The organism is Candidatus Accumulibacter sp. ACC012 (genome assembly GCF_907163155.1).
GTDB lineage: Bacteria > Pseudomonadota > Gammaproteobacteria > Burkholderiales > Rhodocyclaceae > Accumulibacter > Accumulibacter delftensis.
This window is the reverse complement of sequence record NZ_CAJQUC010000026.1, coordinates 1-54409: the sequence shown is the minus strand read 5'-3', so window position 1 is coordinate 54409 and position 54409 is coordinate 1. Positions and strand designations below refer to the sequence as shown.

The following is a 54409-nucleotide window of genomic DNA, read 5'->3' as shown; positions in this document are numbered from 1 at the left end:
GCTCATCTTGTACTGCGCAATCACCGTCGCGATGAACGACTTGCCGACGCCGCCCTTGCCTTGCAAGACCATGTGAATTTTGGCCATTAGAGTAGATCCTCCTTCTTCGGTGTTCTGTTGAATGTGAAGCCGCTTGTCGTCGGCCCCTCCGGGTTTTTCTCGGTCGCCTGGCTGTTGCCGGGTCGCGCTGTTTGCCGATCCGTGAGTCGACGGCCATCGGCGTCGACACTGTTGCCCTGCTCGCTGACGAGGACAGGAGCAGGCGGTTCGTGTAGCCGCGAAATGCCTGGTAGCTGAAGGAAACCTTGCCTTCCTCGTGCAGCGTTTCCCAGATGGTCTTGACTGGCCAGCCGTCATCGAGGGCCTGTTTGACATCCCCCCGTATGGCCAGAAAGGTCGCCCGGTTCTGTCCGTTACGGGACGGCTTCTTCTGGGCTGCGCGTTCTGCGATGCGCACCGACAAGTTCTTCGTCATGACCGTTTCGTAAGCATTGTTCCGTCCTTCTTCTGCCTGACGCACCGATTTGAAACCGCGCTTTAGCCGCTGCGTGTCGGGTTTTGTCTTCAACAATGATACGATATATCGAAATGCAAGGCAGAGCAACGCTGCAGCAACGCCCCGGCAACGCGCTGTGTCTTGTCACTTCTGGCGTAACAACGCTGTTGGGCCGGGCAGGATATGTGAAGTAGGCCCACCCGCAGGCGGGTCGTCCTTCTTCACGAAGCCCTTATTCGCACTTCGTGCTCAACGGACATCCTGCTCTGCGAGGCAGCCGGCTGTCGCCGCCACAACTGGGGAACGATGGAGAAGGAAAACAAGGCAACGCGCAAAGGCAGTCCGCCGATCAAGGTGTATTGCCTGCCCGAAGAGCGGCACCAGATTCAGGCGAATGCGGCCGCGACTGGCCTGAGCTTGTCGACCTTCTTGTTGAACGTCGGCATTGGCTATCAGGTGCGCGGCATCGTGGACAACAAGCAGGTGGAAGAGCTGGCGAGGATCAATGGGGACCTGGGCCGACTCGGTGGCCTGCTGAAGCTCTGGCTGACCGACGACGCTCGTCTGGCTTCGGTCGGTGAGGCCACCATCCGGGCGGTGCTGTCCCGGATCGAGTCCACGCAGGACCAGATGATTCACGTCATGGGGACGGTGGTCAGGCCCAGGGCTGACTGAAAAAATTTTAGCGGCTAAAACGCCGGGGGGCAGGCATGATCGTCAAGCAAGTGCCCATGAAGTCGGTCAAGAAGAGCGACTTCGCCGAATTGGTGAAGTACATCACCAACGCGCAGCAGAAAGCCGAGCGCGTTGGTGGCGTGACTGTCACGAATTGCCAGTCAGGCCGGCCGGACGCGGCGATTTTCGAGGTCATCAACACCCAGGTCCAGAACACCCGCGCCGAGTCCGACAAGACCTATCACCTGATTGTCAGCTTCCGCGGCGACGAGCCCGACCGAAACCACCTTGAATGCTATCGAGGCGCGCATTTGCGAGGGGCTCGGCTACGGCGATCACCAGCGTGTCAGTGCCGTTCACCACGACACCGACAACCTGCACATCCATATTGCGATCAACAAGATTCACCCCACCCGCTATTCGATCCACACGCCCTACAACGACCACAAGATCCTGGGCGAGCTTTGCGAGCGGCTGGAACTCGACTACGGCCTGGAGCGTGACAACCACCAGGCGCAGAAGCGCGGCGCGGAGAATCGCGCGGCCGATATGGAACGTCATGCAGGCGTCGAAAGCCTGCTTGGCTGGATCCAGCGCGAATGCCTGAAGGAGATCCAGGCCGCGCAGTCCTGGGCGGACCTGCATGCAGTGATGCGCGACAACGGCCTGGAAACTGCGGGCCCGCGGCAACGGTTTGATCATTGCCGACCAGTCGGGGACGATGGTCAAGGCGAGTTCCGTTGCCCGCGAGTTGTCGAAGTGCAAGCTCGAAGCTCGGCTTGGTCCTTTCGAAGCTTCAGCGGAGTGGACGGCCAACCAGGCGGCGAAGCCGGCACGGCAGTACGAGCCGCGCCCCATTCGTACACGGGTCGATACGGTTGAGTTGTACGCCAGGTACAAAGCCGAGCAGCAGGACATCGGCGCCTCGCGTTCGCTTGCCTGGACGCAGGCGCGTGACCGGAAGAATCGCTTGATTGAAGCCGCCAAGCGGAGCGGTCGCCTGAAGCGCGCCGCGATCAAGCTACTGGGTGACCCGGGTGTTGGCCGCAAGGCACTCTATGCGCTCGCAAGCAAGACGCTCCGGGACGAAATCGAGAAGATCAACAAGCAGTACCTGAAGGATCGACAAGCCATTCACGAGAAGTGCCAGCGTCAGAGCTGGGCCGACTGGTTGCGCCGCAAGGCCACCGAAGGAGATCGCGAGGCACTGGCCGCCCTGCGCGCACGCGATGCTGCGCAGGGTCTCAAGGGAAACACGCTGGCAGCTACAGGCGGGCAGCAGGCAAACCAAGTAGCCGAGGCGCGCCCGGACAGCATCACCAAGACGGGGACCATCATCTACCGGTTTGGCTCGTCGGCGGTCAGGGACGACGGCGAGAAGCTGAAAGTCTCTCGGGGAGTCACGCAGGACGGCTTGCAGGCAGCCTTGCGCATGGCGATGGAGCGGTACGGGAACCGCATCACGGTCAACGGCACCGCCGAATTCCGGGAGCAGGTCGCCGGCGCAGCTGCGCTCGGGAATCTTCCGCTCACCTTTGAAGACGCCGTCCTGGAGCGGCGTCGACAAGTGCTCTTGAGCGAAGCAGGCATGGCGGGCCGTGCTCGCCCGGAGCAACAGGAAGAACGGTCGGATCACGGGCTGCGGCCGGATTTTTCCCGGACAGGAGTGGTGTCGCCAGCCATGGCGTTGACTGGGGAACACATCAAAAAGCGTGCCCAGGGGCCTTCTCCGCATTTCGATATAAAGAACAATATACGATATACTGATCATAAAAGCGGGGCGGATACTTCCGCCGGCACCCACCAGGGCGAGGGTCAATCGCCGGCCTTGCTGAAACACGGCGAGGAAATGCAGGGGGTGCCGACTGCCGAAGTGTCCGCACAACGCCAGAAGCGCGTTGTCGTCGGTGATGCCGTCACCGTCACTCAGCCGGGTTCAACCAAGACAAAAGGGCGAAGCAGGTGAAAGACAAATTCAACAACGCCGTCGGTCCGCAGGTACGCGCACCGAAAGCCAAGGCCGACAAGATCATCCCAGCCTTGGGTGTTGCGTCGCTGGTTGCGGGCCTGCAGTCCGCCACCCAGTTCTTTGCGCACGATTTCCAGTACCAGGCGGTCCTTGGTCCTCACCTCAACCACGTGTATGCGCCGTGGTCGATCCTGGGTTGGGTCAGTACGTGGTACGGCCAGTACCCGGACGCCGTCATGCGTGCCGGCGGTATCGGCATGACCGTTAGCGCAGCGGGTTTGCTCGGCCTGGCCGTCACCAAGATGGTTCTCGCGAACTCGGCCAAGCTCAACCCCTACCTGCATGGTTCAGCTCGCTGGGCGAACGTGAAGGATATCGAGGCTTCCGGGCTGTTGCCCCGGCCACGTAGCTTCTGGCAGCTCCTCTCCGGGAAGGCGCTGCCCACAAGCGCTGGCGTCTATGTCGGTGCTTGGCTGGACAAGCAGGGCAAGCAGCGTTACCTGCGCCACAACGGCCCGGAGCATGTCTTGTGCTACGCGCCGACGCGCTCCGGCAAGGGCGTTGGCCTGGTCATGCCGACTCTCCTTTCCTGGGGCGAGAGCGCCGTCATCACCGACCTCAAAGGCGAGCTCTGGTCATTGACTGCCGGATGGCGCAAGAAGCACGCGCACAACAAGGTGCTGCGCTTCGAGCCGGCCTCCGCCAACGGCAGCGTTTGCTGGAACCCGCTGGACGAAATCCGCACCGGTACCGAAAACGAGGTCGGCGACGTGCAGAACCTGGCGACCCTGATCGTCGATCCGGACGGCAAGGGGCTTGAATCGCACTGGCAGAAAACCGGCCAGGCGTTGCTCGTCGGCGTGATCCTGCATGCGCTCTACAAGGCCAGGAACGAGGGAACGGCGGCGACCCTGCCGGCCGTCGATGCCCTGCTGGCCGATCCCGATCGGGACATCGCCGAGCTGTGGATGGAAATGCGCACCTACGGCCACATTGGCGGCGAGAACCATCCGGCCGTCGGATCGGCCGCTCGCGACATGATGGATCGCCCCGACGAAGAAGCCGGCTCGGTACTGTCCACCGCCAAGTCCTACCTGGCCCTGTACCGGGATCCCATCGTCGCCCGCAACATCAGCCGATCGGAATTCAATATCCGCGACTTGATGCACCACGAGCAGCCGGTCAGCCTGTACATCGTCACCCAGCCCAACGACAAGGCTCGCTTGAGGTCCCTGGTGCGCATCATGGTGAACATGATCGTGCGCCTGCTGGCCGACAAGATGGACTTCAAGGACGGCCGCCAGGTCGCGCACTACAAGCACCGCTTGCTGCTGATGCTGGACGAGTTCCCCAGCCTTGGCAAACTCGAAATCCTGCAGGAGTCGCTGGCCTTCGTGGCCGGCTACGGGATCAAGTGCTACCTGATCTGCCAGGACATCAACCAGCTCAAGAGCCGTGAAACCGGCTACGGGCACGACGAAAGCATCACCTCCAATTGTCACGTTCAAACCGCCTACCCGCCGAACCGGGTAGAGACGGCCGAGCACCTTTCGAAGCTGACCGGGCAAACCACCGTCGCCAAGGAGCAAGTCACTACCAGTGGCCGTCGCACGAGCGCCTTGCTTGGCCAGGTTTCGCGCACCATCCAGGAAGTGCAGCGGCCCTTGCTCACTCCCGACGAGTGCCTGCGCATGCCCGGCGCAATCAAGAACGCCAACGGCGATATCGACGAGGCCGGCGACATGGTGGTGTACGTGGCCGGCTATCCGGCCATCTACGGCAAGCAACCGCTCTACTTCAAGGATCCACTGTTCCAGGCCCGCGCCGCCATCCCTGCGCCGGAGAACAGCGACAAGCTGCTTCACGTGCACACGGTGCCAGCAGCAGAGGCCATCACGATATGAGCCGCCTCCTCAAGCGCGTCAGCGTGGCGACTGCCGTTGCCGGCGGTGCCGTGCTGCTGTTGGGCGCAATGGCCTACGCAAGCGGTGCGCGCGTGAACAGCACGCGGAGCATTCCAGTCGGCGTGTACTGGCTGAGCGGCGACCCTGTCGTCAAAGGCGCTTACGTCATCTTCTGCCCGCCGCAAGCCGGCGTCTTCGATGAGGCCAAGGCAAGGGGCTACATCGGGGCCGGCTTCTGCCCCGGTGAGTACGGCTACATGATGAAGCGCGTTTTAGCCGCTAAAAACGACGCCGTCAGCATCACCGCCGAAGGCGTGCGCGTGAATGGCGAACTGCTGCCATTGAGCGCCCCGATCGAGGCCGATTTGGCTGGCCGGCCCCTGCCGCGTTTTCAGGCCGAGCGCTTCACGCTGAGCGGTTCCGAACTGCTGTTGATGTCGGACGTCAGCGGTATCTCCTTCGATGGCCGCTACTTCGGTCCGATCGATCGTTCGCAAATCAAGGGCGTCATCCGCCCCGTTTTTACGTGGTGAGGAGGAATTCATGAGCTTGTTCATCGCAGGAAAGCCCGGCCTGGCCAAGGCCAGGTCCGCCTACAGCCAATTCAAGGAGTAGAGACCATGACTACCCGGAACACCGTTCTGCCCACCGCGGAGGCTGCCAATGACAGTGCTGCCACCGATACGGCCAACGCCGCCGCCGTGCTGTACGAGAAGCTCGCCGACGCGATGACTCCTGGCTATCAAGCCGAGTTCGATCCCGAAGAGGCCGAACAGGCCGGCGCTTTCGTCGAGGATGCCCTGAGCGAACAGGACGCCGTCGAGAGCGACATTGACCTGGTCGATGCCACGGCGCCGGCTGCCACCACCGAGGCGAAGGGGTAAGGACGATGGCCGAGACCAAGAAAGCATTTCACGAACAGGTTGCCGAGCAACTGATCGAGCAATTGAAACAGGGCACCGCGCCTTGGCAAAGACCATGGCATCCAGGCGAGCCGGGATCCTTCATCCCGCTCAACCCGACGACCGGCAAGCGCTATCGCGGCATCAACGCCATCCAGTTGCTGGGCCAGGGGCGTACCGATCAGCGCTGGATGACCTACAAGCAGGCGGCGGCAGCCGGCGCGCAGGTGCGCAAGGGCGAGAAAGGGACGCCGATCCAGTATTGGAAATTCAGCGAAGAACAGACCAAGACCGACGAGGCCGGCAAGCCGGTCCTCGATGCCCAGGGCCAGCCGGTGAAAGACGATGTTCGTCTGGAACGGCCCAGGGTGTTTTTTGCCACCGTGTTCAATGCTGAGCAGATCGACGGCCTGCCGCCGGTACAGCCGCGCAAGGAGCAGGAATGGAATGCCCTCGAACGAGTTGAACACATCTTGCAGGCCTCTGGTGCGCTGATCCAGCACGGCCCGCAAAACCGGGCTTTCTACCGGCCGGGATCCGACAGCATCCACCTTCCCGAAAAAGGTCAGTTCCCCAGCGCCGACACTTACTATGCGACAGCGCTGCACGAACTGGGCCACTGGACAGGTCACCCGTCACGCCTTGCTCGTGACCTGGAGCATCCTTTCGGCAGTGAGGCCTACGCCAAGGAAGAACTGCGGGCGGAAATCGCCAGCATGATCATGGGCGATGAGCTCGGAATCGGTCACGATCCCGGCCAGCACGCGGCCTATGTCGGCACGTGGATCAAGGTCCTGAAAGACGATCCACTCGAAGTTTTTCGCGCGGCAGCGGACGCCGAGAAGATCCACTCCTATGTGCTGGCTCTGGAGCAAAAGCAGGTTCAGGAACAGAGCACCGAGCAAAGCCAGGACCCGATCGCGCCGGTGATCTCCGACAGCGAAAATCAGGAGGCAGGCATGCAGACCTTGACGCAGAGCGAAGCCAACGCGCACGAGCAGGCGGCCGAACTGGCGCGCCTCGAGGAAGCACGGGTTCGCCAGGATCCCGACAGCACCGACGAGCAGATTGCCGTTGCGAGAGAGGCGCGCAAGTCGGCCGACTTGGCCGTCGTGCTCAACGACGCCGATATCCAGCGGCGCGTCGCACAGATCGAGAGCGAGAAGCCGCCGGCGCCGGCGGTGAACGACGCCGAGCCGGCGAAGAAAACCTATCTCGATGTGCCGTACCACCAGAAAGACGAAGCGAAGGCGCTGGGTGCGCGCTGGGATCGTCAGGAACAGTCTTGGTTTCTTCCGGGAGGTATCAAGGACACTGCTCCCTTCGCCCAATGGGCACGGCAACCCGATGCCGCGGCCCCGGAACGTCCGACCCAGCCCGAGAAGCAGCGCACTCAGGAGCGCCAGTATCTCGCCGTTCCCTATGGCGAACGCGCCGCAGCCAAGGCCGCCGGCGCTTTGTGGGACAAGGCCGCGAAATCCTGGTTTGCCGGCGCGAAGGCCGACAAGAGCCGGCTGCAACGTTGGTTGCCGGAAAACGTCCCTGGCCAGCAAGGGCCGGCCATGTCGCCGCGAGACGAGTTCGCCGAGGCCTTGCGCTCGATCGGCTGTGTGGTGAGCGGCGAGCACCCGATGATGGACGGCAAGAAACACCGCATCAGCGTCGAAGGCGAGAAACTCAGCGAGAAAGCCGGCTCGGGCTTCTACGTGGGCCACCTAGACGGCCACCCGGCCGGCTACGTGAAGAACAACAAGACCGGCGTCGACATGAAGTGGAAGTCGAAAGGCTACGCGCTCGACCCCGAGCAGAAAGCCCGGCTACAGGCCGAAGCGGCCGACAAGTTGCAAGCGCGCACTGCCGAGCAGGAGCGCCTGCAAGAGCAGACGGCGCAGCGGGTAGCCAAGCAGATGGCGCACCTGCTGCCGGTTATCGCACCGACCACCTACATGCAAACCAAGGGAATCGAACCGCAGGCGGGCGTTTTCACGGACAAGGAAGGCCGGGGAACCTACATCCCGGCCACCGACACCGATGGCAAGCAATGGACGATGCAATACATCCAGGAAGACGGCACCAAGCGCTTCGCCAAGGACAGCCGCAAGGAAGGCTGCTTCCATGCAATCGGCGGCCTGGACGCCCTGGCCAAGGCCCCTGCCCTGGTCATTGGCGAAGGCTACGCGACGGCCAGCAGCTTGCAGCAGACGCTGGGTTTTGCGACCGTCGCCGCCTTCGACTCGGGCAACCTGCTACCCGTCGCCAAGGCCTTGCACGCGAAATTCCCGGACAAGCCCATCCTGATCGCCGGCGACGACGATCGACACCTCGAAGCCACGCAGGGAATAAATCCCGGCCGTAGCAAGGCCGAGGAAGCGGCAAAGGCGGTTGGCGGAAAAGCCCTGCTACCGATTTTCGCGCCTGGCGAGCAAACGGCGAATCCGAAGGGTTTCACCGACTTCAATGATCTGGCCACCAAGAGCGTGTTGGGACGGGAAGGTATCGAGCGGCAGGTTCGTTCGGTGGTCGATGAGGTGATCGAGCGTTACCAGGCGCAGAGTGTCGAGCCGCAGCAGCAGCTGGAGAAACGGGAGCAGCGGCTACGTAGGGCGGTGAAGGTGGGGTAATAGATATGGCGTCATCGTAGGTTGCGCTGCGATGACGCGTTCTTGGCTTGCTCGTGCTCGGTGTGTGAGGGGGTTCAGAAGGCATCAAGGTGTTCAGCGGCAGCTCGCTCTTGGGGGACTGCCTACGGCAGACCCCCGCCGCTAGGCTCCCCCCAAGACGGCGAGATCGCTTGCGCGAACTCGCTGGCTGACAATGACCACTCAGCAATGGTTTTGCTCACGCAATGACCATTAGGCTTGAATCTGACAGGTTCGGCGTTCGCACGAAGATCGATGTGCATGACCGTCTGCTGTCAATAACACTGCATTTCCGGTATCGACCCATAACCGACCACCGGCGCGAAGGAAAGCAGACGTTCAACGTCTGGTTCAGCGGCGCCAAAAGATGGAGTGGCATTCTGCGACGTACTGCCGAAGGCATTCGCAGAATGCCGCGGAGTGTTCGAAGTCTGCTGGAACAACTTATTGGGCAATATATTATCGCAATTGCGATTCTTTTTAACTAGGCAAATTCGCATATTAATGGACGCCTAATTTTCCTTCTGTTTTTGTGTGCTGTTCTTTTTCACACATGGCTATTTCAAAACCTGGCGGAAGCGATGTGCGTTCGTTTCCACATGCCCCAGACAGTTGTTCAATTGTCAATTGATGACTTCCGTCTAACTTGGCGTCAGTTAAGTTGGCTCCAGAAAACGTTGCGTGACCCAGTAAAGAGCCCTCGAAATTCACACCAAGCAATGTGGCACCATCAAAGTTTGCATAACGAATGGTGGAGTAACTTAGATCTGAACCTTGCAGTCCGGCATTTTTAAAACTTACCATGGCTAAGTTTGCATAGGACAAATCCGACACGAAAAGCTCAGTACCTTCGAAATCCGCCCGAGTTAAATTGGCTCCTTTCAATTTTGCGCCGCCTAACCACAGTGGATGATCGAGATCTCTAGAAGATAAATTGACACCCAGAAGGGATGTGATTTCTTTTATTTTGTAAAGGCACCAAGATTTCGTACCTTGATATAGCGATGACTCTAGCGTGCCGCCAAAGATTTTAGAACAGAATAGGCCATCCGGGCTATTGAGATATTCCAGGGCGCTAGCTTTCCCAGAGTTTCCTGGTACCCGAGCTTGTATCAATTGCCAAGCGCGAAATTTTCTATCCTCTACCGCCTCAACTAGATTCAACCATGATATAGCGACAGCTAGAAGTAAAGATGCTGCCGCGACGATGACCCCCCAAGGTTCGACCTCTTGCACGAAGCGGCGCATCCGGTGAGAGATTGTTTTCTGATTTGTCATGGGTTAGCTGTATCAATACTAGGTGTGACTATGCCTAACTTGTAAGTTGACGTCCTGACACTAAACTTGATTCGCAGTTAGTTTTAAGTCAGGAATAATATCAGTACAAAGGCGATTATATTCTTGGTCCATCGTAGCTAGACCAATTAAACTTTTCGATAGCATGTTCGCTATAGGAATAACATCCTCTCCGTCCGTTCCTGGCCGACTGCAGGCTGTCACCGCCGAACCGAGCCCAGTGGCGGCTCTCCTCTCAAGATAAGACCCAAGCCGTCACAAACTTTGCAGACGGCCTGCTCGTACGGGTCGCGCCCGGTCCCCTTGCAATATCGGCACTGTTTGCGATCCACGTTGCTCACCGTCAATACTCCGTTGCCCTTGCAGATGCTGCAAGGTGTGGTTGCAAACGGATCGCTCCCGGTGCCGACGCAGAATGCACAGGCTAGCTCTTTACCTCCATCGCCATTTGAATCAGGACAGAAGCTTTCCAGTCCGCCCTGACTCTCGCCTTGAATCGCTGCCAGTGCAGCGGTCTCCGCTCGATGCTTCCACTGTTTCAGAATGTCGACCGTGTATCGTCCGGTGTCGTTGTCGATCAGCTTTGCACAGTTCTGACATAGCCAGATCGCGTTCTCTATCGACTGTCTTTGTGTAGAGGAGAGGCGCCCGTCGAAACGTGGCCCTCCGGGCGCTGCTGCGGTGATATGCGCTCCGACTCCGATGTTTACTGCCTCTGAGGCAGAGGTTCTCGGTCCTGCAGTTTGCTTGCGACACGCGGGGTTTGAGCACCGGACGCCCACTCGTTTCGCGAGGGTTTCAACAGTCAAGCGGGCGAAGTCGTCACGGGACACGTGGATCTCACGGAATTCTTGGCGCTACGAATAGCGTTTATCTGCTGCCCCGAAAGCGCCCAGCTCAACCGCTGCTGAGACCTCCGAAGCTAGGTTAATAGCATACGCCAAGATTGGGGTTTGTGTCGTTTCGTGTGGAACGGAGCCGATGCCTGTGCCGAGCCCTGCGGGCGCCCCCACCCCTAGCCCCGCCCCCAAGGGCGGTGAAGTCCTCGCCGCCGGACGGGCTCGGGGGCCGGCCGCGAAAAGCCGCAACCAGCCCCAAGCCCTTGAGCGTACTGGCGTTTCTGACGCCGTCAAGGGTGCGCTCCGCCGGGCTTCGCCCGCCCTTGACCGCGCCCTCAACGCCGCTGTTCGGGATGGCCATGCCTGCGCAGCCCCACAGGTCGGTCGTCGTCCGTTCCACACGAAACGACATAGACCCCAAGATTGCTTAGCGTGCCGCTTCGTGATGACTTTTGCATCATGCATCGAGAGGCTCTTCACGACCCGATGCGGACAATCGAGGTCTTGGAAAGCGGACGCCCAACGTTTGAAATCACCGGCGCTGTGCGGCTTTATCGCGCAGCTTCCCTTGGAGCGCAGTGTTAGATTTTTCACTCCTACAGCTTGTCAAAGACGGCTGACTGCAATTTTTCGATTTCCTCCGTCAAGAGGCCGAGGGCCGGGAATGTCTTTCCTTTCCTCGTTCGGTATTCCAAAGCCTTTTCTTTATAGGCAGCCGAAAGTCGAAGGGTTTGCTCAAGCTTCACTGTTTCGGGCAAACCTGCACCTATTGCAAGAGATGCTAATGTTTCCAAGTCGTGGCTGATCGTTTTCAGGTCTTTAATTGTTCGCTTGTGCTTGTACAGAAACGCCTTGAGCAAGAGCTCTGCCGAGTGACCGAGCAGGTAGTAAATTGCCGACGAGTAACCTATGCGACCGCGGGGTCGTGCCTGTAACACCCGAGCGGCCTCTAAGAACTCCCCCGATAGAGAAAAAAAGGTGCCGTCGTCTTGGCTTTTATCGCCATCGACGTGGAAGCCAAATATCTCTCGGCAGCACATTTGATAATAGTCCACATTGAAACTCCGTGACGTTTGAGGGGGTTGTGTCGTTCCGTGTAGAAAGCGGCACGTCGCAATGTAGGCAACAGCGTACACCCAGATCGCTTCAACGACTGCTTCGGGTCAACTTGGTCACCGTCTCTTCCTGGCCGACAGGCGCTACTCCGTGTAGTGAAAATAGCCGCGCTGTCGCGTCCGGCGCTACGCTGAGATACCTCAGCGTGAAAAAGCCGGAACTAGGCCGGTTCGGTGTTGGGTCGCTGCTCGGGTCAGTCGCCGAAGTGGTCATGACTCGGCATCGAAATGGGCGCACTCTTGCGCACCGTGAAGGCGGCAACTCGGCAAGTTGGCCGTCGTTGCTATTGGTCATTTCTCGCGAAAGAGCAGAAAGGCGAGGCCTCCAACAATTAAGACGCCCACCCATTGAGTTAGAAGCATTCCGACATGCACTTGAGCTACGAAGGACCCTAAGGTAGGCGGAAAAAATACGAATCCATAGCCAGCATTAAGAATTACTCCGTTTTCTCCGATAAATCTGAATGGCGGAAAAAGAGCCATCAGCATGACCACGGCAATCATGCCGATAAGTAGTTTTTGCTGCTTCGAATTCATAGTCATCCTCTACACAACGCCCGACCTTGTTATCGGGAGAAGTTTTGCTACATAACTCCGACGCCGAGTCTCTAACTTGGCGCCGCTCGGAGCTTTGAAAGCCTCACCGAAGCAGGCTCTGCGCCCTATATTAGTTGCTTCTATACAGCATTAGAAAATCGTGAAAATCGGCACTCCGCAGGCTAGGCTCATATCCTACACCTAGGCCGGCTCAGTGACTGCTTTCGGCATACTTCTCGACCGTCTCTTCCTGGCCGGCAACCGCCGACCACGGTCTGGCTCGAAAGCAGTCGGTTAGCGCGCTGCTTTGTCGTTGCTAAGATCCTTTCTTAATCGCGCACAGGCGGCCACAGGCGGGCCGTATGAACCAGTGTCAGTATCCACACTGTTTCGCCGTCGATCTGATACACCAAGCGATAGCTTTCGTGCGGGATCAGCTCGCGGGTGCCGGGAATCCTCCCCGGCTTGCCACGATGGGGATGCTGAGCCAGCAGGGCGGCTGCGTCGCTGAACAGCTCATCCATTCGCGAAGCCGCACGTGGGTTGTCGGCAGCGATGTAGTCCCATACGTCGGTGCGGTCCTGCTGCGCTTCTGGTGTCCAGACGACCCTCACGGGCGATTCGTCACATTGGCACGCCGTGCGGAAAACTCGGCTTCAATCTCATCGTTCGATCGCCCCTGGCCGGCACGCATCGAGGCCCGGCCGGCCTCGACCTTGTGGCGCAGGAACTCATCGTAGTCCCGTGCCTCGCGCTGGCGGTGAACAAACTCGCGCATGAGCTCGCGCAGCACCTGCGACGCCGGGCGGTGGGCGGCTTCGGCTTCCGCCATGAACTCGGCGCGCAGCTCGGGTTCCAGCTTCATTGTGAAAACGGCTTCTTTCGACATGATCAGGCCTCCTGTCAAAGGGTACTAACCAAGTATATACATGATCATTACATCGCGCGCCGCACAAAGTGCAACAAGGCGAGTGGTGCTGTATCAGCTGTGCCGGCACACATCTGCTTGGCAACGGGCTCGACAAGGCTTCAGCACTATTGATAACCTATTTTATCAATAGCAAAATGCCTGCAAGCTGTTGCGCACGCCAGACCGCCGCTGTATTAGTATCTAATACACAAGACCAGCCCAGAAAGGAGCCGTCATGCCGAGAAACACCAGCGTCACCCTGGGTGAACACTTCGAAGGCTTCATCGCCCAGCAGATCGATGCCGGCCGCTTCGAGTCCAAGAGCGAAGTGGTGCGCGCCGCGATGCGGCTGCTCGAAGAGCACGAACAAAAAGTGAGCGCCTTACGTCAGGCCCTGGTCGAGGGCGAGACGAGCGGCGAACCGGTGCCGTTCGCAATGGCGTCGATCATCGAGGAGGCACGCCAGGAGGCCAAGAGCGGTTCCGTGGATGCTTGAACTGCTTGTTCGCCCGCGCGCCCGCCGCGACCTCAAGGACATCTGGCGCTACACCGTTCAGCAATGGGGCGCCGCGCAGGCGGATCAATATCTGTACGACCTCGATCGCGAGATCCAGGGGCTTTTGAAGTTTCCCGAGCTGGGGACGCCGTACGATCCTGTCCGAGCGGGCTACCGGCGGCTGCATGTGAAACGTCACCTGGTGTTCTATCGCCGCGCCGGTCAGCGTCTTGAGATTGTTCGTGTGCTTCACGACGCCATGGATGTCAAAAGCCATCTATGACCCGGCGTGATCTTGTCGAAGGATTGGATGACCACCCCGTGAGCGACACAAGCCCCCTCCCCGCCATCCCGGCCGTTGCTTCCCGGCTCCTGACCGCCGAACAGTTCCAGCGCCTGGCTGACGTGCCGCCCGAGATCGAATGGTTCGCCAATCTCGGCAACAAGGCCACCCGCCGCGCCTACGAAAACGCCATCGGGGATTTCATGAAGTTCACCGGCATCGTGAAGCCCGAGGAATTTCGCACCGTCACCCGCGCCCATGTCATCGCCTGGCGCGACGACCTGGTGCAGCGCGCCTTGAGCGGCATGACCGTACGGCATCGCCTGGCGGCGCTGTCGTCGCTGTTCGAGTCCCTGTGCGAGAAGAACGCCGTGACCCACAACCCGGTCAAGGGCGTCAAGCGCCCGTCGGTGGAAAGCTACGAAGGCAAGACCCCTGCCCTCGGCGACCACCAGGCGCGCAAGCTGCTTGACGCGCCGGACGGCGCCTCGCTCAAAGGCAAGCGCGACCGAGCCCTACTGGCCACCCTGCTCTATCACGCGCTACGCCGCGAGGAGCTGTGCCGCTTGAAGGTCAAGGACTTCAAACACGAGCGGCGTGGGGTGCCGCACCTGAAGGTGTTCGGCAAGGGCGGCAAGATCCGCTATGTGCCACTACATCCCGCTGCCAGCGGCTTGATTGGGGACTATCTTGAGGTCGCGGACCATGGTGCGGACGATGCCGGCGCCCTGTTCCGGCCCATCCGCAACAACTGCACCGGCACACTGGAAAAAGCGATCACACCCGACGCGGTTTACAAACTGGTGCGGCAATACTCAACGGCGCTGGGTTTCGCGATCGGGGCGCACGCGTTGCGGGCAACCGCCGCGACCAACGCGCTTGATCACCAGGCCGACATTGCCAAGGTGCAGGAGTGGCTGGGTCATGCCAACATCGCCACCACGCGGATTTACGATCACCGCAAGACCCGGCCGGAGGACAGTCCGACCTTCAAAGTGGCCTATTAGAGAATGCTCGAGTTCTTTGTCAGTCAGCACCGGCAACTGGGTTTTTACTCTTGATTTCCGCCGCGACATCCTGCCGACGTGCCTCATCGCGTCGGCGAGCGGCAAGGCGTCTGGGTCGCGCCGGAGGCGTGCCCCCCGTGGCTTGAGCTGACGGCGCTCAGCACCCGGAGGGCGTCGAAGTTGCCATGCTTCATCGATGCTGTCGCACCTGGCGTTGTGTGGTTTGCCACCGCTCCCGAGCGGAAGTGCCGCGTAAAATTCGCCGATGATCCGCTCTGAACTCATCAACCGACTCGCCGCCCTCTTCCCGCAGTTCACCCCCAAAGATACTGAACTTGCGGTCAAGGCCATTCTTGAAGCGCTGAGCAACACGCTGGCGAAGGGGGACCGCATTGAAATACGCGGTTTCGGAAGCTTCGGGCTCAACTACCGGCCGCCACGTACTGGGCGCAACCCAAAAACCGGTGAGGCCGTGCGGGTTCCAGCGAAAGCGGTACCCCACTTTCAGGCGGGGAAAGAACTGCGTATCAAGGTCGACTCGGGCAGATAAGCGCTTCTTGATTGCGTTCTGCTCGTGCGACTGTATGCCTTCCGGATATGCTGGAGAACAAAACTGATGGTCTCAGATCGGCCATGAGCGGCCAGATAACGCTCCGCGCGACAGGCCGTTCGAGTGACCGTTGCGATCCAATACCAGCCGACCAGGCAACATGAACCAATCGTCCAATTCGGCAAGACTACCGGCGCCGCATACGGTAGGCAGGAGTCGTGGAAATGCCCGCCCTCGGTTCCAGAAGGGCATCGCCAACATACTTGGCTCAGCGGCCCTGGCGCAGACGGTTACGTACGTGGCAGGACCTTTGCCCAAGGTAACTCCGGCAAGCCCGGAGGGGTGGTTTGGTCATCCGGTTCCATTCCGCGCCGGAACCTTCATGGAAACCTTCTTTAGGTCCACTGGCACCACCGCCCTCGCCGAGAGTCCCCGCGGTCCTCGTCTGAGGCCATCCTCTGGAGCGGGTTTCTGTCCGCACTGTCAACGGCGTCACCGCCGACGGCTCTCACTGCTTCCTCGCTTCGTCCCGAGGTTCCTCATAGGGCTCGATCTTGTCCACGCGCAGCTGATAGCCAGCGATGCCCCATGTGGTATCCGCGCGTTGCAGCGTGAATTCTCCGTAGACCCAGACCGGTACCATCATCTTCACGCCCGCCAGTGGCTTGGCGGATTTGGCGTGGATGATCTGGTTTGCTGGCGGCGGCGGGGTGTGAATGCAGGCGCCAAAATAGGGGACAAGCAGGAATTCGGTGACTTTGTCTCCTTGCCGCTCCAGTGGCAGAGCGTAGCCCGCGATACGCCCCTTGCGGCCATTCATGGCGGGTTCGCCGGGCGCATTTTCCCAGGCATGCTTGAGCTTTTCGAGGGCCTCCATCGCTCGTGGGTCGGAGTCCTGCATCGTCGTCAGGTCGAGCGTCTTGAATTCGGCCGAGGGATCCCAGTCCTTCGGTACCAGGTGGTCCCACGTGATTTCCGGCCAGGGGTTGGCGGCAAGGAGCGGTGTCGCGAAGATCAGCGTAACGAGCAGAAGTAGTCGTTTCATGTTCAATTCCGTGGTGTGAGGCCGTCGGCAAGCGAAATGCGCCAGGCACGCCATCCGGGAACCAGGCTGGCAAGAAGCCCGGTGGTGAGTATGGACACGACGAGTCCCCACTCGCTCGCGGTGGGCGGTCGCAGTGCAAGATGGACGCCGTACTCCCGCAGCAATGGCCCCAACGCGACGATGCCCGCCGCCAGGAGCGCCGCGCCGAGAAGAACGCCGAGTGCGGTGACCAGCAGGCCTTCGACGGTGAGCATCATGAATATTTCGCGTGGGCCGGCGCCGAGTGCGCGCAGGATGGCGAGTTCGCGTCGGCGTTCGTTGAGGCCAGCGAGCAGCGTGGCCGTGAGTCCGGCGAGGCCAACCGCGACAACCAGCGCGGAGAGCGCGAGCAGGGTCTGCTCGACCGTGGCGAGCGTCTGCCAAAGTTCGTCGAGCGCCACGCCAGGCATCACCGCGAGCAGCGGCTCGCCGCGATAGCCGTTGATGTGGCGCTGCAGGCGGAAGACGTCTCTACGGCTCTTGAGGCCGATCAGCATCGCAGTGATCTCCTGCGGCTGAAGATCGAATTTGCGCACCTGTTCGGCGGGAATGGCGAGGCCCGGTAGTGGGGCGCCGCCGGCCCAGTCGAGGTGGATCGCGGTGATCGCCGCGAGGTCAACGTGCACCGTGCGGTCGACCGGCGTACCGGTCGGTGCGAGGATGCCGACGACCGTGAACGGCTTATCCTCATGTTCCGGACCGAGTTCAGCCATGCCGTGCGAGAGCGTGATGTGGTCGCCAGGGCGGTAGCCGAGCTGCGCGGCCACTTCGCTGCCGAGCACCGCTTCGAAGACCTCGGCGAAAGGCTTGCCGGCGGAAAAGGTCAGTGCCTGCCGGTCGCCGTAGCGCAGCCGATCGAAGTAGGCGGCCGAGGTACCGAGCACCGGGAAGCCGCGGTGACTGTCGCCGAGCGACAGCGGCACGGCCCAATCGACCGCCGGATGGGTCGCTAGCGCTTCGAAGCTCTCCCAGCGCATGTTGTTGGTCGCGCTGCCGGAGTGGAAGACCGCGTAGAGCATCAGCTGCACGGCGCCACTGCGCGCGCCGACGACGAGGTCGACGCCCGATACCGACTGCGTGAAGCTCGCGCGTGCGTCGCTGCGCACGCGCTCGACCGCGAGCAGCAGCGCGCTGGCCAGGGCGATGGCGACCAGGGCAATGCCCAGTGTCAGGCGACGCGCCCAGGCGCTCTTGAGTGCAAGGAGCAGCACGGCCCTCATGTGGCGGCCTCCGTGGCCGCGCAATTGACCTCCGCGAGTGCCACCGTGCGGTCAAAGTGCGCAGCGAGCCGTACATCGTGGCTGACGAACAGCAGGGCGGCATTCGCGGCGGCGGTCTCGGCGAGCAGCAGGTCGATGAAAGCTTGCTGACGCGGCGCGTCGAGCGCCGAGGTCGGCTCGTCGGCGATGAGGATTCCGGGTTGGCCAATGAGGGCGCGAGCCGCCGCGACGCGCTGCTGCTGGCCGACCGAGAGTTCGGCCGCGGGTTTCTGCCAGAGCGCAGGCGCGAGGTCGAGATGGGTCAGCAAACGGGCGGCAGCCTGTTGCGGATCGCCGGCCCGCTCACGCCGCCGGGTCGAGAAGATGCAGGGCAGCAGCACATTGTCACGAGCGGACAACCAGGGCAACAGGTTGAACTGCTGGAAGACGAAGCCGACGTGGTCGGCGCGGAAGCGGTCGCGCGCATGGGCGGACAGTGCGGTCAGCGGCTGGCCAAGCAACTCGATACGTCCTGTCTGCGGCAGCGCCACACCGCCGAGCAGCGCGAGCAGGGTGCTCTTGCCGCTGCCGCTCGGGCCATGCAGGAACACACGCTCGCCGTGCGCAACGGCGAAGTGCGAGATGGCGAGACAGTCTGCGCACTGGCGCGGCCAGCGGTAGGTGAGTTCCTTGATGCGGATCGCCTGATCGACGCTGTGGGTCATGCTGGCGAGCTTACCAGACGAGCACCGGCTTCTTCGGCGTCAGCCGTTGCGCGCCCTGACCGACGGGGCCGCTGCGCTGGCTTTCGAGACGGTAGAGGCGCTTGAAAAGCTTGAACAGCGTCGTCTCGATGCCCTTTAAGGGGTCAGCTCACGAAACGGGAAAAATCGTACGCTAAGCCTCACCGAGCACCCGCAGCGACCGGAACTTGCCCTGCTCGACGTGTTTGTTCTGCCGCCAGATGTAGTCGCCGGTCAGGTTGATGTGCTCCCAGCCCAGCGGCGAGAGGTGCGGCAGCAGCCTCTCGTCGATGTCCTTGCCCGAGTCGCGCAGCGCCTGGATCGCCCGCTCCAGGTAGACCGTGTTCCACAGGATGATGGCCGCCACCACCAGGTTGAGGCCGCTGGCGCGGTAGCGCTGGTTCTCGAAACTGCGGTCGCGGATTTCACCGAGCCGGTTCAGGAACACGGCGCGGGCCAGTGCGTTCTTGGCCTCGCCCTTGTTCAGGCCGACCTGCACTCGGCGACGCAGCTCGACGTTCTGCATCCAGTCGAGCGCGAACAGCGTGCGCTCGATGCGACCCAGCTCGCGTAAGGCCACGGCCAGGCCATTCTGACGCGGGTAGCTGCCAAGCTTCCGGAGCATCAGCGAGGCCGTTACCGTGCCCTGCTTGATCGACGCGGCCAAGCGCAGGATCTCGTCCCAATGGGCGCGAATGTGTTTCACGTTGACGCTGCCGCCGATTAGGCCGGCGAGCGTCGGGTACTGCTTGGCGTCGCCGTGGATGTACAGGCGCTTGTCGGTCAGGTCGCGGATGCGCGGCGCGAAGCGGAAGCCCAGCAGGTGCATCAGCGCGAACAGGTGATCGGTGAAGCCGGCCGTGTCGGTGTAGTGCTCCTTGATGCGCAGGTCGGATTCGTGGTGCAGCAGCCCGTCCAAGACATGGGTGGCGTCGCGCACCGTGGCATTGATGACCTTGGTGTGGAACGGCGCGTACTGGTCGGAGATGTGGGTGTAGAACTGCACCCCCGGCTCCTGCCCGTACTTCAGGTTAACTTGGCCGGCGGCATGGCCTCTGCCGCCGGCCTTGAAGTTCTGGCCGTCCGACGACGACGTGGTGCCGTCGCCCCAATAGACGGCGAACGGCTGACGGAACTGCGCGTTGACCAGCTCGGCCAGCCCCGCCGAATAGGTCTCGTCGCGGATGTGCCACGCTTGCAACCAGGTCAGCTTGGCGTAGGTCACGCCCGGGCAGGATTCGGCCATCTTGGAAAGGCCAAGATTGATGGCGTCGGCCAGGATGGTGGTCAGCAGCAGGTATTGATCTTCGGCCGCCGCGCCGCTCTTGAGGTGCTTGAAGTGGCGGCTGAAGCCGGTCCAGCCATCGACCTCCAGCAGAAGCTCGGTGATCTTCAGGTGCGGCAGAAGGCTGTACGACTGTTGCATCAGCGCCTCGGCATCGTCGGGCACGCCGTTGTCCAGCGGCGAAATCTTGAGCCGGCCGGTGCTGGTGATGGCGGCGTCGGGCAGTTCGTTGGCGGCAGCCAGCCGCTCCACCGTCGCCAGTTGCCCTTGCAGCACCGTGAGGCGCGCCTCCAGGAAGCGCCCGCAGTCGGTTTCGACGGCCAGACCTAGTTCCCGCTGCTCGCGCTGCGCCGCGAAACGCGGCGGCGGCAGCAGGTAGTCCTCAAAGTCCTTGAACTGGCGCGAGCCCTGGACCCAGATGTCGCCGGAGCGCAGCGCGTTTTTCAACTCGGCGAGGACGCACAGCTCGTAGTAGCGCCGGTCCAACCCATCTTCTGTGCGCACCAGGCTTTCCCAGCGCTTGCGCACGAACGACGTGGGCGCATCGTCCGGCACCTTACGGGCCTGGCGCTCGTTCATCCCTTTGAGCACATCGACGGCCGCGAGCAGTTCGCGTGCCACCGGTGCGGCCTTCATAGTCAGCGCTCCCAGCAGGACCGGCGTGTAGCGCCGGAGCTGGTTGAAGCCGTCGCCGACCAGCGCGAGGAAGTCGAAACCTTCCGGCTGAGCCAGCAGCTCCGCCTGGGTGATGCTCTCGGTGAACACCTCCCACGGGATGATGGCCTCGATGGCGGCGAACGGATCGCCGCCTGACTGCTTGGCTTCCACCAGGGCGCGGCCGATGCGCGAGTACAGTCGCACCTTGTCGTTGATCGCCTTGCCGGACTGTTGGAAACGGTCGGCATGGTTGCGCTTGGCCTTGCTGAACAACGCGCCCATGAACCGGTCGTGCAGGTCGATGATCTCGTCGATCAGGGTGGCGCGGGTGTCGAGGATCACCGCGACCAGGGTCGCATAGCGCCGGTTCGGCTCCAGGTCGCGCAGGTGCTGGGCCGTCATCTGTCCGCCTTCGCGGGCGAGCTTCAGCAGGCGGTTCTGGTGGACGGCGTGCTCCAACCCGTCCACCAGCGCCAAGTCGCGAAGGGCCTTCAGCCGCTCCAGGTGGGTCAGCACATGCTTGGGCTTGGGCGGGCCGGGCGGCTGGCGCAGCCAGATCAGCCCGCTGCCCTTGGTGCCGTCGCGGATCGCCAGCAGCGCGTCGAGCGCACGACGATGATGATCGGCCAGCGGCGCGGTCAGTGCCTCGTACACCTGGCGCGTGCCGCGCGTATGCGCCTCGCTACATACACGCTCGATGACATCGATGGCCGGCAGGATGATGTGCTGCTGCCGCAGCAACTCGACCAGCGCCTCGGCCAGCACGAGGCCCCGGTCGGTCTGCTGGGCCAGTTCGGCGAGCTGGTGAACGAAGCGGTGGTAGTCGGCGGCAGCGAACGGCGCCAGGTTCAGCCATGCCTGCAACTCCAGCAGGTGCTCGCGCCGGGTTTCCGGCCGCTGCGCGTACTGCGGCCAGGCGTCCGGCTCAATGCGCAACTGGCGGCCGACGATGTTCAGCAGGGACGCGGGCGGCTCCGCATCCGTCGGCAGGGCGAAACCGGGATAGCGCAGGTAGCACAACTGTACCGCGAAACCGAGCCGGTTGTGATTGCCGCGCCGTTGGCGGATCACCGACAGGTCGGGTTCGGAGAAGGTGTAATGCCGGATGAGGTCGTCGTCAGTAGTCGGGAAGGCAAGCAGGCCGGTGCGGTCGGCGGGCGTCAGCAAACTGCGGCGCGGCATGGTCAGTCATCCGTTCTCAGGTATTGGTAGATGGTTTCGCGGCTGATGCCGAACTCGCGGGCGAGCTTGGCTTTCTGCTCACCGGCGGCGGCCAGCCGGCGCAGCTCGGCCACCCGCTCCGGCGATAGCGCCTTCTTGCGGCCCCGGTAGGCCCCGCGCTGCTTGGCGAGCGAGATACCCTCGCGCTGCCGCTCGCGGATCAGGGCGCGCTCGAACTCGGCGAACGCGCCCATTACCGACAGCATCAGGTTCGCCATCGGAGAGTCCTCGCCGGTGAAGGTAAGGCTTTCCTTGACGAATTCGATGCGCACGCCACGCTGGGTGAGGCCCTGCACCAAGCGGCGCAGGTCGTCGAGGTTGCGCGCCAGGCGGTCCATGCTGTGCACCACCACCGTGTCGCCCTCGCGCACGAAGGCGAGTAGCCGTTCCAGCTCGGGGCGCTGGGTGTCCTTACCCGATGCCTTGTCGGTGAACAGCCGGTTCACCGAAACCTGCTCAAGCTGGCGTTCCGGGTTCTGGTCGAAGCTGCTAACGCGGACGTAGCCGATGCGCTGACCGTGCAAGGTGTCCTCCTGAGGGCAATGTGTCAGGAAGAAATCTATGACCCTTGACGGTGCGTGTCAATCAATTCGGAAGGTGAGTCTATTCTGACGCTCTCGCAGCCGGGTGCTCTGACGCCAGGTTAGCGTATAGCTCAAGATGACACCTTGCTTGAAGGATTCACTGTAAATCACTATGATTATATTGCAATCATAAATGAGCAGAGCTGTCAGACAAACGAAGGAGATTTCGCAATGGCACAGACCGAAACCAAAGTGCTGACCGCACATGTTCCCATCCCCTTGGCCGAGAAGGTCGATCAGATGGCCGCTCGGCTTGAGAGGTCGCGCGGCTGGATCATGAAACAAGCGCTGTCGGCCTGGGTCGACCAGGAGGAAGAGCGCAGTCGCCTGACCCGCGAGGCACTGGCCGATGTGGACGCCGGCCGGGTCATCGACCACCAAGCCGTGCAGGCATGGGCCGATAGCCTCAGCTCCGACACGCCGTTGCCGGTGCCGCGTTGATGGAACTGAAATGGACCAGCAAGGCGCTCTTCGACCTGGCTCGTCTATACGAATTTCTGGCCCCGGTAAACAAACCGGCGGCTGCGCGCACCGTACAGGCGCTAGCGGCCGCGCCGTCTGCCTTGCTGGCCAACCCACGCATCGGCGAACGGATTGAGGAGTTCGAGCCGCGCGAGGTGCGCCGGATTCTCGTGGGGCATTACGAGATGCGCTATGAACTTACGGAAACCACCATCTACGTGTTGCGGCTGTGGCACACCCGAGAGGATCGCTGATAGGCCCTGCCGCCAACCTGTCTCGCAACGTCGGCAGGGAACGAGCTTGGGCGAGCTATTCCTTAGCGTACGATTTTTTCCGTTTCGTGAGCTGACCCCTTTAATGCGGCGAAATCGGTGCAGCGAAAAACATAGTTCGCGTCGATGTCGGCATGTTCGCCATCAAACTTGGGCATGCCGACCTGCACCGACTGCACGCTGCAGCCGGCAGCCGGGGTCGGCTGCCACAGCGTGGCAGCGTCGTTGAGGATTTTCTCCGCGCCGGCGAGCGCGGCCTTTTGCTTATCGTTCTTTGGCGCGCGCTCGAAGCCAACCACCGCATCGAGCGGCAGCTCCACGTCGAGCGAGATGCTGCCCTCGTCGATGACGGCATCGAGCCGGCCTTCGCCATGCACGTGCTTGTGCTGGGCATGGGCGAAGGGCATGCCGCAGATGAGGGTGGCGGCGAGCAGAACCTGTGCGTTCATGGAGCGTCTCCTTGGGTCAGTGCGAATGGCCGCTGCCGAAGACCACGATGGCAATGCCGGCGGCGAGCAGCAGGCCGTGCCAGCCGATTGCCTGTTGCTCGCGCTTGAGGCGCGGCATCAGGTCGGCAACAGCGATATAGAGGAAACTGGCGGCGGCGAGGGTGAGAATATGCGGCACCCAGTCGAGCATCCGTTCCAGTGCGAAGTAGCCGATGATGCCGCCGGCTAGGGCGGTCAGACTCGAAACGCCGTTCCAGAACAGCGCACGGCCACGTGCCCAGCCGGCGGCGAGCAGAATGGCGAAGTCGCCGGCCTCCTGCGGCACTTCGTGGGCGATGATCGCCAGCGTGGTGGCCCAGCCGAGGGCCGGGTCGGCGAGGAACGCGGCGGCAATCAGCAGGCCGTCGGTGAAGTTGTGGAAGCCGTCGCCGACGAGGATCGACACGGTTTCCCCATGCTCGTCATGCCGATGGTGATGGCTGTGCGGGTGATCGTCGCAGAGAGTGACGCCGTTATCGGCAGCGGTCTCGCCGCCGCCGTGGGCATGACGCCAGAGTGCGAATTTCTCGAGCGCGAAGAACCCGAGAATGCCGGTGAGCAGCAGCGGGAATACTTCGTGTGGCGTCAGTCCCGATTCAAGCGCCTCGGGCAGCAGGTGCAGCGTCGCCGTCGCCAGCAGCAGGCCGGTCGAGAAACTGACGGTAAAACCGAGCCACTTCTTCGGCAAGCGGAACATCACCAGCGCCGCCGCAGCAACGGAAAGCAGCCCGCCAAGCAGGCAGGCGAGCGTGATCTGGACAAGTAAAGGCAGCGAAGACATGGGGGCGGATTCAAACACAACTGTGTTGCAAATACAACCAGGTTGCAAAATAAAGCTGGCTGTGTTCCCATTGCGCTATGTCCAATCCTGTCGATCTGCTGCGCGCTGCCGGTGTCAGAGTTACGCCGGGCCGTGTGCGTTCCCTTGAGGCGCTGCAGGCGGCAACCCAGCCGATGAGCCACGCCGACATCGAGTCCTTGCTGCCCGACGTTGATCGCGTCACGCTCTACCGCGTCCTCGATTCGCTGGTGGCTTGCGGCCTGGCACTCAAGGCAGTCGATACGCGCGGCGTGTTCCGCTTTTCGGCCAGTGGTCCGCACCGCCAGCACGATGGCCACATCCATTTTCGCTGCACCAGCTGCGGCGGCGTCTCGTGCCTCAAGGCAGCGCCACCGCCACCACCGAAGCTGCCGCGCGGATTCAGACTCGACGCGGTCGAGTTCGACGTGCGCGGCACTTGCGCGCAGTGCGCGGGGCAGTCCGCCTGAAACGGCTCCTGCTGCTTCGCGCTGCGCCATACGTGGCTAAGGATTGGCCGATTGACGCTGACGCGTTTGACGATCCACCTTGAGCCTGAATGACAACAACAGCGGGCAGGATTACTTCGCGTTGTGGAGAAGCTGCCGTTCAGACAAGATTCCAGGCCAGAGGTCGCCAGCCACGCTTCGTTCGGTTGTCGCCGAGCATCGGCTGGTCCAACGGCGGCGCTGGACTTGGAGCCGAGGTTCACAGGGAGCCGCTGAGTGGCCGGTCCAGGTCAGACTGTGGCCATTGATGCCAACGATAGGCGAACGTCTCGTCTGGGTCGTGACGAGACGGTCGGATTCCATTTGTCATCAGACAGCATTCGGCCACAAGCTGCCGGTGGGGAAAGTTTGCCCAAACCCGTCATTGAAGCGATCATGGAGTATGCTATCGACCTAGCTCGCCAGATGCTGGCAGCGGTTGAGTCCGGCGCTCTTGCGGCGGCAGATGAACGCTATTTGGTAGACGTTATGGAACCGTCCGCTTCCCCAGTTGATAGATTGAAGGACATGGGTTTTCGTGAATGCGGCGAGTGGCGCCTACAAGAAGGGCGCCTGAAGTGCATTCTTACAGATAACGCTGCCGCGCCCAACGTCCTCTACGCGTTCGTCTCAGGCGAGACAGTTATGTACGTCGGAAAGACGGTGCGCTCGTTGAAGAAGCGCATGTATGGGTACCAGAATCCGGGGCCTACGCAGTCCACGAACATCAAGGGAAATAAGCTTATTGGGGCGCTTCTCTCTGGCGGTGCAAGCGTTAAAGTGCATGCGCTGCCCGATAACGGTCTCCTCTACTACGGCGGATTCCACGTTAATCTCGCGGCCGGCCTTGAAGACAGCTTGATTGCTAGCCTCAAGCCCAAGTGGAACAAGGGGGCATATGACGTCTAACAAAACTATCGACCACGTACCTTCGGCGCCGGACGCAGCAAAGCTGCGCCGGCTATAACGTTATGCCGCTTGATCTGGACATCAAGGTCTCCGACGTCATTGCAGCCATCGCGTTGCTGATCTCCGTTTCATCGGCGATTTACGCACACGGGCAAAGAACAGCTGCAGAACGGGCCAATCTCATTGCGGTTCGCGAAAGCCGCCGCCCGTTGCGGCTGCAGGTGTTCCAGTCAATGCACCACTTCTCGAAGTACTGCTCGACGTACTGGACGCTTTATCACATGGGCGAAGTAAACCGAAGCCGGGAGCTCACGGAGCGCATCGATACTTTCAAGTGGGAAATCGAGCAGCACGGACATCTGGACATGCCGGATGTTGAGGAGAAGGCCACGGCCTTCGTTAATGGCGCGTGGAACCTCCAGAGGCTTGTCGACCGCATTGCGGGCGGGCAGCACAATCCCCTTGATCGTGCGTACACCACCGCCGAGGAGAATGTGGAGGCGCTCGTAGACTGGTTCGCCAAGGAAAGCCGCGAACTCAAAGCTCTCTTCCAACCATACTTGGGTGCGGCCTAGCATGACGCTCAACCTCGCCCCCTTCGGTCGCTGGACACTGTTCCCAGCCAAGACGAAGGTCGCCTCTGGGTCGATCGCTGCCGTTCAAAAACTGCGAATTATAGGATAGTGACGACAGATTTTAAGCCTGCCTTACCGAAACGTCGAACGGGAGCTGGCGGGCAGCAGGAAACAACAAAACTCGGCGCTTACTGATCAACATATGGTCTTGTGATGCAAGGGTAGAGTCCAGTTGACACGTAAGGACCGGCATAACCACTAAACGCCATTCCCATGACTAGAAAACTCATCCTTGTTGACTACGAGAACATCACTAAAATAGATCTTTCCGGTCTCGACGACTCCTACCGTGCCATCGTGTTTGTGGGTTTTAAGCAGAAACCGCCAAAGGCGTTAAAGATGACAGACACTCCCCATTCCTTTGATCGCGTAAAGCTCCAAAGGATTGAAGGTTCTGGAAAAAATGCTTTGGACTTTCACATCGCTTTTCAGCTGGGACGAACCATGGAAACTGAACCGCAAACAGAGTGCTTTGTGCTTTCAAAAGACAAGGGATTTGACCCTCTGCTTTCCCACCTGAACAAAAGCGGGCTTAAATGCAACAGAATAACCTGCATGACAGAACTTATTCCCAGCTCGGACGTTCTGCCGCCAATGTCAGAGAAAGTCCTATGCATACGATGTGTTAAAGCAAGCACGATAGAGCATCGTGGGGGCCTTTGGTGCTCTAACTGCGGCTGTTTTTCAACCCCCCCAGACCCAGGCTATCGGGAGCCACAAAGATTCAGGTATTACGGCCCTCGAACTGATGCAGAGTGTAGTGGCTGCCACGAGACGAAGGGTATGGCCGGTGGCATTTTTGATGATGGAAAATGGTTGTGTCGGGATTGCGTAGTGAGTTATGCACAATAGCCACATGTTGATGCTGTAGAAGCACCACTCCGAGTGGTCACTCTTCCAGTTTCGTGCGTCGCCTTTGGGTCGTTAAGAGACCGTCACGAAAAATGACAAAAGCTTGGTTGGCGAATATTGCCGAATTTTGTGGTCGCCCTCGACGCAGACGCTGAGCAGGTTTCGATCATCGCCATGTTCTACGGCGGCCAGGACTACGAAACAAGCCTGCAGGGCGACTCTGAGTACAGCCAAGAGTGCACTGAGTGAGCCTCCTTAGCGTGCTTTATTTTCCGTTTTCTGAGACGACCCCCGCAAGTCCCTATGAGGCCGCCAGCATCCGTCATCAATCCGTGGGAAGCGTAGAGATGCTCAGGTGCCGGCGGATGACACAACTTCTCGTTCTACCCGCCTCAGATTGACGCATATTCTGGGGTTCCGGCTTACAACCCCTTCATCCAGGAGGTACTGGCCGAGCCGGTGTGGCGCGAGCGCATGACGGCCGACGACTGGCGAGCGCTGTCGCCGCTGATCTATCACCACGTCAATCCGTACGGGCGGATCGAACTGGATATGAACCGGCGGCTACCCCTGGCCGCATAACCTCCCGGAAACCCTCGTTTGTGGGAGGTCCGCTGGTGATTTTCCAGATCGATCCAGTCGAGGCCCTATCGTCTCCCAAAACTATCCCTTGATTGGTTCTCCCGAAACGTCCACTATGTAGTCGAGTAACAGGAGAAAAAAAACATGGCCATCGTGATCGAAGACATTCAAATGGAGCGCCTGGCGGAGCAAATCGCCGTCGCCGAAGGCGTCTCCGTCACCGAGGTATTGCGGGAAAGCCTGATATCGCTGGCTGGCCTACGCGGCTTGACCACGCGGAAGGCCCCGTTGCGTGAGCGGTTGGCGGCGCTGGCGAAAGAGGTCGACGCGGTTCCCGCGCCCGTTCCGACCGACCTGCGCAGCGATGATGAAGTACTGGGCTACAACGAGCACGGCGTATGGTGATCGACACCTCAGCCATCCTCGCCTGGCTCAAGCACGAACCGGAGCGCGAGCGCATCGTAGCGGCGCTGGAAGCGAACCCGGTTTGTCGCCTCTGGGCGGTGAGCCTGCTCGAAGCGCATATTGTCGTGCGCGCCCGCGAACATCCGACCATGGTCGGCAAGCTGCAGCGCTTCCTGGAGGAAATCGGCGCCGTCGTCATGCCGTTCGATGAACGCCAGGCGCGGCTCGCTGATGCAGCTTTCATACGTTATGGCAAAGGTCAGGGACACCCGGCTCAGCTCAACTTCGGCGACTGCGCCGTCTACGCCTTAGCCGCCTCGCTCGGCGAGCCGCTGCTGTTTGTCGGCAACGACTTCGCGCGGACGGACATCCAGAGATGCTGATCGGCTACGCACGCGTCTCCACGCGCGATCAGAAACCGCACCTGCAACTTGATGCGCTGCAGGAAGCCGGTTGCGAGCGCGTCTTCGAGGAGACCGCCAGCGGCGCCAAACGCGATCGCCCGGAATTGAAGGCGGTACTCGACTTCATGCGTGCCGGCGACAACCTGGTGGTGTGGGGGTGTAAGCCCAAACCCCAGAAATTTCCGTCACACCAAATCGAGCCCCTCCACGATCGCATCCAGGTCGATGACCTGGCCGTCACCGCGGAACGTGTAGTGCCCGTTCAGATGGATGTGCCGCCAAGCCGCCGGCGAAATCTTTCCGATCAGCGCGAGCGCTTTCGCGTTCCGGCTCACCTCGTACTTGGTGAGTAGCCGCGACAGGATCGCCGAGTTGTAATAGATGACAGCGTTCGCGATCAGCCGCGCGCACTGGTTGCTGATCTCGATTTCAATGTCGGTCCTGCCGGTGAGCTCCTTCTTGCCGGCGACCTGGGCGATCGCCGAGCGCAACTGGTGATAGGACTCGATCCGGTTCTGCGAGCGGCGCACGTTGCGCTGCAGCTGCGGGTCGCGCAGGTAGCGCAGCGTGTAGATGCTGCGGATCAGCTTGTCGAACTCGAAGATGGCCCGTCGCGTCGGGTTCGACGCGGTGTAGGTGCACAGCTTGCGGATCAGTGTCCCCTGCGTCATCTCCTTGAGGCCCAGCGTGGCGACGATCTGGTCGATGTTGGCTTTCTCGTCCACGATTGCCTGCCGGTCGATCTGGCCAACCGGGCGAATCAGGCATTTTTCGTACAGGGCCGGATCATCGGCGCAGTAGAGTTCTTTCAGTTGTTCTTCCAGATCGGTGAAGCGCGGCTCGAAGCGCAGCCCGAACCAGTGCAGGATGGCGAAGTTGGCCTTGTTGACGCTGTGCATATCGCCCGTGATCGAGGTCGGCAGGATGTCCGACGTGTTGCGATACCAGACGTCGAACACGTGATGGGCTTCGAACTCGTGTGCGCCGATCAGCCAGCCCTGCAAGGGAACGTGATTGCACAGCAGCGTATAGGCGACGACGCCCTTGCCGCGACCGAAATACTTGCGCGAGTAGCGTGCCTTGACGGTCGGCCGCTCGACACCGAATTTCTGGCCGTCGACGCTGCCGTAGAGCGCGTCGAAGTCGAACGAGTAGTGCGGGAAGATCGGCAACTCGGCGATGCCGTTGCTGATCCGGTCGTTGGCCGCCTGCAGCGACGCCTGGCGCAGGTACTGCTGGTAGGTCGCCTCCAGCACGTGGTACGGAATGTCGCTGGTGCGCGCCATGACGACGTTGCCATGGTTCATCGCCTGGGCGATGATGACCGCCATCAGGCTGTCCGAATCGGCGACCTGCTTGGCATAGCGCGGTTGCAGCGGCGTCAGCGCCGACAGGAATCGGCACTGCTCGTTCACAAAGCGGAACACGTCGGCGACGTCGCAGAACGACAGCTTCTCGTAGAAGCTGTCCTCGCGCGCGGCATCGTTGTCAGCCTTGGGTCGGCGGCAGGTTAGCGTCTTGGTCTCGCTGTCGTAGTCGAGATGGTTCAGTTTTCCTTGTCGCAACTCGCGGTTGAACGCCAGCCACTGCTCGCGCAGCTCGGCCGTCAGCGTGTCGAGCTGGGCCTCGATCGGCTGGCGCAGCCAAGCGATGTCCATCTGGCCAAGCACCTCCGTTTTCTCGTCGAGGGACACGAGCTCGTCGGTAAAGCAGCGATGCTGCAGGCTGTCGTCCAGGTAAAGTTCGCCGGACTTGACGCGCTTTCTGATCTGGCGGTAGAGCCAGAATTCGTAGCGGTCGGCATGGACGCCCGTCGGCTTCCCGTCCGCGTCGAACGCCAGCAGATAAGGCCGCAGGCGCTTGGGCAGAGTCGCTTCCGGGCATTCGACGAGCGGGCGCTGCGACAGGCGCTGCTGTTTCGCGAACACGCCTTTTGCCCAGGTGAGCGCCGCGAGCCACCGGTTATCCGATGCGGCACTGGAGAATTCGAGCGCCCCAAAGAGCGGGCGCAGGTGGCGGCGGACGCGCTCGGCGAGACCGTCGACCACCTGCCAGCGCATGACCAGCTTGCTCGCCGGCTTCACGCTGAGGCGCTGACCAGCGACGTGAAGCGCGTCCTTGGGCATGATCTTGTACGCGCGCTGGCGAACGTCGCCGAATGGCGTGGCGTCGGCCACGGTATCGTCGACGTAGAGCAGCAACAGGCGGCCGACCTGCGGCGTTTCCTGCTGGCGGCGCATCTGCTCGGCGACGAAGTGCTTGGCGGCCCGCGCCTTGCTCTCGTCCTCGAGCTGCTTCATGTGGTAGCCCAAGGCGTCGACGAGGTTGTCGGTGATCTGCCGGTAGCGCTGCCAGGCGTAGCACAACAGATACAGATGTCTCTGCTCGGGCCTGAGGCGGCGCAGGTCGTATACCGTGTAGAAGTTCGCCAGGCTCGCGTAGTAGTGCAGGTTCTGCTGCGAGATTGCGAGCTCGGGCAGCAGCGTCTTGGCGATCCAGTACAGCGGCTCCAGCTTGGCGCGCTTCTCCCGCTCCCGCGCCATCTGTCGCCAACCGAAATCCTTGGCGTCCTGCTTCAGGGCGGCGAGCTCGGACAGCGTGTCGTCGCGCACCAGGAGCTGGGCCAGCGCGGCTTGGGCCGTGTCGTTCAGCACCTCGGCGAGCAGGTCGCCCAGGCGCCGGCGCTCGGCAGACAAGGTCCCGCTGATCAGCTCTTGCAAGGTCGTGTGGCCGGGCCGGACGATCTTGTGTTCGTTGAGGTAGGCGATCAGCTCGGCGACGATGAAGCCGGGTGTGACGTCGCGCCGAACGATATGGGCGGCCTGTTCCGCGAGTTGCGGGAGAAAGTCCGCCGACCACAGTCGATAGCCGAACAGCTCCGCGATCCTGGCACGTTGGGTGTAATGTTCGTGCCTGGTGATGGCATGCGGCTCGAATGCCTGTCCGTTGAAATAGCGGTCCAGTACAAAGACGGAATCGTCCTGGACATCGTCCCAGGTAAAGCGGAAGAAAGCGCGCTTGGCTTTGAAGTAGCCGATCTGCAAGACGCAGTAGACGTGAGCGTGCAGGCCGGGACGACTACAAGCGAGCGCCAGCTCCGCTTCGGACAACGACAGGTAATCCAAACGCTGCCCGTCGTCGAGGTCGGGCAGGCCGTACAGGGCGAACTGCTCGGCGTCCGACAGGATGGTCAATAGCTTGTTCGTGGTCGCCATCGTCGGCGTAGGCGCCCGGCCCCGGAAAACTTTCCGTAGAATAACCGATATCGGGAAAGATCGGATTGCGCCATGAGCAAGCATGCGGGTTCTACGCTACCGGATCGTGATCCGCCAACCACCGAAAACCGGAAAGTTCCCATCCGCCGGGCGAACGCCGCCTACCGCAGCCGGGAATACCTGTCGGAAAAGGAGGTGGCGGCGCTGATGGAAGCGGCTGCAGGCGTCGGGCGCCACGGCGCGCGCGACGCCGCCTTGATCCTGATCGCCTACCGCCACGGCTTGCGCGTGTCCGAACTGGTCAGCCTGCGCTGGGATCAGGTTGACCTGAAGCAGGGGCTGCTGCACGTCGCGCGGCGCAAGCACGGCATCGCCTCGGTCCATCCGCTGCGCGGGCCGGAGCTGCGCGCCTTGCGTCGCCTGCAGCGCGACTACCCGGACACGCCCTACGTGTTCGTCAGCGAGCGCAAGGCGCCGCTCACCACCGATGCCGTACGCAAAATCGTCAGCCGCGCCGGGCGAGAGGCCGGCATCGAGTTCCCGGTCCATCCGCATATGCTGCGCCATGCCACCGGCTACAAGCTGGCCAACGACGGGCAGGACACCCGAGCGATCCAGCACTACCTGGGCCACCGCAACATCCAGCACACGACCCGCTACACCGAGCTGGCAGCAGACCGGTTCAAGGATTTCTGGCGGGATTGACGCGGATTCGTTTATAGACGAAGATCGAGCATGTACGAAATCCGCCATTACCTCACTGCGGACGGCAAGGACATCTATCTCGATTGGCTTAAGCAGGTGCGCGACCCGATTGCCAAGGTGCAACTGGTCAAGCGCGTCAACCGCGTGGAGCAAGGCAACTTCGGCGACCACAAATTCTGCCGCGACGGCGTCTGGGAAATGCGGATCGATGTGGGCGCAGGCTATCGCGTCTATTACGCCCAGGCCGGCTCACGCATCATGCTGCTGCTGTGCGGCGGCGACAAGCGAACCCAGGACGCCGACATCGGGCGCGCAGTGCGCTATTGGCAGGATTGGCAACGGAGGCCCGACGATGAAAGACCGAGCACATGATGATGCGATGGCCGAGATCTTCCGCGAGGACTTGGCGTTCGCAACCCAGTATCTGAACGACGTTCTGGAAGAAGGCGACCAGTCCGACCTGCTGATCGCGCTACGCCAGATCGCCAAGGCGTATGGCGGTGTCCCCGCCATCGCCGAGAAAGCGCACCTCAATCCGACTCAGCTCTATCGCACGCTGTCCCCGCAGGGCAATCCCGAGCTGCGCAGCCTCACCGCGGTGCTCAAAGCGATAGGACTGCGTCTGGCGATTCAACCGCTCCATCACACTTGATGAACGCCAGCGTTGGCCGTCATGCTGACGCTGGCCGCCTGGATGCGATCATGGCGCGTGCGGATTTCGATGATGCTGATCGACCAGACCGGCATTTTGGCTGACGGAATTTTCTGGGGTTTGGGCTTACAACCCCAGACCGCGCAACACGCCGCACGGATCAGCGAACTCGGCGCCGACTACGCGGCGTCACGGATCGCGTCGGCGGTGCTCGCGCAGGTCATCGATACCTACCAGAAGCGTAACCAGGGGCCGCTCATCGACAAGGCATCAAAGCGCTTTGCCGCCATCACCGCCGACCGCTACACCGGTGTGGTGGTGGACTACGACGAAGACAAGCAAATCCTCAAGGCAACGCGCGCCGACTGCGAGCGTCTGAGCATGGACCAGTTGAGCACCGGCCGCCGCGATCAGCTTTTTCTGGCCCTGCGGCTGGCTGCAATCGAAGGGCATCTTGACAACGGCGAACCCTTGCCGGTGATTGTCGACGACATCACGATCCAGTTCGACGACGAGGCTGCAGCGGCCACCTTCAAGGTGTTGGCTGACCTGTCGCAACGAACGCAGGTGCTGTTCCTGACGCACCACGAACATCTGCTTGATGTGGCCGAAGCGGCCATTGGTGCTGGCACCTACCAGTCGCACCGTTTGTCATCGTGATCGAGCAGAAACATGAATCGAAACGACTTGCTCACCAGGGTTTGCGGCTTCGAATGGAACGACTTCGAGTGCAAGAAAGCGCTGCGCAGCGTACCTGAGGATGCCTACAAAACGGTTTCTGCCTTTGCCAACACGGCGGGCGGATGGTTGGTGTTTGGCATTAGCGAAATCAACGGCCGGATGGATATCACTGGCGTCGAGCGAGCTGATGGGGTGCAAAACGATTTCTTGAGTACGCTGCGTAGCGGGCAAAAACTCAACCGCGTCATTCGTGTAAGCGAGCAGCGATTCAACATTGATGGCAAACACGTTCTGGCTTTCCATGTTCCGGAAAGTCAGCGCTTCGAGAAGCCGGTCTATCTCAAAGGAGACCCACGCCAGAGTTACATCCGGCGCGGCGCCGGCGACGAGCAATGCACCCAAAGTGAGCTGGAGCGCTTCCTGCGCGATGCTTCGCAGGAACGTTACGACAGCGAAGCCATCACCGATCTATCGGTGGAACGCTGCTTCGACGAAGACACCGTCCGTTGGTATCAGGAGCAGTTTGTTCGGCGCAACCCCGAACACGGCGCAGCCAATGATTTGCGCCAGTTCCTGCTCAACTGGAACTTCATCGTTGAGCAAGGCGGCCGTTTGCTGCCAACCCGGGCGGGTGTTCTGCTGTTTGGACGAGCTCAGTATGTTCGTCAGTTGCTGCCGCGCCCGGTGCTCGATTACCAGCGTATCGATACCTTGTTCGAACGTTGGTCTCCTGAAGAACGATGGCACGACCGCTACGTTTTTGAAGAGAACATTTTCCACACCTGGCAAGGGCTGGTAGCGCGCTACATGCGCATCGCCGAACACCCCTTCTCTCTTGACCCCGCCACCCTGCGCCGTAACGATGATCCGCCCGATTACGTTGCCTTCCGCGAGGCCGCTATCAACCTGCTGATCCACCAGGATTACGGAGACCACGGCCGCAAGGCATCCATCAAGCTATTCACCGACCGCACGATTTTTTGGAATCCCGGCGACGCTTTCGCGACCGAGGCAGAGTTGCTTGACCCCACCGAAAAGGAAGTGCGCAACCCGGCCATCGTCAAAGCTTTCCGCCGCATTGGTCTATCCGACCAGGCAGGCACTGGCATCCGAGCCATCTTTCGCAACTGGCACGAACTGGGGCGCACGCCGCCCCAACTGACCAACGACAAGGCACGGAAACAGTTCGAGCTGGTGCTGATCAAAAAGGCATTGGTAACGGAAACCATGCAACGTTTCCGCCAGACCATTGGCGCTGGCCTGACACCTGAACAGGCCGACGCGCTGACCCTGGCTCTGGAAATGCCACAAATCACACTCACCGACATTCGCGGCCTGGGCATCACGACCACCCAGCAAGCAAAAGCCATCGCTGACCATCTGATCGGGCAACAACTGCTGGAATCCCTGTCCGACACCCACTTCCAGGCACCGGAGGGGTTGCGGGAGCGCTTTGCTGCCGCAGCCGAGATGACGATCGGACAAGGCACACTACGCGTTGGCGCACAGCCAGAGTCACAGCCAGAGTCACAGCCAGAGTCATTGCCCGAGCGCGTTCTTCACCTGTTACAGACCGCCCCGCTGGGCAAGTCTGAAATATCCCGGGCCTTGGGTCAGCGTAAGGTGTCCGGCCAACTCAACAAGACCATCCGCGACCTCCTGGCCAAGCAGCGAATTGAAATGACCCTGCCCGATATGCCGCAAAGCCGGCTACAAAAATATCGCCTTGCTGAAAGCAACAAGGAACCGAAAGCATGAATGATCTGCTTCACAGCCAGATTGGCGCAGCAACCCCTCCCGTCGAATGTCTCGGCCTAACTTTTCCGAGCGACCAGGCGCGCCGCGAGCACTTCTTGAATCTGCTAGGCGAGAAGCTGAAAGATCCCGCATTCCGCACGCAGGAAGGCTTTCCGCTGGGAACCGACGAGGCCATCCTGGCGATGTCGGATCCACCCTACTACACGGCATGCCCAAATCCATTCCTGGGGGAGTTCGTGCAGCAATATGGAAAGCCATATGACCCTACGGTGAAGTATCTCCGCGAGCCGTTGGCCATCGACGTGTCTGTTGGCAAGACGGACCAACTCTACAGGGCGCACTCGTATCACACCAAGGTCCCGCACCTTGCGATCGTGCCTTCGATACTCCACTACACCGAACCCGGCGACATCGTGCTCGATGGCTTCTCAGGTTCGGGCATGACTGGCGTTGCAGCGCAGTGGTGCGGATCTGCGCCTGCCGCATACCGCCACGAGTTAGAAATTGAGTGGAAGAAACAAGCTAAGAGTTCGCCCAAATGGGGCGCACGGCGCATCATCCTGAACGACTTGTCACCAGCAGCCACTTTTATCGCCGCCAACTACAATCTTCCCTTTGACGTTGAAGCCTTCGCGAAGGCCGGCAAGCAACTGCTCAAGGAAGTCGAGCAGGAAATTGGCTGGATGTACGAGACGACACACACAGATGGGAAGACCAAGGGTAGGGTTGAGTACATGGTCTGGAGCGAAGTATTCACATGCCCCAATTGTGCAGGCGACATCGTATTTCTGAATGAAGCACTCAATAATGAAACAAAGCGAGTAAAGGATAGCTTTGAGTGCCCACATTGCGCAGCACAGCTAACAAAAGGAAAACTCGACCGCGTTCTTGAAAATCGGCTGGATCCAATTACTCAGTTGAGTTGGAAGCGCATCAAACTTGCCCCCGCCCTGATTTCTTATCGAATCGGAAACGCCAGATACAAAAAAGAACCAGACGCCAACGATTTACATGTGGCAGCAACAGTTGAGTCGTTCCAAATCCCGGCTGAAGTTCCGAATATTCGATTCCCTATCGAGTCCATGTATCACGGATCGAGAATTGCGCCTAAAGGGTTCACGCATACCCAGCACTTCTTTGTTCCCCGTGCATTGCAGGCGGTTGGTCTTCTATGGAAGAAGGCAAGCGAAAACTCAGACCCAAGGCTGCGATCTATGTTGCTCTACTGGATTGAACAGTCATTGTGGTCCATGTCCGTGATGAACAAATATGAACCAATTCAGTTTGGCAGAGCAGATGGCAATGCAAGTCAAGTTGGACGATTCATGAAGGGCGTTTACTATGAAATTCCCCCGCAGGACTTGTCTCTATTGCGCGAATGATTCTGACATGTTGAAGGCGGCTGGAAAGTCGATACGGCGGCAGCGGACGGCGGCCCACATTGCTTTCACGCCGTTTTGCGTGACCCGGTAGAGACGAGAGTTGGTGACCTTGGCGATCAAGCCATGGCCGCGCAGTTTAGCGATCAGGCGGCTGGTTCGATGCGTGCGCCGCTTGATTTCGGCGGGGTTGTTGGCAGGGGCTGAGTAAAGCTTGGCCTGGAGATCGCGGTTGCGGAAGCCATTGATGGCGAACTCGCCGGCCAGCAGCGCGGTGAACAGAGCGACGTTCTCCGCGGTGACCGGGTTGAAAGCGGCGACATGCCGACCGGCCTTGCTCTGTGACCGGCACAGGCGATCGATGGCCTCGATCGCCTGACCTTGAAGAGGAGCATTGGCCAAGGCGTCGATCAGGCGCGAGTTGGCGCCGTGAGCGACTTCGGCATAGCGCCAGAAATTCGAGACCCCTTTGCGCATGGGCGACCACCGGCAGACGACCTGGCCCTCGGCATTTTCGGACGAGGTGAGGATTTTGAACTCTGCCGGATTGTTGAGTGTGGTCTCGATTCTCAAGACGTTGAGATGATCGTAAAGTTTGACGGAGTTGCGTCGGATACGGAACTTGATCCGGCAACCTTCGGGCCGCTTCTTGCTGTCGATGACGACCTCGCCCGTGAAGAGGTGATGAGGTTTTTGGCCGAGAAAGCGCATGACGTCCGTCGCGCCGAAGCCGGTGATGGCGGCATGGACGAGGTCGTGGTGGATACGTTCGAGATTGGCTCTGGACTTGAACAGGATATCGGTGGCCACTTCGGCCTGGTCGATGCCGAACCAGTAGCCGTCGAACTTCGCAGCGGCGATGGCCGGCAAGAGCGGATTGACGCTGGCCACCTGACGAATCAGGAATGCTGGCCAGTCGGTGTGATTGAACTGCTCGGCAAGTGCCGCCGTGGCCTCGAAATCCGACACCCAGAGAATCTTGTTGTCGCTCCGCTCGAAGGCGACACCCACTTGCGGCAGTTGCCGACACAGCCACTCCCGGCCATTGACGTAAATCTGAGTGGCGTACGGTGCCCAGGTCTGGATACGCACGTGCATCCAGCCAAAAACCGGGTCGATCAGATACCAGTACAGGTGCAGGCAGCGGCGATTGCGCCGAACGACTTCCAGACGTTGTGTCTTGCGATTGCCGGCGACGGCGAACGAGACGCACGGTTCGATGACCGAGAAGATGCAGACTAGCAGCCTGTCGGACTGACCGCCGGCCTGGCCGGCGCGTTTCACCATACGCGACAGAAAAGCCGGATTTCGTCGGTTTTCAGGCTTTTCCGAGGGTTTTCCCCTCATTTTCCCTACTGCAGGCGCAATACGGCCAGGCGCTTCAAATTCCACGCCATGCAAACCAACGTCCACTCGCCGGTGACCTTGTTCAAACCGCGCAGCGAGAAGCGGCGAAAGCCCATCACCGACTTGATGATCCCGAACACCGGTTCGATGGTCTGCTTGCGTAACGCATAGCGCGCCCGTCCTGCCTGGGTCTTCAGGCGATGAGACATGGCCTGCACGGGGGTGGCATTGTCGGGCAAGGCTGCCGGCTCACTGTGGCGCTGCCGCCAGCCCGGGTGGTGCTCGTCACGAGCGACGGCGATCAGGGGATCGATGCCGGCCGCCTCACACGCCTTGATGTTCTTCTCGCTGCAGTAGCCGCTGTCAGCGATCAGACATTCCACGGCGCCGAGCACCACCGCCTGCGCCTTGAGGGTCGCCAGCATCGGCTCGACTTGCTGTTTGTCGTTGGGCGCTTGCGTGACCCCGGTGGCGACGATCAGCATCGTTGCCGCATCGGCCGCCGCCTGGGCGTTGTACGCCTGTTCGAAGCCGCCACCGGCCACCGGCAGGATGCGTGACTCTTCGTCAGTCAGATTGAGCTGATCTTTGTCCCGCGGTCCAGGCTCGGGCGCCCTGGGCGGCTTGCCGCCCGGCTTCTTGCCGGTGGCCTTTTCCTTGGCGGCGCGGCAGGCCATCTTCTCGTCGTATTCGGCCTTCTCACGCTGATCGCGCTCCTTGGCCCGGGCGACTATCGTGGCCTTGGCGGCGGCCATGGCCGCCAGCCGATCTTCGCGACGCTTGAGTTCCTCGGGCAGGCTGACGCCATTCGGGATATCGGCTCGATCCGCTTGTTCCGCCAGCGCCAGCAGTTCCTGAATTTCGGCCTTGAGCTGCACTTCCAGCTTTTCGATGTACCCGTGCGACAACGCACTGTGCCGCGAGGCGTTGGCTTCGATCTTCGTGCCGTCAAGGCAGATGTTCCCCACCTTGAGCACCTTCATTTCCTTGGCCATTTCCAGGACCTGCAGAAACAGGTCGCTCAGTTCGTCAAGGAAACGTCGGCGGAAGGCCGCCAGGCTGTCGTGATCGGGATGCCGGTTGGCGGCAAGAAAGCGGAAGGCGACCGAATCGTAGGTGGCCTGCTCCAGCCTGCGGCTCGAGAAGACACCGGTGGCGTAGCCATAGACCAGAATCGCCAGCAGCGTCGCCGGGTGGTAGGCCTTCGATCCGCGCCCCGCGTACTGACGCGTCAGCTTCGACAGATCCAGCTGGTCGATCACCTCAACAATGAAGCGCGCCAGATGGTCCTGGTTCAGCCAATCGTCCACCGACGGCGGCAGCAGATAGTCGGTCTGGCGGTCAGCGACGATAAAGTTGGACATGCGATGACTCGGTTGCTCGAAGAAGTATGATTATAGCATGTTCGGTTCTGGCGCCGGGAAAGTCCGACAGGCTGCTAGGCCTTCGGCAATTCCGTCCTGCTCGGCGATGGCCCGGGCCATCGCTTCCTTCGATCGACCGCTGGCGTGCGTGTGCGCGGAGGCGAGAAAGTGGTAGGGACGCCCCGCCTCTTCGGCGGTCGTCTTCGCGTGTTCGACGAGCGTTTTGGTTTCGCTTTCGAAGAACTTCCCGGCATCCTTGAGCAGCACGCCCCGCTTGGACAGGTAGCGGCCAAACGCACCATCCGGAAACATCGAGGTCAGGTACCCCTTGAAGATGATCCGGTCGAACCCTTCGACCACACCCAGGATTGACTCTTGGTGCTTATTGAGGAAAATGTCCATGTCGCCTCCTTTGCCGTGCGGTGGTCTACCTCCTACGTGGGGTTGAGGATATTGTCCTCGCAAATTAAATCCGGCGGTATCGGAGGCGACACCTCCTTTTGGTTGCGGCCAACGGCCGCGCTATGTGTCATCCCTTCATACGGAGTGCTCGCCGTGGTACGTCAATGAAGGGAAGCTAAATCGTCTGGTGAAGTCTTTTGCAAGTTTTCGATCAGACGCAAGTACAGTCGCTGTAAACACTGGCACTGCGGCTGCCCTGTCTATACAGAGAGATTCTATTGATTATATTTTTACTGATCCACCATTCGGCGAGAACATATTCTATGCTGACATGAACTTTCTTGTAGAAGCTTGGCACCAGGTAACCACAGACGCAAAACCAGAGGCCATCGTCGACAAGTTCAAGAACAAAGCGCTTCCAGAGTATCAGCATCTAATGCAAAGCTGCTTCGCTGAGTACCATCGTGTACTCAAGCCGGGGCGCTGGATGACTGTGGTGTTCTCAAACAGCAAAGCGGCGGTGTGGAACGTAATCCAGGTTGCACTACAGCAGGCTGGCTTCGTTGTTGCCGAAGTCTCCGCGCTTGACAAGGTTCAGGGTAGCTATCGCCAGGTCACTTCGACGACGGCGGTGAAGCAGGATTTGGTCATCTCCGCCTACAAACCGGAAAGCGCCTTGGAAGATCGTTTCAAACAAAAAGGCGGATGTGTCGACTCGGTATGGGATTTTGTTGATGCTCACCTGCGACAGCTTTCTCGGGTAAGGATCGGCAAGCACGGCGAGCTTGAGATGGTCGTCGAGCGCGATGCACGACGTATTTTCGATCGCATGATCGCCTGGTTTGTCCGGCACAACGCGCCGGTTCCGCTTTCCAGCGAAGAATTCCAGGAAGGTTTACGTCAGCGATTTGCCGAGCGTGATGGCATGTTTTTCCTGCCCGATCAGGTCAGCGACTATGACAAGAAGCGGCTGCAATACGCGCAAGCCCCACAGATGGACCTGTTCGTGTCTGACGAGCGGTCGGCAATCGATTGGCTGATCGACTTCCTCAAGAAACGTCCATCGACCTATCAGGAGACACATCCTGAGTTCACAGGCTTGCTGGGCGCGGGCTGGCGCAAGCATGAACCCAAGCCGGAACTCGCGGCGCTACTCGCTGACAACTTTTTGCAGTACGAGGGATCGGGTGAGGTGCCAAGCCAGATCCACAGTTATCTCTCCACGAACTTCAAGGATCTCCGCGGTCTTGAAAAGGACGACCCGATACTGGTCGCACGTGCCATGGACCGTTGGTATGTGCCGGATAGCGGCAAGAGCCAGGATCTGGAAAAGAGACGTGAGAAGGCACTGCTCAAGGAGTTCGCCGCGTACAAGACCCACACTGGTCGCAAGCTGAAGGAATTCCGTCTGGAAGTCCTGCGAGCGGGGTTCAAGTTCTGTTGGGGCAACCGTGATTACGCAACGATCATTGCTGTCGCCCGCAAAATCCCCGACGAAGTCCTGCAGGAGGACGAAAAGCTCCTGCTTTGGTACGACCAGGCACTGACACGGATGGAAGGCGACAACTGATCGTGTCCTGGAACCTCGGCGACCGCTGCTGGCTGCCGCGCCACGCCACGTCAGGCCAGGTCATCGAGCGCCTGTTGTTGTGGGGTCAGGCCAGCGTTCGTGTCTGGTTGCCAGAAAAGGACGCGGTTGTCCGTGTCACCGAAGATGAACTGCAACCCATCGATGCAGCTTTCCCCGGCGTCGACCGCATCCTTTACCTGGCCGCGGCAGCGCGGATTGCCGATGCGCTGGCCGAGAACGTGCTCCTGGCGCCGATGCAGTCCGCCGTCACGCCGCTGCCACACCAACTCTACGCACTGCAGCGGGTCACCCGCGGTGATCGTGTCCGCTATCTTCTCGCCGATGAAGTCGGGCTCGGCAAAACGATCGAAGCCGGCCTGGTCGTTCGTGAGCTGAAGTTGCGTGGCCTGCTTCGGCGCGTCTTGGTGGTCGCGCCGAAGGGACTGACAGCGCAGTGGCAGGCAGAAATGCGGGTGCATTTTCATGAGGATTTCCGGATCCTGTCGCCTTCGGATTTTCCGGCGATGCGGCAGGTTCTCGGACGTTCTGCCGACGCCCAGGACAACCTCTGGCGCACAGCGGATCAGGTGATCTGCTCGCTCGATTCGGTCAAGCCGATCGAAGCCCGGCGAGGCTGGAAAGCCGAAGATGTTGCCGAGTACAACCGCGAGCGCTTCGATGACCTGGTTTCTGCCGGCTGGGATCTGGTCATCATTGACGAGGCGCACCGAATGGGTGGCGCCACGGCACAGGTGGCACGACACAAGCTCGGCGTCGCCTTATCAGAGGCCGCGCCGTATCTGTTGCTGCTATCGGCGACACCGCACCAGGGCAAGACCGATGCCTTCCATCGCCTGATGACCTTGCTCGATCGCGATGCGTTTCCGGATGAGTCGAGCATCAGCCGCGACCGCGTCCGCCCTTACGTCGTTCGCACCGAAAAGCGAGCCGCGATTGATGCCAGCGGCGCGCCACTGTTCAAGCCGCGTCAGACCCGGCTGACCCCGGTGGCCTGGGCCGATCGGCATCACAAGCAGCGTACGCTCTACGAAGCGATTACCGGCTACGTGCGTCACGGCTACAACCAGGCGCTGAAGACCAGGCAGCAGCATATCGGCTTCCTGATGATCCTGATGCAGCGGCTGGTGACTTCGAGTACGGCGGCAATCCGGGTGACGCTGGAAAAGCGCCTGAAGGTGCTGCGCCAGTCGGGTGGACAGCAACTCGGTCTGTTTGACGAGGAATCCTGGCTGGAACTGGACGGCGAAGCACAGGTAGCCTCGGCGATCGATCTGGCCGGCTGGCGGGGCGAAATGGCTGAAGTCGAGGTCTTGCTCGAAGCGGCCCGCGAGACGGAAGCCGCGGGTACGGACGCCAAGGCGGAAGCTCTGCTGGAACTGATCTACAAGCTTCAGCAGGAGGAACAGGATCCCGACCTGAAGGTACTGGTCTTCACCGAGTTTGTGCCAACGCAGCGGATGCTGACCGACTTCCTGCAGCAGCGCGGCATTTCGGTCGTCGAACTGAACGGCACTATGGCATTGGAGCAACGGCTGCTCGCCCAGCGCACCTTTGCCGAAGCGGCCCGCATCCTGGTGTCGACCGACGCCGGTGGCGAGGGCCTGAACCTTCAGTTCTGCCATGTGATCGTCAATTTCGACATGCCTTGGAACCCGATGCGGGTCGAGCAGCGCATCGGCCGCGTCGACCGGATCGGCCAGAAGCATGTGGTTCGGGCGATCAACTTCGTCCTGGAGGACACCGTAGAGCATCGCGTTCGCGAGGTACTCGAGGAAAAGCTCGAAATCATCGCCCACGAATTCGGCGTCGACAAAGCGTCCGACGTGATGGATTCGGTTGAGGCTGAAGCACTGTTTGACGACCTGTTCGTCAAGAGCCTGGTCGAACCGGAACAGATGGGATCGGAATGCGATCGCACGCTGCAATCGATTCGCGAGCAGATGGCTAGCTCGAAGGACGAGCGGAACCTGCTACCGACGACAGAATCGCTGGTGGCCGATGAAGCCAGGGCGCTGATGGAACATCCCCTACAGGTCTGGCTTGAGAGGATGGTCGTTCATTACCTTCGTGATCAGGGCGGTTCGGCTGAGCGTGGCCCGCTCGGTTGGCGCCTGCACTGGGTGGATGGTAGCGAGGACGCCGCAGCGATTTTCGATGTTTCGGCAGACGACCCGCGCCAACGCGTCCTGACCCTCGAAGAACCGCGTTTGCGCGGACTGGCCTCGCGTTTGCCACAGTGGACGGAAGGCATGTCGATCCCCGGTGTTCGCATTCATGGATTGCCGACGAGCGTGAGCGGAGTCTGGTCGCTCTGGGAGGTTGCGCAGAGTTCGGATGCCGTCACTGGTGTCGCCAACAAGCGCCGCTTTCTTCCCTTGTTTGTGTCGAAAGACGGCCGCACTTACCTGCCCACCGCAAGACGGGTCTGGGACCTGTTGCTGACCGAATCAATCGAACTGAGCAGTAATGATGTTGCCGGCGCAGACGCCATCCAGGCATTTGCCAAGGCACAGGAAGTCGCAACGCTGCATGGCGAGAAACTTTATGCAGAGATCGCCAGCGAGCAGAAAGAGTGGCTGACCCGCGAAACCGAAAAGATGGACTACGCCTTTTCGGCTCGCCGGCGCTTGATCGAAAGAGTGGGTTTGCCGGCGGTGCGGACGCACCGGCTGACGCGTCTGGAACAGGAGATCGCCGAGTGGCGGCGGCAGTCCGCATTGGCGCGGGCGGCAACGCCATCTCTGACCGCCATCATGATGTTGCGGGTGGGAGCCTGAAACCATGAGCGCCTGGTTTGATCGACTCTTGTCCGCGCTGACGCCCGATCATGGGCGATTGCATGTGGCGCACGATCCGGACATCGTGCTGCTTGACGAAGACACGCTGTCGGCGCTGGCCGATCGTGGCTTCACCGTACTGACCTACCAAGACGAAGTGACTTTCCGGCTGGAGTTTGAAACGCGGTTTCGCACCCGCTGGGACGATGGTGCGCCGGGCGAAACGCCGGCAGTGCTGCTGCACTACTCTGGCGAGTCGCTCGATGACTTGCCCTGGGATGTAACGCATGCGGCGGTGCTGCATCGACTGTCGCTCGCCGAACTGTTCCCCGACCTTGAGCTTTCGGTGGTCCGTGCCATGCCGGTGGAGCTTCTCAGCCGGCTGTTTGATCGCTACCTGCTCCAGCGACCCGGCGGCCTCGGCGCGAACGCGACTGCGGACTTCATCCTCCTGAACGTCTTCAAGATCGCCGACGTAATGATCGAGACCGACGCAGATTTGCTCAAGCTGTTGCTCGACACTCACTTTTGTCGCGTCGAATTGCCACGCGTCCTGGTGATGCGCTTGGCGGCGCAATTGTCTGTCCAGCCGGGATTTGCGGCCTGGCCGCTGGTGCAGCTCTTTGCGGACCGGGCGAGCTTCCTGCTGTTCATCGAAGAGCGCTGGCGGATCGCGGTGGGCGGCGAAGAGCAAGCCGTCAGGCCGGGATTCGAGGAAAGCCCTGGTCCGCCCTACCTCCTCGTTCCGGGGCCGGCCACCCTGCCCTTCGGTAACGACTCCGTGCGTGCCATTCTCGACAACCTCTTCACCGAAGGACATTTGCCGCGCTTCCGCGTACATGGGGATGGACCCAAGCTTGCCCCATGGATGCTGATGGGTGTGCAGGTCGACGATCAGCGTTTACGTTCGAAGCAGTTGTTGAATCTGAAGTTACGACTTGAAGAGAGTTTGCCTGCGTCCGAGGCAAGGCACGGGGACTGGGTGAAATTCGGATGGGCCTTCGCAGAGCTGCTTCATCAGTGGCATGCCATGCCGCTGGATTTCCGACCAGATATCGACAAGGAGCTCGGCAAGCTGCAGGCGTCCATCGATGAGCGTTTTTCAGACTGGCTATCGCTTCGCTACGGACAACTATCTTCGTTGCCGGCGGTCACCGCCCCGGTCATGGGGCATCACGTCGCGCCGTACCTGAATCGGCGAGTCGCAGCTGGCGCCAGAGTGGCCTTGGTGATCATGGACGGCATGGCCATGGATCAGTGGCTGGTGCTCGAAAGTCACTTCGAACAGCGAGGTCGCGGCATCCAGGTTGAACGTGGCGGGATGTTCGCGTGGATGCCAACGCTGACCAGCATTGCACGGCAAGCGATCTTTGCCGGGATGGTACCGCGCTATCTCAAGAACATCGGGACGACCCAGGGCGAACCCGCAGCGTGGACGACGTTCTGGACATCGCATGGGCTTGCGTCGCAAGCGGTCGGCTACATCAAGGGTATCCAGCGCGTCGACCAACTCGACGAAGTCGATGAGTTGACCGCAGGCAGCCAGATTCGCGCACTCGGTATCGTCGTCGACGCGATTGACGTAATCATGCATGGCATGACTCTCGGTACGCGCGGCCTGCACAAGCAGGTGGCCACCTGGGCCGAGCAAGGCGTACTCGAACGACTCTTCAATCGTCTGCTGGGGCTTGGGTTCGAAGTTTTCGTGACTGCTGACCACGGCAATATCGAGGCACGCGGTTGCGGCAAGGTGATGCAAGGCATCCTCGCCGACACCCGCGGTGAGCGGGTGCGGATCTACGAAGACAAGGTGCTCTGCGACAAGACCATCAGTGAACTCGGTGACCGTGCCGAGCCCGGACCAACGGCAGGTTTGCCCGGTAACACCTTCCCGGTTTATGCCGCAGGTCGTACAGCTTTCGTGACCAAGGGAAGCTCGGTCGTCGCGCACGGCGGGCGGGCGCTCGAAGAACTGGTGGTACCGTTCATTTGCGTTCGTTCAAGCGAGAAGCACAAGAAGGAAAAGGACGGTCACGCAGCATGAAGCCTCTACCGAACATCGGCTTCGATCGATTCATTACCCGCTCCTGGCTGGATTTGGCGCTCAACATCGCCGCCGGCCAGCGCGAGCGGCCCGAACTTGTCGCGCTCCTGGAACAGGACATCGTCGGCGTCGAGGCACGCAGCAAGACATCGATCATCCTCAACCGCATGTGGCTATCGACGCATCCATCGCTGCGTGACTATGCGGCAGCCGGCGTCGCCATCTATAAGGCCCATCCGGAGGTGGATACACTTTCCCTGCACTGGGGCATGGCCCTGCGATCGCATCCGTTTTTTGCGTCGCTAACCGAGTCGATCGGTCGCCTGCTGAACCTTCACGGTGAGTTCACCTCGGCCCAGATCACGCGCCGGCTCAAGGAACAATACGGTGATCGCGCATCAATCCTGCGGGCAGCAGAAGCGGTGTTGCAAACGCTGGTCGGGTGGAGCGTGATCAAGGTCGAGAACGCCAAGGCCAGACGCTTCAGCGCTGGGCCGCCCACGAGCATTCAGTCAGTGGCCGTGTCGCTATGGCTGATCGAGGCTTCAGTCGCGGCGGCCGATCGATCGGTGAGGCTGACTGACAAGCCTCTTTGGCTGTTCCCCTGGGCGCTCGCGAACCTGGTTGAGCGTGACGTGCTGGCTGACGGAAGATTGGTCGCGCATCGTAGTGGCGACGGGAATCTGTGGCTGGCTCTCGGGAGCGGCTAGCCTATCGGGTTGCGACGCTCGTCGCTAGAATGTCGAGATGTCGAAACAGATTTCTCCCGCAACCCCGGAACTCAATCGTCTTCGGGCGGCGGCTGGCCTTATCCCCATCATCGAGGCCGGCTTGACCGACTCAAAGCTGTCCGCCGAAAGAGCAGCGTTGATGGCGTCCTTCTGCGAATGGACAACCGAGAACCGCTCCACCGATCCCGAGGCTATCAAATTGGCGGAAAGCGTTGATGAAGGCCTGCAACGCATCAAGATGGCGCTTGCGTCTGCCGTGTGAAACGCCCGTCGTTTCGACATCGATTGGCTTGGACCGAGAAGTCCAGATTCGTGCGGGACGTAACACGGCTGCCGTTTCGTCGTTTTTGAGCGGGGAACCGTGGTCTGCCCCCGGAATAATCGTCATTACAAGAAATGGGGGCGTTCTGCTTCGTGGGCTCACAACGCGATCTCTAAGTTCCAGGCACCGTGAGATTCGAACGACGCACCCTGAACCCCGCTGACCATGAACTTCGCAATCCGTTGATCCTTCGTTGAAAAGATGCCCCACTTCGTAAGACATTGGGAGCATTCTGCCAAGAAGCCACCGGTCCTTGGCTTGAAGCTGGCGAAGGCTGACTTGCCGCAGTGTCTACAAGTTGCCAGCACGGTCAGTCCATCGTCCCTACGTCGGATTTCAGACCGTGACTGGTCATTGATCTGCTCGGAATTCAACCAAATTTCCAGTTGCTTGTGCTTGGCGTCGGAGAGAGGCGTTGCCATTGCCAACCTGGAAGTGGAAGTGGAAGAGGCCGATGTCGCGATTCCAACGGAGATTAACCATTGGGAAGCGGCGTCTGGAAGGGTGGGGAGCGGATCACCGTAGCCCGTGAACAAGGGTTTCCACAAGAAGCGCTCAATCAGAACGCGAATTCGCTCCAGTCCATAAAACTCTAGTGGATTGACAATCACCGGGCCAGATGAGCCCCAGGGGCGTTCGGGCGACACAGATTCCTGGACAGCGCCTCGGGAATGACAATACACTCGGATCCGGTCGGCAGGCAGGCCAATATTCCCACCGTCAGAAAGTGGATACAAGGCTGGAACGATGATCAGCCTCGCTCCCGAGTAGGTTAGCAACCATTCATCGTTCTGCCGGACCATTTTCCCCTGATTACCGGCGAAGGTGAAATGGATGGTTGACTTCCCTGCGTCCAGTTTCAGGAGGCGGATCTCGCTCAGTACTCGGCGTACCAGCATCCCGACATAGAGGACGTAATGCTCGAATAGCTTCTGGTTCCGGTCGTAAACCTCCGCCGGGGCCGCCCGCATCTCGGCAGCTCGATTCTGGTATAGAAACCAGAGTTCGCGCAGGTGCCGATAATGCTGATCGTGCTGAAGAATATTCGTGTCTCTGAGCTGCTCAGGGACTTGGGTATTGCGCGGAATGCGACCGTACAACTCGCTTTGTCGTAGTACGTTGATTCTCTTCGCCAAGCTGCTAATCACCTCCATCGAACTATCCGCTCTATTGATAGCTAGCTCAGTTTCTCTCTCGGACAGGGCCTCTTCCCAAAGTTCGCACAGGGAAGTCCGAAAACGATGGTAAAGATGCTCAGACTTGAGGTTAAGGAGTCTCTGCGCTGCCTGATATTTTCTCGTGAGAGCTTCTACCATCGCAACCCTGTTCCGCAGATAGCAATCCAGTCGGTCAAGAAGACGGGCAAAGACACAATTCTCGTATATCGCCCATTCATCTTCGCTGAACAAGGCGAGTATCCGCTTGGGCTGGACTCCAGAAAGGGTACGCCGATGCCAATCTTCCGAGTGGGCAGCCAAGCGAATCTCGGCAGCAGGTGCAACCCTTGTAGCGCGCGACAGGGGCGACACCTCCGAGCAGTAGTACACGCTGGACCTTGGGCGACGGGCGATCTCGTGCAGATGCTTCATGAGTCTTACAAGGGCTTTATCCAGGTCCGTCAGCTCAGCCAGCTCCCCCAACCTGGCGGGCATCAACGGACAAAACTTGATCCCCCCCTCTTCCATGACGGTTTGGACCAGCGTCGCCAGTGAAAGCGCTAGCAAGTCGTGTTCGGCGACTTCCGATTCCGAGCGCCCGCTTTCCAGGAAAGCACCGTTCGCGCCACCGATGTGGCATTGCGCTCGGCCATCGGAGAGAATGGCCTGCCGAGCATTCAGCGGGATGTCGCCGTTAACGCAGGAGGGAGCAATCACTCGGTACCGCCCGGGCTCCACAATCGACGGTAGAGCGACTTCCCTGCCGAGGTAGCGGTCAAAGACCCTCAACCGCCACGCTCCAGGCGTTTGATATCCTTTTCAATGGCTATTAGGCAACGCTTAGCCTCCATCCCGGGAAACGCTCGATGCAAGGTCTCGACAAGAGCCTTGGCGATGGCTTCAAGATCATCCTTTTTGATGTCGTAACGGCCAGTCACCTTGCCTAGCCGGAAAATCCGAGATGCCAACAGGTGATCGAGTGCTGTTGCAAATGATCCTCCTGCCGCCTTTACCACTGGAAGGAACTTCAAGGCTTGGCGCTCGAAGCGATTTCCCCAACCCCGGTCGAAACGTTCCTCGAGTACCTTCGTCAGTTCGCTTTGACCGATAAAATGGAGTGCTTTCAATACTTCTTCGCCTTCTGTCTTCTGAGCCTGAGAAAAAAGTTCTTTCAGAGTCCGGAAATCGTATCTCGTCGGTTCGAGGCCTTTCCTGACCGCGAAATTCTTCTCATGGCGCGGTAGCTCCATGACGAAGGCACGATCGTGGGTCTTGTCTGCCAACTCGTTGGTTGTCTCGTCCTGGTTCGCCGTCCCGATAAACCAGACGTTTTCGGGCAGTTCAATCTCTCGGCCCTCCCATAGATTCCTGGGATGGTTCAGCGGGGCAGACTCGAGCAGAGTTACCTTTCGATGTCCGGGTTTCTTCTCCAGAGCGGACAGGAAATCCGCAAAATACTGCTCGGGTCGGGACAGGTTCATTTCGTCCAAGAGGATGACGTTGAGCCTGTCCGCGGCATAGGGTGTTTGCGCCCTATATAGTGCCTGCAGACAATCCTTTTCGTAGTAGCGCCTCTCAAAGGCATTGTAATGCCCCAGCAAGTCGGCCCGATCGCGCCACCCCGCTTGCACCGCGATATCGGTACATTCGCCACCCACTGCTTCGGCAAACGCCTTGGCCAGGCTGGTCTTGCCGGTACCGCTGATGCCTTGCAGCACATGCAACTGGCTCATGGCCAAGCCGCCCACGAACAACTGCAAATCTTCAATCCGGAAGAACAGAGGGTTCTGAGGTTGCGTCGCGGCAATCCGGTGCTGGAGCTCATCGGTAAACGTTTTGAGGTCTCCCACGGGATGAACCGATGCAGGGGTCTGGAATCTGGATTCCACATCCATCCGGCCGAGCTCCGGGAAGGCACCTTGGTTTTGCTGAGCGTCGGTGAGCCCTTTGATTCGCGATTCGAGGTCGTTGAGATGAGCAGACAGAAGTTCTTTGTTTCTTTCGAGGAGACGTCTTTCGGTCGCCCATTGTTCTTTTTCCAGGACACCCAATCTGCTCAAGTGGTCTCTTTGTTTCAGCTCCTCGAGCTCTGGACGCAGATTCCTCAGTTCATCGACCAGGCGGTCGCGTTCAGAGCGCACGGCTACGGAGTCATCACGTGCCTGGGCCTCCTCAAGTTCCTGGATGCGCAAGTCCTTCTCCCGGCCGTCGCGTCGTAGATCATCGAGTTCCTCCAGAACCTTCGCCGGCGACCTTCCTTTCAGTTGGGCGGCCATCTCTGCATGCTCGTCGAGGCGATCATTTGCCGCATCCAGATCCGCGGCAAGCCGCTGACCGCGTTCTCCTAGTTTTCGGATCTCTTCCTGCCTGGCTTCCAGATCGGCAGCGCTTGCGTCCTGGATTTGCTTGCGAATAAGCACCTCCAGGTGCTCACGACTACGCTGTGAGATATCGAGACGACGCCGTTGCTGATCCAGAAGATCCCTCTCGGCAGCGAGTACGGCCTCCGCTTCATCAACTTCCCGTCGCCTTGATTCGAGATCGTCCCGAAGTCTCTGTGCTTCTTGTCTGATATCCTCGGACACCGCTCTGCGCCTCTGCTCACTCTCCGACTGCAGGCTCAGTCGTTGCTTTTCAAGCCCATCAATCTCGGCACGCAACTGCTCCAATGCCGTCCGGTTTTGCTCCGCAAACCCGGCACGGGCATTGGCCTCTCGCGCTTCTAGATCACGCTCTCTGCTGAGAAGTTGTGATTCTTTCTGGATCTGCGCTTCATCGAGTCGCAGTTCACGGGAAGACAGCTCAGACAGTCTCTTTTCCAGCTCGCTCGTTCGCTGGATCAACTCATCTTCCCGTTGTCGCAGCTCCAGTTCACGCTCATCCAGTTGTGTTCGTGCGTACTCGCTTTCAGCACAGGACTTTTCGGCACGAAGCTGCCCTTGCTCATGCTCCTTGATGGCAGACTGAAGTAGCTTGCCGAGTTCATTGAATTGCGTCACGCAGCCTTGGAATTCGGCCTTCCGCTCTGCCGGTAGTGCCTCGTGCAAATCCTTAAGCAGTTGTTCGTCCCACTCCGGCTTGGCAACACCCAAGGTAGCCGTTGTCTGCCCTACTGCAGACATCAGATTTCCCAAGACGCCACTGGGCCTTCTTGCGGGACTTCCTGCTCCGTTTGTTTGCGGCCGTTGTGCTTGCGATGGGGGTCTAGGTTTCTTGGCCATATTTAGTACCAGTGATGAAACTGAGCCATCCATTGGATGGCGAAGTGGGATGATTCCAGGACCTGGTCTCGATCCCCTTTCACCCCCGAAGCATGGCCACTCACCTTGTTCCGATCGTCCGCGAGTACCGGGAGACGGTCGAGGGCAAGATCATTCGCGTCCAAATGTCGAAACGGGTGATCTGAGCGCTCTGCAGCGCAGAAAACCGCTCCAGCGAGTAGTGCCTTAAGAGGACGGTTCTGTTGCCGAATAGCATCGGCGATGCCTCCCAACGGCTGTCCCGCCAATTGATCGACGACTCGTGAGCTCAGTCCGGGTAGCCTAAGATTCCTGAAGACGTCTTTGGCCTCATCTCTGCTCCAGTACTTCTTGCTTGGCCATGAGCGAGTATCGATTGGCCATTCTCGCAGCAGCCACTTGAGGACCGCCTCCAATAGATTGTTCACCTCTCCTGCCAAGGTGCCGAGTTCCTCGCTATGGACTTTCTCACGGCCTTCGATCTTCTTCCGTTGTCGCAAGATTCGCCCCAAGTGCTCGCGGATCAGTTCCTGACCATCCAGGAAAGGGTAGTCTCCGAAGAGTTCGAACGACACGCATTCCTCGACCTGACACAGCCATTCGGCTGCTGAACAATTGTCGGTTGGCACGTCAGGTACAAGTTTCTGCATCTTGCTGATCAACCCCGTGTTTCGTGGCGCTAGGTCGAGCAAGGGTTTGCGCAGCCAAAATGCTGCTCGCCTCAACCGAAAGGGATCGCTCACCAACCAGGGTTGAGGCTGGCCTTCATCTCGGTAGAGCTCGCACCACAGGTACATCGGCGTTGCATCGCTGGCGATGCTCTCGATGGCTTGCAGGTGAAATCCGGATTCGCTAGAACGATCGTCCCGCCTGGCCGCTCCCAGGTCCTTCCGGTAAGCCGCATACGCGGCGGTAAGGGCGACTGGATCGACAGAAGGAGCAACAAGATGGGGAAGAACAAACGGCGTCTCTGGTCGCCCTCGCTCCCGCTCCAGGAGGAAAACCGGCCGGTTGTGGCGGTTATGCTCCAACGGAGAAATCTCCGGCAAATTGGCAACGAAACGAGGAAGCCAGGCACCATTGATGGCGTCTTGAAAACCATAGCCGACCCTCAATTCAAGCCGGCTATCTTCGGCCTCATCCAGAACCGCCATCCCGGAAGGCGTGAGTTTGAACGCTGCGTCAAGCCAGCCCTGGGGTTGCAGCTGGGTAGCAACGATGAACTGTACGAGTTCAGGATGCAGCGCCAGGAACTCTGCCACCACCTTCAGGTCGCGGATCCCGGCGCGCATCAGGCCAAGGATCGCCTCCTGAAACACATTTGCCCCCAGGCGCTGGTCCTCTGATGGGTAGAGGACCTTCCAGACATGCACGGGCCATAAAAGATTCTGTCGGTGATCCAGCGGGGCTTTCGGTGGAACAAAAAGATAGCGATCAGCGAACAAGGCCGTGCACCCCTTCGCAGAGTTTCAGGAACGTGGCCAACGCCGGCACTGCTTCCTCCGCCTCTCGGCCCCTGGCCATGGCCCGGTCACCCACCACTACCAGGAGGCTGCGCTGGCGGCTCATGGCCACATTCATGCGGTTGCTCAAACGCAGGTGGCCGTACTTGCGGTTTGCGGCCTTATCAAAGAGATCGCCTGCTCGGCTATCAGCGGGGAGTCGTATGGCGTTGGAGCGAACCACGGAAAGCAGCACGATGTCGAATTCCTTGCCCTGGAATGCGTCCACCGTGCCGATGCGCAGGCGTTCGATGCCACTCGGTGTCCTGCGCCATTCCTCCGTGATCTGCCACTCTCGGCTTTCCTCATCCCGAATCGTGATGCTGGGATGATGGGCCAATTGCCGAAATATCTCGTCCCTCTGGGCACTGTAGAACGTGATGACACCGATGCTGACCTCTGACCGCAAGCGTTCAATAGGCGAGCCACCTCCCGGGCAATGTACTTGGCTTCCGACTGGCGCCTCCAACTCCGACTGGTCCCGGGGCGGTTTTCAGCACCATCGACCAAGGGCACATCGAGCCAGGCACAAACCTTGTCCTCGTAACCCGGATTTTTTCCATGAATTCGCAAGCAGGCCTAACCGATTCAACGGCGCCAACTTTTCTTTCTCGTAGAACTCTTTGCTGACGAACTCACCGAGCACTGGGTGCATGCGGAACTGAGTGTCGAGCATGACTACACGCGGGAACCCGTCCGCAGCTTCGCGATCCTTCAATTGGCGCCACAACCGCTCGAACAGACTTTCACTAAAGGCGCTTCGCTGGTCGATACTGAGCCCGTGCGTTTCCACTACTTCGCTCTCAACTTCCGGTTCCAGCAGGTGGGGCAACTGCCGGTGGTCGCCAACCAACAC

The 54409-nt window shown here is 60.3% G+C and carries 48 protein-coding genes and 6 pseudogenes; 31 read left to right on the top strand and 23 right to left on the bottom strand.

Going from position 1 to position 54409, the window contains the following annotated elements:
• A pseudogene (locus tag QZ648_RS24420) lies at nucleotides 1–87 on the bottom strand (conjugal transfer protein TraL); the annotation flags it as partial.
• A gap of 232 nt (nucleotides 88–319) precedes the next feature.
• Nucleotides 320–475 (bottom strand): annotated as a pseudogene (locus QZ648_RS24415) (TraK family protein); the annotation flags it as partial.
• Between the two features lie 327 nt (nucleotides 476–802).
• On the opposite strand from QZ648_RS24415, the gene traJ reads away from it, so the two are divergent.
• From traJ to QZ648_RS24385, 6 genes and pseudogenes are all read left to right on the top strand, one after another.
• Nucleotides 803–1171, top strand: coding sequence for a conjugal transfer transcriptional regulator TraJ (gene traJ / locus QZ648_RS24410; protein WP_291997266.1), 369 nt, complete (start codon nucleotides 803–805; stop codon nucleotides 1169–1171).
• Nucleotides 1172–1206: 35 nt separating this feature from the next.
• Nucleotides 1207–3137, top strand: a pseudogene (gene traI / locus QZ648_RS24405) (TraI/MobA(P) family conjugative relaxase).
• A complete protein-coding gene (locus QZ648_RS24400) occupies nucleotides 3134–5044 on the top strand; it encodes a type IV secretory system conjugative DNA transfer family protein (protein WP_291997264.1) in 1911 nt (636 codons plus the stop codon). The pseudogene traI and the gene QZ648_RS24400 overlap by 4 nt, the downstream one beginning before the upstream one ends.
• Entirely contained in the window at nucleotides 5041–5577 is a 537-nt protein-coding gene (gene traF / locus QZ648_RS24395; protein WP_291997263.1) for a conjugative transfer signal peptidase TraF, read from the top strand. Before QZ648_RS24400 ends, traF begins: the two co-directional genes overlap by 4 nt.
• An 87-nt stretch (nucleotides 5578–5664) precedes the next feature.
• A complete protein-coding gene (locus tag QZ648_RS24390) occupies nucleotides 5665–5928 on the top strand; it encodes a protein TraD (protein ID WP_291997262.1) in 264 nt (87 codons plus the stop codon).
• A gap of 5 nt (nucleotides 5929–5933) precedes the next feature.
• Entirely contained in the window at nucleotides 5934–8567 is a 2634-nt protein-coding gene (locus tag QZ648_RS24385; protein WP_291997261.1) for a zincin-like metallopeptidase domain-containing protein, read from the top strand.
• Nucleotides 8568–9086: 519 nt separating this feature from the next.
• Here QZ648_RS24385 and QZ648_RS24380 read toward each other — a convergent pair.
• The 5 genes from QZ648_RS24380 to QZ648_RS24360 form a co-directional block, all read right to left on the bottom strand.
• Nucleotides 9087–9863: a pentapeptide repeat-containing protein gene (locus tag QZ648_RS24380; RefSeq protein WP_291997260.1), complete on the bottom strand. Its 777-nt coding sequence runs from the start codon at nucleotides 9861–9863 to the stop codon at nucleotides 9087–9089.
• Between the two features lie 1453 nt (nucleotides 9864–11316).
• Nucleotides 11317–11775, bottom strand: coding sequence for a hypothetical protein (locus QZ648_RS24375; RefSeq protein ID WP_291997259.1), 459 nt, complete (start codon nucleotides 11773–11775; stop codon nucleotides 11317–11319).
• 351 nt (nucleotides 11776–12126) lie between these two features.
• Nucleotides 12127–12372: a hypothetical protein gene (locus QZ648_RS24370; RefSeq protein ID WP_291997258.1), complete on the bottom strand. Its 246-nt coding sequence runs from the start codon at nucleotides 12370–12372 to the stop codon at nucleotides 12127–12129.
• A 329-nt stretch (nucleotides 12373–12701) separates the two neighbouring features.
• A complete protein-coding gene (locus QZ648_RS24365) occupies nucleotides 12702–12986 on the bottom strand; it encodes a type II toxin-antitoxin system RelE/ParE family toxin (RefSeq protein ID WP_291997257.1) in 285 nt (94 codons plus the stop codon).
• Complete coding sequence (locus QZ648_RS24360) at nucleotides 12983–13261, bottom strand: antitoxin of toxin-antitoxin stability system (protein WP_291997256.1); 279 nt, start codon at nucleotides 13259–13261, stop codon at nucleotides 12983–12985. Before QZ648_RS24360 ends, QZ648_RS24365 begins: the two co-directional genes overlap by 4 nt.
• Nucleotides 13262–13517: 256 nt before the next feature.
• Here QZ648_RS24360 and QZ648_RS24355 point away from each other — a divergent pair, with 256 nt between their 5' ends.
• The 4 genes from QZ648_RS24355 to QZ648_RS24340 all read left to right on the top strand — a co-directional run bounded on the left by QZ648_RS24355 (nucleotide 13518) and on the right by QZ648_RS24340 (nucleotide 15618).
• Nucleotides 13518–13778: a type II toxin-antitoxin system ParD family antitoxin gene (locus QZ648_RS24355; RefSeq protein WP_042331304.1), complete on the top strand. Its 261-nt coding sequence runs from the start codon at nucleotides 13518–13520 to the stop codon at nucleotides 13776–13778.
• Nucleotides 13771–14061, top strand: a complete 291-nt coding sequence (locus QZ648_RS24350) for a type II toxin-antitoxin system RelE/ParE family toxin (RefSeq protein ID WP_291998548.1) — start codon at nucleotides 13771–13773, stop codon at nucleotides 14059–14061. Before QZ648_RS24355 ends, QZ648_RS24350 begins: the two co-directional genes overlap by 8 nt.
• Complete coding sequence (locus QZ648_RS24345) at nucleotides 14058–15068, top strand: tyrosine-type recombinase/integrase (protein ID WP_291998547.1); 1011 nt, start codon at nucleotides 14058–14060, stop codon at nucleotides 15066–15068. The genes QZ648_RS24350 and QZ648_RS24345 overlap by 4 nt, the downstream gene beginning before the upstream one ends.
• Before the next feature lie 265 nt (nucleotides 15069–15333).
• Entirely contained in the window at nucleotides 15334–15618 is a 285-nt protein-coding gene (locus QZ648_RS24340) for an integration host factor subunit beta (RefSeq protein ID WP_291998546.1), read from the top strand.
• A gap of 508 nt (nucleotides 15619–16126) precedes the next feature.
• Here QZ648_RS24340 and QZ648_RS24335 read toward each other — a convergent pair.
• From QZ648_RS24335 to QZ648_RS24315, 5 genes are all read right to left on the bottom strand, one after another.
• On the bottom strand, nucleotides 16127–16663 hold the full coding sequence (locus QZ648_RS24335) for a DUF3299 domain-containing protein (protein WP_291998545.1): 537 nt from the start codon (nucleotides 16661–16663) through the stop codon (nucleotides 16127–16129).
• A gap of 2 nt (nucleotides 16664–16665) precedes the next feature.
• Nucleotides 16666–17922 carry an ABC transporter permease gene (locus QZ648_RS24330; protein WP_291998544.1) on the bottom strand — a complete coding sequence of 419 codons (1257 nt, stop codon included), beginning with the start codon at nucleotides 17920–17922 and terminating at the stop codon, nucleotides 16666–16668.
• A complete protein-coding gene (locus QZ648_RS24325) occupies nucleotides 17919–18626 on the bottom strand; it encodes an ATP-binding cassette domain-containing protein (RefSeq protein WP_043567268.1) in 708 nt (235 codons plus the stop codon). Before QZ648_RS24325 ends, QZ648_RS24330 begins: the two co-directional genes overlap by 4 nt.
• Before the next feature lie 172 nt (nucleotides 18627–18798).
• Nucleotides 18799–21768: a Tn3 family transposase gene (locus tag QZ648_RS24320; RefSeq protein WP_291998543.1), complete on the bottom strand. Its 2970-nt coding sequence runs from the start codon at nucleotides 21766–21768 to the stop codon at nucleotides 18799–18801.
• Between the two features lie 2 nt (nucleotides 21769–21770).
• Nucleotides 21771–22331: a recombinase family protein gene (locus tag QZ648_RS24315; protein WP_291998542.1), complete on the bottom strand. Its 561-nt coding sequence runs from the start codon at nucleotides 22329–22331 to the stop codon at nucleotides 21771–21773.
• 231 nt (nucleotides 22332–22562) lie between these two features.
• Here QZ648_RS24315 and QZ648_RS24310 point away from each other — a divergent pair, with 231 nt between their 5' ends.
• Nucleotides 22563–22832 (top strand): ribbon-helix-helix domain-containing protein, encoded by a 270-nt coding sequence (locus QZ648_RS24310; RefSeq protein WP_291998541.1) that lies wholly within the window; start codon nucleotides 22563–22565, stop codon nucleotides 22830–22832.
• Nucleotides 22832–23107, top strand: coding sequence for a type II toxin-antitoxin system RelE/ParE family toxin (locus QZ648_RS24305; protein ID WP_291998540.1), 276 nt, complete (start codon nucleotides 22832–22834; stop codon nucleotides 23105–23107). Before QZ648_RS24310 ends, QZ648_RS24305 begins: the two co-directional genes overlap by 1 nt.
• Before the next feature lie 62 nt (nucleotides 23108–23169).
• On the opposite strand, the gene QZ648_RS24300 is transcribed toward QZ648_RS24305, so the two are convergent.
• Nucleotides 23170–23574, bottom strand: coding sequence for a DUF2796 domain-containing protein (locus tag QZ648_RS24300; RefSeq protein WP_291998539.1), 405 nt, complete (start codon nucleotides 23572–23574; stop codon nucleotides 23170–23172).
• A 16-nt stretch (nucleotides 23575–23590) separates the two neighbouring features.
• Entirely contained in the window at nucleotides 23591–24394 is an 804-nt protein-coding gene (locus tag QZ648_RS24295; protein WP_291998538.1) for a ZIP family metal transporter, read from the bottom strand.
• Nucleotides 24395–24471: 77 nt separating this feature from the next.
• Here QZ648_RS24295 and QZ648_RS24290 point away from each other — a divergent pair, with 77 nt between their 5' ends.
• The 7 genes and pseudogenes from QZ648_RS24290 to QZ648_RS24265 all read left to right on the top strand — a co-directional run.
• Nucleotides 24472–24882, top strand: a complete 411-nt coding sequence (locus QZ648_RS24290; RefSeq protein ID WP_291998537.1) for a transcriptional repressor — start codon at nucleotides 24472–24474, stop codon at nucleotides 24880–24882.
• Nucleotides 24883–25158: 276 nt separating this feature from the next.
• Nucleotides 25159–25809, top strand: a complete 651-nt coding sequence (locus QZ648_RS24285; RefSeq protein ID WP_291998536.1) for a GIY-YIG nuclease family protein — start codon at nucleotides 25159–25161, stop codon at nucleotides 25807–25809.
• A gap of 62 nt (nucleotides 25810–25871) precedes the next feature.
• The gene (locus QZ648_RS24280) at nucleotides 25872–26384 is read left to right on the top strand and encodes a hypothetical protein (RefSeq protein WP_291998535.1); all 513 of its coding nucleotides are present in this window, start codon (nucleotides 25872–25874) and stop codon (nucleotides 26382–26384) included.
• Nucleotides 26385–26657: 273 nt separating this feature from the next.
• Nucleotides 26658–27296 carry a PIN domain-containing protein gene (locus tag QZ648_RS25225; RefSeq protein WP_366144243.1) on the top strand — a complete coding sequence of 213 codons (639 nt, stop codon included), beginning with the start codon at nucleotides 26658–26660 and terminating at the stop codon, nucleotides 27294–27296.
• A 726-nt stretch (nucleotides 27297–28022) separates the two neighbouring features.
• A complete protein-coding gene (locus QZ648_RS24275) occupies nucleotides 28023–28283 on the top strand; it encodes a type II toxin-antitoxin system VapB family antitoxin (RefSeq protein ID WP_291983004.1) in 261 nt (86 codons plus the stop codon).
• Nucleotides 28277–28666, top strand: a complete 390-nt coding sequence (locus QZ648_RS24270; RefSeq protein ID WP_291998534.1) for a type II toxin-antitoxin system VapC family toxin — start codon at nucleotides 28277–28279, stop codon at nucleotides 28664–28666. The genes QZ648_RS24275 and QZ648_RS24270 overlap by 7 nt, the downstream gene beginning before the upstream one ends.
• A pseudogene (locus QZ648_RS24265) lies at nucleotides 28660–28842 on the top strand (recombinase family protein); the annotation flags it as partial. The gene QZ648_RS24270 and the pseudogene QZ648_RS24265, both read left to right, overlap by 7 nt.
• Before the next feature lie 30 nt (nucleotides 28843–28872).
• Here the strand turns inward: QZ648_RS24265 and QZ648_RS24260 are convergent.
• Complete coding sequence (locus tag QZ648_RS24260; protein WP_291998533.1) at nucleotides 28873–31902, bottom strand: Tn3 family transposase; 3030 nt, start codon at nucleotides 31900–31902, stop codon at nucleotides 28873–28875.
• Between the two features lie 72 nt (nucleotides 31903–31974).
• Between QZ648_RS24260 and QZ648_RS24255 the strand changes: the two genes are divergently transcribed.
• The 7 genes and pseudogenes from QZ648_RS24255 to QZ648_RS24225 all read left to right on the top strand — a co-directional run bounded on the left by QZ648_RS24255 (nucleotide 31975) and on the right by QZ648_RS24225 (nucleotide 37080).
• The gene (locus tag QZ648_RS24255) at nucleotides 31975–32607 is read left to right on the top strand and encodes a tyrosine-type recombinase/integrase (RefSeq protein ID WP_291998532.1); all 633 of its coding nucleotides are present in this window, start codon (nucleotides 31975–31977) and stop codon (nucleotides 32605–32607) included.
• A gap of 30 nt (nucleotides 32608–32637) precedes the next feature.
• Nucleotides 32638–32979, top strand: coding sequence for a type II toxin-antitoxin system RelE/ParE family toxin (locus QZ648_RS24250; RefSeq protein ID WP_291998531.1), 342 nt, complete (start codon nucleotides 32638–32640; stop codon nucleotides 32977–32979).
• Nucleotides 32960–33259, top strand: coding sequence for an addiction module antidote protein (locus QZ648_RS24245; RefSeq protein WP_291998530.1), 300 nt, complete (start codon nucleotides 32960–32962; stop codon nucleotides 33257–33259). The genes QZ648_RS24250 and QZ648_RS24245 overlap by 20 nt, the downstream gene beginning before the upstream one ends.
• Before the next feature lie 12 nt (nucleotides 33260–33271).
• Nucleotides 33272–33919, top strand: coding sequence for a hypothetical protein (locus QZ648_RS24240; RefSeq protein WP_291998529.1), 648 nt, complete (start codon nucleotides 33272–33274; stop codon nucleotides 33917–33919).
• 12 nt (nucleotides 33920–33931) lie between these two features.
• Nucleotides 33932–34276 (top strand): annotated as a pseudogene (locus QZ648_RS24235) (ATP-binding protein); the annotation flags it as partial.
• A gap of 225 nt (nucleotides 34277–34501) precedes the next feature.
• Nucleotides 34502–35698 carry an ATP-binding protein gene (locus QZ648_RS24230; protein WP_291998549.1) on the top strand — a complete coding sequence of 399 codons (1197 nt, stop codon included), beginning with the start codon at nucleotides 34502–34504 and terminating at the stop codon, nucleotides 35696–35698.
• On the top strand, nucleotides 35695–37080 hold the full coding sequence (locus tag QZ648_RS24225) for a DNA methyltransferase (RefSeq protein ID WP_366144242.1): 1386 nt from the start codon (nucleotides 35695–35697) through the stop codon (nucleotides 37078–37080). The genes QZ648_RS24230 and QZ648_RS24225 overlap by 4 nt, the downstream gene beginning before the upstream one ends.
• Here QZ648_RS24225 and QZ648_RS24220 read toward each other — a convergent pair.
• From QZ648_RS24220 to QZ648_RS24210, 3 genes are all read right to left on the bottom strand, one after another.
• Nucleotides 37066–38364 carry a hypothetical protein gene (locus QZ648_RS24220; protein ID WP_291998528.1) on the bottom strand — a complete coding sequence of 433 codons (1299 nt, stop codon included), beginning with the start codon at nucleotides 38362–38364 and terminating at the stop codon, nucleotides 37066–37068. The two genes, QZ648_RS24225 and QZ648_RS24220, sit on opposite strands and share 15 nt — an antisense overlap.
• A 65-nt stretch (nucleotides 38365–38429) precedes the next feature.
• The gene (locus QZ648_RS24215; RefSeq protein ID WP_291986318.1) at nucleotides 38430–39788 is read right to left on the bottom strand and encodes an IS1182 family transposase; all 1359 of its coding nucleotides are present in this window, start codon (nucleotides 39786–39788) and stop codon (nucleotides 38430–38432) included.
• Between the two features lie 30 nt (nucleotides 39789–39818).
• Nucleotides 39819–40190 carry a hypothetical protein gene (locus QZ648_RS24210; RefSeq protein ID WP_291998527.1) on the bottom strand — a complete coding sequence of 124 codons (372 nt, stop codon included), beginning with the start codon at nucleotides 40188–40190 and terminating at the stop codon, nucleotides 39819–39821.
• A 121-nt stretch (nucleotides 40191–40311) separates the two neighbouring features.
• Here QZ648_RS24210 and QZ648_RS24205 point away from each other — a divergent pair.
• The 5 genes and pseudogenes from QZ648_RS24205 to QZ648_RS24185 form a co-directional block, all read left to right on the top strand.
• Nucleotides 40312–41760 (top strand): annotated as a pseudogene (locus QZ648_RS24205) (DNA methyltransferase); the annotation flags it as partial.
• 2 nt (nucleotides 41761–41762) lie between these two features.
• Complete coding sequence (locus QZ648_RS24200; RefSeq protein ID WP_291998526.1) at nucleotides 41763–44558, top strand: helicase-related protein; 2796 nt, start codon at nucleotides 41763–41765, stop codon at nucleotides 44556–44558.
• A gap of 4 nt (nucleotides 44559–44562) precedes the next feature.
• A complete protein-coding gene (gene pglZ, locus QZ648_RS24195) occupies nucleotides 44563–46602 on the top strand; it encodes a BREX-3 system phosphatase PglZ (protein ID WP_291998525.1) in 2040 nt (679 codons plus the stop codon).
• Complete coding sequence (locus tag QZ648_RS24190) at nucleotides 46599–47312, top strand: hypothetical protein (protein WP_291998524.1); 714 nt, start codon at nucleotides 46599–46601, stop codon at nucleotides 47310–47312. Before pglZ ends, QZ648_RS24190 begins: the two co-directional genes overlap by 4 nt.
• Before the next feature lie 37 nt (nucleotides 47313–47349).
• Complete coding sequence (locus QZ648_RS24185) at nucleotides 47350–47595, top strand: hypothetical protein (protein WP_291998523.1); 246 nt, start codon at nucleotides 47350–47352, stop codon at nucleotides 47593–47595.
• Between the two features lie 158 nt (nucleotides 47596–47753).
• On the opposite strand, the gene QZ648_RS24180 is transcribed toward QZ648_RS24185, so the two are convergent.
• From QZ648_RS24180 to QZ648_RS24160, 5 genes are all read right to left on the bottom strand, one after another.
• Nucleotides 47754–49529, bottom strand: coding sequence for a hypothetical protein (locus QZ648_RS24180; RefSeq protein WP_291998522.1), 1776 nt, complete (start codon nucleotides 49527–49529; stop codon nucleotides 47754–47756).
• A gap of 68 nt (nucleotides 49530–49597) precedes the next feature.
• Nucleotides 49598–51934 carry an AAA family ATPase gene (locus tag QZ648_RS24175; RefSeq protein ID WP_291998521.1) on the bottom strand — a complete coding sequence of 779 codons (2337 nt, stop codon included), beginning with the start codon at nucleotides 51932–51934 and terminating at the stop codon, nucleotides 49598–49600.
• Nucleotides 51935–52035: 101 nt separating this feature from the next.
• The gene (locus QZ648_RS24170) at nucleotides 52036–53496 is read right to left on the bottom strand and encodes a hypothetical protein (protein WP_291998520.1); all 1461 of its coding nucleotides are present in this window, start codon (nucleotides 53494–53496) and stop codon (nucleotides 52036–52038) included.
• Entirely contained in the window at nucleotides 53486–53962 is a 477-nt protein-coding gene (locus QZ648_RS24165) for a C-terminal helicase domain-containing protein (RefSeq protein WP_291998519.1), read from the bottom strand. The genes QZ648_RS24170 and QZ648_RS24165 overlap by 11 nt, the downstream gene beginning before the upstream one ends.
• Nucleotides 53963–54046: 84 nt before the next feature.
• A partial coding sequence (locus QZ648_RS24160) for an AAA domain-containing protein (RefSeq protein ID WP_291998518.1) occupies nucleotides 54047–54409 on the bottom strand: 363 nt, incomplete at its 5' end.

Coding starts and splice junctions, on each gene's coding strand:
- QZ648_RS24270 (WP_291998534.1), top strand. CDS start 28,277: ATGGTGATCGACACCTCAGCCATCCTCGCCTGGCTCAAGCACGAACCG.
- QZ648_RS24350 (WP_291998548.1), top strand. CDS start 13,771: ATGCTTGAACTGCTTGTTCGCCCGCGCGCCCGCCGCGACCTCAAGGAC.
- QZ648_RS24215 (WP_291986318.1), bottom strand. CDS start 39,788: ATGTCCAACTTTATCGTCGCTGACCGCCAGACCGACTATCTGCTGCCG.
- QZ648_RS24355 (WP_042331304.1), top strand. CDS start 13,518: ATGCCGAGAAACACCAGCGTCACCCTGGGTGAACACTTCGAAGGCTTC.
- QZ648_RS24345 (WP_291998547.1), top strand. CDS start 14,058: ATGACCCGGCGTGATCTTGTCGAAGGATTGGATGACCACCCCGTGAGC.
- QZ648_RS24255 (WP_291998532.1), top strand. CDS start 31,975: ATGAGCAAGCATGCGGGTTCTACGCTACCGGATCGTGATCCGCCAACC.
- QZ648_RS24250 (WP_291998531.1), top strand. CDS start 32,638: ATGTACGAAATCCGCCATTACCTCACTGCGGACGGCAAGGACATCTAT.
- QZ648_RS24185 (WP_291998523.1), top strand. CDS start 47,350: ATGTCGAAACAGATTTCTCCCGCAACCCCGGAACTCAATCGTCTTCGG.
- traF (WP_291997263.1), top strand. CDS start 5,041: ATGAGCCGCCTCCTCAAGCGCGTCAGCGTGGCGACTGCCGTTGCCGGC.
- QZ648_RS24225 (WP_366144242.1), top strand. CDS start 35,695: ATGAATGATCTGCTTCACAGCCAGATTGGCGCAGCAACCCCTCCCGTC.
- QZ648_RS24390 (WP_291997262.1), top strand. CDS start 5,665: ATGACTACCCGGAACACCGTTCTGCCCACCGCGGAGGCTGCCAATGAC.
- QZ648_RS24275 (WP_291983004.1), top strand. CDS start 28,023: ATGGCCATCGTGATCGAAGACATTCAAATGGAGCGCCTGGCGGAGCAA.
- QZ648_RS24190 (WP_291998524.1), top strand. CDS start 46,599: ATGAAGCCTCTACCGAACATCGGCTTCGATCGATTCATTACCCGCTCC.
- QZ648_RS24295 (WP_291998538.1), bottom strand. CDS start 24,394: ATGTCTTCGCTGCCTTTACTTGTCCAGATCACGCTCGCCTGCCTGCTT.
- QZ648_RS24335 (WP_291998545.1), bottom strand. CDS start 16,663: ATGAAACGACTACTTCTGCTCGTTACGCTGATCTTCGCGACACCGCTC.
- QZ648_RS24320 (WP_291998543.1), bottom strand. CDS start 21,768: ATGCCGCGCCGCAGTTTGCTGACGCCCGCCGACCGCACCGGCCTGCTT.
- QZ648_RS24380 (WP_291997260.1), bottom strand. CDS start 9,863: ATGACAAATCAGAAAACAATCTCTCACCGGATGCGCCGCTTCGTGCAA.
- QZ648_RS25225 (WP_366144243.1), top strand. CDS start 26,658: ATGACTAGAAAACTCATCCTTGTTGACTACGAGAACATCACTAAAATA.
- QZ648_RS24290 (WP_291998537.1), top strand. CDS start 24,472: ATGTCCAATCCTGTCGATCTGCTGCGCGCTGCCGGTGTCAGAGTTACG.
- QZ648_RS24305 (WP_291998540.1), top strand. CDS start 22,832: ATGGAACTGAAATGGACCAGCAAGGCGCTCTTCGACCTGGCTCGTCTA.
- QZ648_RS24325 (WP_043567268.1), bottom strand. CDS start 18,626: ATGACCCACAGCGTCGATCAGGCGATCCGCATCAAGGAACTCACCTAC.
- QZ648_RS24210 (WP_291998527.1), bottom strand. CDS start 40,190: ATGGACATTTTCCTCAATAAGCACCAAGAGTCAATCCTGGGTGTGGTC.
- QZ648_RS24300 (WP_291998539.1), bottom strand. CDS start 23,574: ATGAACGCACAGGTTCTGCTCGCCGCCACCCTCATCTGCGGCATGCCC.
- pglZ (WP_291998525.1), top strand. CDS start 44,563: ATGAGCGCCTGGTTTGATCGACTCTTGTCCGCGCTGACGCCCGATCAT.
- QZ648_RS24385 (WP_291997261.1), top strand. CDS start 5,934: ATGGCCGAGACCAAGAAAGCATTTCACGAACAGGTTGCCGAGCAACTG.
- QZ648_RS24280 (WP_291998535.1), top strand. CDS start 25,872: ATGCCGCTTGATCTGGACATCAAGGTCTCCGACGTCATTGCAGCCATC.
- QZ648_RS24175 (WP_291998521.1), bottom strand. CDS start 51,934: ATGTCTGCAGTAGGGCAGACAACGGCTACCTTGGGTGTTGCCAAGCCG.
- QZ648_RS24245 (WP_291998530.1), top strand. CDS start 32,960: ATGAAAGACCGAGCACATGATGATGCGATGGCCGAGATCTTCCGCGAG.
- QZ648_RS24260 (WP_291998533.1), bottom strand. CDS start 31,902: ATGGCGACCACGAACAAGCTATTGACCATCCTGTCGGACGCCGAGCAG.
- QZ648_RS24330 (WP_291998544.1), bottom strand. CDS start 17,922: ATGAGGGCCGTGCTGCTCCTTGCACTCAAGAGCGCCTGGGCGCGTCGC.
- QZ648_RS24220 (WP_291998528.1), bottom strand. CDS start 38,364: ATGGTGAAACGCGCCGGCCAGGCCGGCGGTCAGTCCGACAGGCTGCTA.
- QZ648_RS24360 (WP_291997256.1), bottom strand. CDS start 13,261: ATGTCGAAAGAAGCCGTTTTCACAATGAAGCTGGAACCCGAGCTGCGC.
- QZ648_RS24370 (WP_291997258.1), bottom strand. CDS start 12,372: ATGAATTCGAAGCAGCAAAAACTACTTATCGGCATGATTGCCGTGGTC.
- QZ648_RS24310 (WP_291998541.1), top strand. CDS start 22,563: ATGGCACAGACCGAAACCAAAGTGCTGACCGCACATGTTCCCATCCCC.
- QZ648_RS24340 (WP_291998546.1), top strand. CDS start 15,334: ATGATCCGCTCTGAACTCATCAACCGACTCGCCGCCCTCTTCCCGCAG.
- traJ (WP_291997266.1), top strand. CDS start 803: ATGGAGAAGGAAAACAAGGCAACGCGCAAAGGCAGTCCGCCGATCAAG.